Genomic DNA, 57,671 nt, shown 5'->3' on the forward strand with positions numbered 1-57,671 from the left:
AGATACATCCTGTATCTTTGTTGCGTTTAATGAAGAGAGTAGTAATAAAGTGAGTAGTAAATATTTCATTGTTCTTCCTTGAATTACTCAAGAAATAGCAATTATTATTCCACTATTTCGCTTTACTCGCCACTTAGGTAAGTAAGCGTCGTGTTTCCAAACTTTTTTGATTTGCTAACTTTAAATGGACCTAGTTCATCAGGAATTTCTAAGCCAGTCATATGTTCGACTATCACTAATCTACAATTTTGGACAGGTAGTTTTGCTATCAAATCCATAGTTTTATCATAGATATCTTCCATTCCCTCACGAATGCTAAAAGGAGGATCAACGTAAAAATATGCCTCTTCATCACTCTTTTGTAGTTTTTTGACAATGGCGTTTATGTTTGAGAAACTATCGCCACCGAGTACTTCACAAGCGCTTGGGTCAGTTTGAGCTATATTATCTTTGAGAGTTTTGAGAGCGTCTCTATCTTGTTCCATAAAGTATATTTTTTTTGCTCCACGGCTTAGCGCTTCAAGACCTATAGAGCCACTTCCTGAGAAGACCTCAACAAAGTTCGCGTCAACTATGTCAAACTGCAGGGTATTAAAAAATGACTCTAAAACTATAGACTTTGAACTCCGCGTTGTAGCTTTAGAAGGAAGTTTTAGAACCTTTCCCCTAAACTTACCTGAGATGATTTTTTTACTAAGTTTATTCGAGTTATTTTTCATAAAACGCTTTTACCGTTCTTAATATATTTTGTTTATACTCTTGCGTTAGTACTTCTATTCTCTGCTCTAATATGGAAAAATCCATAGACTCATAGAGTTCATCCTCTTCTTGAGCAACTTGTGGTTCGAGAAAGTCTTTATACAACTCTTTATACTTTTTTTCTAACTCAAGAATTAGCTGAGACTTTGAAAATGGCTTGATTAGGTCTGCGTTAGGCTCACTAGAGATATAAAAGCATCTCACGTCATTCAAGCACTCTTCATCACGAACGACTATGTCGCACTTTTTAGAACTACATAGATATTTTGATAAAAAAAGCTCTAAAGATTTTTGTAATAGTGGTGACTTACACTCAACAGCAACTCTCATAATCATCCTTGTAAATAGTGGTTTATGCTATATTTTATATCTTCGTCTACGTCAGTAGCGCTTCTAAGCATCCACTCTAAGTAAGCTCTATCACTCTGAGCCACCTCTTCAATATACTTGCCCTTATGTTTTCCAAAACTAAACTTCTGAAGTAAAACGTTTTTAAAGCTTAACTCTTTCATTTTGTCTACGTCACATATATCTTCTAAGTATTCAAATAAAAGTAGATTTACTAAGGCGTCGCTTAGAGCGTTATGAGCGACTAAAGCATCTTTAATTCCATACTTTACTTTACTTACCTCTTCAGCTTTATAAAGTTTTAATTCATAACGCAGAACTTGAAGGGAGAAGAGTTCACACTCGGGTATGAGATGTTTTGTTACTTTAAGAGTATCTATCACGTCGCCCTTCCAAAAAAAACCACTGCTAGAGAGTTTTTCTAAGTCAAAGTTTATATTGTGAGCTACAAGAGTATTGTCCTCTGTGTTATGCTCTTGGAGGTACTTAAAGAGTTCACTCTTTATAAATGCGGGCTTCTCTTTTATCATCTCATTTGTAATATGATGTATGCTCGAAGCCTCTGGCGGTATTTTTTTGCCTTCATTTACCAGTTCATACTTTATCTCTTTAGTCTCTTTATTTATAATTGCGACTGAGCATATCTTGTCGCTACTCTCTACTCCCGTAGTTTCCGTATCTATAAAAATCAACATCGCTCTATTTTAACCTTTTTACAACGCATACTGAGTATCATAAAGGAGAAGTATCCCCCAACTAATACAAAACCATAAAGAGTATAGATATTAAACCAATCAAAAATAGCGCTCCCAGACGTAAAAAGCTTTGTAAATGCAACCACTAAAATCATCTGTGCTCCCACTAGCCAGATTATTAGCATGAACCACTTTCTCCATACTTTTACTAAGTCTCCATAGCCTATCTCTTTGATCTTCTCTTGTTTACCTTCACTTGGGCAACTAAGCAGAGTTAATCTATATCCGTTTATGCATCTGTTAAATATTGGTTTGAGTTCTCTAAAGAGTGAAAGCAAAAGGGTTAAACTCCAAGATAGAACAAACCAAAACTTAAAAACTAAAAAAAGAGCTTCATAAACACTTTGGTTTAACTCCAAAGAACCTTGGTTTACGTATATGCCCAATGTAATAAACGCAGATATAAGGCAAGCCATTAAAATACTGTTTAGCGTTAATCTAAGAGACCAAAATAGCCAAAGAAGTATATAAAACCTACTCACCTTTTTTTCCAAATCCCTCTAACATATCATGATAATGTTCTAGCGTTATAAAACTTTTCTCAAACCTATAACGGATGATAAACTCAACCACCCTATCTTTAAACTCTGTCTCTACGTTTTCTACTCTGCCATAGTATGCTAAAGAACTATTTTTACTCTTAATAGACGCATTTTTATCATAACTAATAGCCAAGATTTGTAGATACTTCCCCTCTTTTATCTCCCCTAAAGTCTCACTCAACAGAGACGCTCCTGAGAGATTTATAGCCTTGTAAGCAAAGAGTTCTTCAAAGCTATCAACTTTTTTATCAATACCAATCTCTATAAATATTTTCCTTAACTCATTAAGATTATCTTTTCTAGCTACTTCATAACCAGATATCTTACTTGTTAAGTTTTTTAGCCTATCAAGTGCTGAACTCATAACAATTTCCTTTGCAAAAGTATATCAAAATACTCTTGAGCTTTTAGAGATAGAATAAAGCTTATTATTGATATAATTGAAATATAGATATAAATAAAGAGAGTATATGGATTACTTAAAAACACAAGCTGCGAAGTCTCTTCAAGGGACTATAAAAATCTCTGGCGCTAAAAACGCGTCTCTTCCACTTATTGCGATGACAATTCTTGCTAAAAACCGCGTTAGCATCAAGAACTTACCTCATGTTGCAGATATAAAGACTCTTTTAAAGCTTCTCTCGAACTTAGGCTCAAAGTGTGAGTTTTCAGATGATGGCGTTTTAGTAGACACTTCATCTATTCATGAAACCAAAGCTACTTATGACATAGTAAAGACTATGAGAGCGTCCATCTTAGTTTTGGGTCCACTTTTAGCACGCTTTGGCCATTGTGAAGTTTCACTTCCTGGTGGCTGTGCGATAGGTCAACGCCCAATTGATTTACATCTAAAAGCTTTAGAGCAGATGGGTGCAAAGATAGATATCCGTGCGGGTTATATAGAAGCAAGTGCAAAAGATGGCCTTAAAGGGTGTGAAATAATTTTTGACAAGATAACTGTAACGGGTACGGCAAACATTGTAATGGCTGCAACACTTGCAAAAGGTATCACAACTATTACAAATGCAGCTCGTGAGCCTGAAGTTGTTCAACTTTGCGAAGTTTTAAACAGTAGTGGAGTAAAGATAGAAGGGATTGGTTCAGCTATTTTAACCATTCATGGAACTGCTGGAGAGCTAGTTGACATAAAAGAGTTTTCAATCATACCAGATCGTATAGAAGCGGGGACATACCTCTGTGCTGGTGCGATAACAAAGTCTGAGATTACTCTTACAAATGTTGAGCCTAAACACTTAGGTGCAGTGCTTGCAAAACTAGAAGAGATGGGAAGTAGCTTTACGATAACCGATGACACTATCACTATACATCCGGGAGAAAATATCAAACCTGTTAAAATAGTTACACAGGAGTATCCTGCGTTTCCTACAGATATGCAAGCTCAATTTTTAGCTCTTGCAACTCAAGCGGATGGCGTTTCAATCATAGAAGAGAGACTTTTTGAGAATCGCTTCATGCATGTGAGTGAACTCCAACGTATGGGTGCTGACATAAGTCTCAATGGTCACACAGCGACCGTAAGTGGTAAAAGTGAATTAAGTGGAACTGATGTTATGGCGACAGATTTGAGGGCTTCAAGTGCTTTAGTCTTAGCGGCACTCGTTGCAAGTGGCCAAACGAATATACACCGTATCTATCATCTTGATCGTGGATATGACTCCCTAGAGAAGAAGCTTGAGGGTGTTGGAGCGAAAATCGAGCGTTTAAAAGAGTAGGAAATTACTCTTCAAAAATTATCATCTCATAGATAGACCTAGTCGTTACAAGGGCCTTATCTGGTGAAACAGAGTGGGAGTTTTGCGCACGATTTACTTCATGGCGAAGCTCTGCCATCTCTTTTTCCATCGAGTCTACATTCTCTTTTAAACGCAGGATTATATCTACGCCTGCGAGATTCACACCTAACTCCCTAGTTAAACGCAGTATGAGCTTTATCTTGTCTATATCGCGTTGAGAGTAGAGTCTTATACGACCATTTGAACGCGAAGGACATATTAAGTTTTCACGTTCATATTGACGGAGAGTTTGAGGGTGAATATCCAAAATCTTTGCTACTATACTGATTAAATAAACGGGTTCGTCATACTGGTGTATCATCTCTTATCCTTTATTATTTTGGTAGTTTCTCTTTCATCATCTCTACTAAATCTTCATCTAAATCATCAACGTTTGGAAGTATGATATTTGCTTGAAGATAAAGATTTCCTCTTGTTTTTGTTTTTCTGTTCATCGCGCCCATCTCTTTAACGCGAAAACGTTGTCCGTTTTTAGTGTTTTCTGGAACTTTAAGTTTTATCTCTTTTTCTAAAGTCTGTATAGCAATTTTTTCGCCAAAAAGTGCTACAGATAGTGGTACATCAAAGTTTTTAACTAAGTCATCACCCTCGCGTTTATACTCAGGATTTGATGCTACGGTTATCTTTAAAAACAGATCTCCGGCACGACCATTTTGAGCATGGCCTTTACCTTTAACTCTCATCTTCTCCCCAGAGTTTACGCCTGCTGGGATTTTGATATCAAATCTATCACCTTGGAGTGCCACAGAGTGAGAACCACCTAAAATTGAGACAACAAAAGGGATAGTAACGCTTGTCTCTATATCAAGGTTTGGTTCTTGATGAAAGCCTCCGCCTCCACCAAAACCACCACCGCCAAATGGATTACCACCAGCTCCGCCAAAGCCACCGCCACCTGAGAACATCTCACGGAGGATATCTTCCATATTTCCTGAACCTGCTCCTCGGTGACTACGTGAGAAGTCATGGAAATTTTGCCCACCAAACATAGAGTCACCATGCATGTCATACTGCTGTTTCTTCTCTTTATCACTTAGAATCTCATATGCAGAATTTATCTCTTTAAACTTCTCTTCTGCACTTGGATCTTTATTTACATCTGGATGGTACTGACGTGCTAACTTTCTGTATGCTTTTTTGATCTCTGATTCACTAGCATTCTCAGTTATTTCAAGTGTTTCATATAATGATTTTGCCATTTTTATTCCTTAAATTGTTAAATAGTTATTAATTTTTTATTAAGTCGGATTATATCACAAGAGTTGAGTGGATGTCAATCAAGGTTTAAAAAATAAATTCGAAATTAGAAAGAGTTATTCTACATAAAATTAAAAGAGTGATGTAGTTGCAAGAAGCATAGTGAGGAGGTGCACTCATGTGCCCGACGAGTGTAGCGACGCAGCAAATGCGTTGCTATTTTGATTTTTAGTGAAGGAAGTGGCGAACTTCTGAGAAGTAAAGAGACATCCCAAACTCATTAGCAGCATCTACAATCTCCCCGTCACGAATAGATCCACCAGGCTCAATTACATTTTTAACGCCAGCTGCCGCTGCAGCGTCAATGCTATCGCGGAAAGGGAAGAACGCTTCAGACGCTAAAGCCGCGCCAGTTACGTCAAGACCCATGTCTTTTGCTTTTTTCAAAGCGCACTGAGCAGCGTCAACGCGAGACGTCATACCCATACCGACAGCTACCATAGCTGAGTTTTTAACATATACGACGCAGTTAGATTTTGTAAGAGACGCGACTTTGTACGCTATCTCTAAATCTTTCATTTCTGACGCAGTCGCCGCGTTTTTAGAAACCAGCTTAGCGTTTTTAACTTCATTAGCTCCAACAACGTCAGCGTCTTGAAAAACAAATCCACCATCGATGTGTTTAAAATCTTTTCTATCATTTGCAAGAACTAACTTATCAGCTCCCATCTCAAAAAGCTTGATACGTTTCTTAGCGGCAAATACTTCTTGAGCTTCAGGCGTAATACGTCCAGCGATAACTACTTCTAAAAAGATTTCATTCATCTTCTCAGCCAGCTCTTTTGTAACGGTACCATTTACCGCAACAACGCCACCAAACGCTGAAACTGGATCACATTTAAGTGCTTCAGTATAAGCTTCTAAAAGAGTATCTTTTATAGCAAAACCACAAGGGTTTCCATGTTTAGAGATACATACCGCGTTGTCATCACCAAAACCAGCGGCAATTTTCACAGCACCGTTAAGGTCGTTTAAGTTGTTAAAGCTCGCTTCGCCTTTTAGCGTTTTAAAGTTGTTTGAGAAGTGTTTGTCAAACTCATAAAGCGCGCCTTTTTGGTGTGGATTTTCTCCATAACGAGTATCCATTACTTTGTTTCCAACTACGAACTGCTTTTCACCGAAACCTTCGTTAAAACGCTCATTCATGTAGTTAGCTATCATAGAGTCATAAGCCGCTGTATGCTCATATGCTTTTATCATGTATCCACGACGGAAATCTTTTGTATTTTTTTCATTCTCTATCGCATCGATAACTTCTGAGTAATCTTCTACGTTTGTCACGATGATAACAGAGTCAAAGTTCTTTGCAGCAGAGCGAACCATTGCCGGTCCACCGATGTCGATGTTTTCAATGATGTCATCAAAGTCGTCAGTTCTCTCAATAGTCTCTTTAAATGGGTAAAGATTTACACATACTAAGTCAATTGACTCAACACCAAGCTCTTTAGCCTGGTCAAGGTGTGACTGTTTGTCACGACGGTGAAGAATCCCTCCATGAACATAAGGGTTTAAAGTTTTAACGCGCCCTTCAAAACACTCAGGAAATTTTGTAACCTCATCAATTTCAATAGCTGATATTCCAGCTTCAACTAGTTTTTTATAAGTTCCGCCAGTAGATATAATCTCATAACCATTTTTTACCAATGAGTTACAAAACTCAACTACACCTGCTTTATCACTAACGCTAACTAATGCTCTTTTCACTATATCTCCTTTTTTTGAAGCAAAGCTCCAAAAAAATTCCTACTCACTAAAGCTTTGCCTATCGACAAGAGAAGAAATCATCTATTTTATTATATTTGGAATTTTAACTAATTGTAGTTTAGATAATGGTAAACTATGTCAATTAATTACTTTTTTCTAAGGAGAAAATTTAATGTCAAATATTGCAATTTTATGTTCTGGTGGGGATGTTTCCGGCATGAATCCGGCTATCAAACACTTTGTAGAGTACTCTTTAAAAAAAGACTTGACGCCTTTCTTTGTTTATAACGGCTATGAAGGCCTTATCGATAACGATATTCAAGAGGTAAGCTACAGAGATGTATCTGGAATAATTAATAGAGGCGGCACAAAAATAGGAAGCGCACGAAGCAAACGTTTTATGAATCCGGAGTACCGTCAAATTGCCAAAGACAACTTAGATGCGCTTAACATAAATATGCTTGTTGTTTTAGGCGGGGATGGTTCATTTAGAGGTTTAGACGCTTTTTATAAAGAGCACTCTATTAAGTCCTGTGGGATTCCATCTACCATTGACAACGATATTCATGGAACCGACTACTGTTTAGGTGTAGACAGCGCTTTAAACATCATTAGAACTTCCATAGACGCCATCCGAGACACTGCATCGTCTTTTAACAGAGCATTTATAATCGAGACGATGGGAAGGGACTGTGGCTATTTAGCGCTTATATCGGCTCTGACATCAGGAGCGGAACTCTGTCTTATTCCAGAAAGAGAGCATAACATAAGCGATTATGAAGATAATTTTAAAACGCAAATGGCACATGGAAGAAAATACTTTATAGCCATCGTCTCCGAAGGCATTAAACAAGACCCTCAAGAGATTGCAAAATGGTTTGAAGAGACCATAGGGATAGAGTCTAGAGTATCAATACTAGGTCATATCCAACGCGGCGGAAACCCAACTAGCTATGATAGACTTATGGCATATAAGTTTGTAAACTATGCAATAGATGGGCTTCTTGGCTCGCATACAAATAGCGTCATTTGTTATACCAAAGATGGATTTATTTACAAGAGTATAGATGAAGTCACTGGCTCTGCGTTTAAGTTGGATCCCGATCTACTAAGGCTTCTAGAAGATGTATAAACTTAACTTTTACGTACCCTCACAAAATAAAGAAGAGGTAAAAAAAGCCCTCTTTAATATAGGTGTAGGAAAGTTTAACAACTATGACAAATGCTCTTTTGAAACACAGGGCATTGGACAATTCAGACCTATAAATGGAGCAAATCCATTTCTTGGTCAACTCGATACGGTAGAGTTAGTTAAAGAGTATAAAATAGAGATGATATGTGAAGACTCACAGATAAGAGAAGCCGTAAAGGTTTTAAAAGAGTCCCACCCCTATGAAGAGGTGGCTTATGAAGTTTTTAAGATGGAAGAGTTTTAAATGTCTCTTTCAATCACTTTTTTGAATGTGTTATAGTAGTTATCTTGTAACTCGCTTATACTCATAGTAACATCATTTACTCTAATGCTATCTCCACCAACAGTACCGATTTTCTCAACGCTCATACCCTCATCTAACATAGCTTCAAAAGCTTCTTGATTTTCAGGTTTTACTTCTATGATAGCACGACTCTGTGATTCAGCGAAAATATCTCTCTCATCTATAACACTTATCTCAACATCACAACCTAAACCAGAAGTAGCTGCCATCTTAGCAAGTGCAATAGCCACACCACCAGAAGATGCATCTTTTGCACACTCAAGTAAATGTTTTTTATTCCCTTCTATAACTAATTCCCATAGAGCAAGCTCAGCCTTATAGTCAATCTCTGGCATAACGCCAGCAACCGTATGACAAATCTCTTTCATATAAAGAGAACCACCAAATTCTGACTTTGACTCACCTACTAGATAGAGTGCATTTCCCGCACCTTGAAATGAAGACATTAAAACATTATTTTGATCATCATTTACACCAACAGTTGCAATAGATGGCGTTGGAAAAACTGAAACACCATTAGTTTCATTATAGAGTGAAACATTTCCACCGATAACTGGAGTAGTAAGCTCGGCACATGCTTCTTTTATTCCTAAACAACCCTGAGCAAACTGCCACATAACTTCAGGGTTTTCAGGGTTACCATAGTTAAGACAATCTGTAATAGCCAAAGGACGAGCACCACTCATAGCAACATTACGACCAGCTTCTACAACTGCAGCAGCTCCACCATTTTTAGGGTCTATATAACAGTAGCGAACATTACAATCAGCACTCATTGCAAGCGCTTTTCCATTCTCTTTTACACGGATAACAGATGCGTCGAGCATACCGCCATTTTTGATAGTGTTTGTTTGTACCATTGAGTCATACTGTGTGTAGATCCAAGATTTATCTACAACTTCCATAGACTTTGTCAGTGTTTCAAACGCTACTTGATTTGTCACTTTGTCAAAATCGTCAATAGTTACTGATGCTAGTTCAGATAAATATGCAGGTTTACTCATTGGACGGTTAAGTTCAGGTGCCTCTTCACTCACAGGGTCTACTGGAACCTCAGCACACTTTTCTCCATGCCAGAAAAGTTCCATATTTCCAGTGTCAGTTACTTCACCAACAACGGCAGCGTCTAAGTCCCATTTTTCAAAAATATCTATAATTGCTTGTTCTGAACCTTTTTTAGCACATAAAAGCATTCTTTCTTGTGACTCACTAAGCATAAAGTCATAAGGAGTCATTCCCTCTTCACGAGCTGGAACTTTGTCAAGATGCATAATCATTCCTGAACCAGAACGTCCTGCCATCTCAAATGAAGATGAAGTAAGACCAGCAGCACCCATATCTTGAATACCAACAACATGGTCAGTTTTAAACAGCTCCATACAAGCTTCAAGAAGAAGCTTTTCCGTAAATGGATCACCAACTTGAACGGTAGGACGAAGAGATTTTGACTCTTCAGTAAAACTGTCTGAACTCATAACCGCTCCACCAAGACCATCTCTACCTGTTTTTGCGCCAACATACATTACAGGGTTACCAAGACCTTCAGCTAGACCTAGAAAAATCTCATCTGATTTTGCGATACCAAGATTAAACGCGTTTACAAGAATATTTCCATTATAACACTCATCAAAACTTACTTCACCACCAATAGTAGGAACACCCATACAGTTACCATAACCACCGATACCTTCAGTTACACCACGAACTAAGTAACGCTGGTGTTTTGAGATATCATCATCATTTAGGATATTACCAAAGCGAAGAGCATTTAGTGACGCTACAGGACGTGCACCCATAGTAAAAACGTCACGCATAATTCCACCAACGCCAGTTGCAGCACCTTGATAAGGCTCTATGAAAGATGGGTGATTGTGTGACTCCATCTTAAATACTGCAGCATAGCCATCACCAATGTCGATAACACCAGCATTTTCACCAGGACCTTGTATAACCCAAGGAGCTTTAGTTGGGAAACCTTTTAAGTGCACTTTTGAAGATTTGTATGAGCAGTGCTCACTCCACATAGCTGAGAAAATACCAAGTTCAACTAAGTTTGGCTCGCGTTTAAGTATCTCTTTAATGTGCGTATAATCATCTGCTGAAAGTTTATGGTTTGCTAATTGTGTCTCTATATCTGCTAATTGTTGGCTCACATGGAATCCTAAAAATTTAATTTTTGGTTTTTAAAGAGGGATTATATCTAAAAGGTGGTAAAAAATAATTTAATGGAAAGTAAACTCTTTTTGTGTTCGAATATTTTTCTTCAAAGTAAATATATTTTTATACTCAATCTTGAGTATTTCATACTCTTTTAAAGCATTGGGGAGCTTCACTTTAAACTCATCATCTACCTCTTTACCTATCATAGCTTTAGCTAAGGGTGAGTGTACAGATATAAGGCCATGTTCAGGCTCACTCTCCAAAACACCACATATAATGTAAAGCTCTTCTTCGTCCGTATCTATATTTAGAACCCTAACGCTACTGCCAAAACTTACTTTTAGGTGTGAATGAAGGGAGGGATCAATAATTTGTGATTTTTGCATCATGGAGTTGAGATAAAAAAGTCTCTTATCTATAAAACGCAGCTTCTCTTTTGCAGCGTGATAGTCAGCGTTTTCACTTCTATCACCCTGTGCTGCTGCAACAAGTTTTTCTTGTGCAACCTTTGGTTTCTCTTTTTCTAAAAGAAACTTAAATTCCTTTACTAAAAGGTCATAACCTTCAATGCTTATAGGCTCTTTCAATACTTAGTTTTTAAAACCAGATATATAATATGTCTCTTTATTATCAAGCTTTTTAATATCTATTTTAAATTTTGAACTAAAGTGTTCTATTTTTTGATGTGCGTCTAATGCAAGTTCTGGACTAGGTGCTTCTACTTTTATTTTAAAACAGTCACATGAGTTTGATAGTGCCACAAACGAACCATCAACTTTTAAGTGATCATGTAGATCCATAATGTGCTTTTGAATTTTTTCATATCCTGGTGTATTCATCTCTATAGCTTCTAATTGTTTTTCTAAAGCATCATTTGGTGCATATCCGAGTTGTCTTAGCATTGCATTTCTTTGCATACTCTTATTTCCTTGTTTAATATTTAAAAAAATAATATCAGTTTTTTGTAAATATTCAGTAGTTATTTATTAATTGATACTATAATTGTATTAATTAAGTAAAAATAAGAGAGCATAATATGACTGATGAAATATTAAAAAAAATCAAACAACTTCCACCACTTCCTGAATCTGCAATGCAGATAGAAGCTGTCTATCAAAATCCGGATAGTAGTTTTAATGATATGGTTAAAATTCTTGAAAAAGATCCTCTTTTAACTGCAGACATTTTAAAAGCTGCAAATTCTCCACTTTATGGGTTTTCCCGTGAAATAAATGCTATCTCTCAAGCTGTTGGTCTATTTGGAATGGGTACTGTACGTGGTTTTGCTCTTGCAAGTATTGTCAAAAAGAGCTTTTCTCTTGATTTATCCCCCTATGGTATCAGTAATGAGATGTTCTCTGGACTCTCAAAGAAGCAACATGGTCTAATGACATCATGGTGTATTAGAAAAGAGAACAGACTGCTTGGAGTTTTATCTCCAGCTGCGTTTCTTGTTGAAATTGGAAAAGTGCTCATAGCACAACAGATCTTAGCAGATGGCTCAAAAGAAGCGTTTACTGCTGCCCTTGAAGAGTTAGGTGATGTTGAAGCGGCTGAGAGAAAGATAGTTGGAGTTGATACACCAGAAGTAAGTGCAACTATTTTTGCTCAGTGGAAGTTTGAAGAGGGGCTTGTAGATGTAATTAAAAATTGTTTAAACCCTCAAAACGCAGAAGCAGAGTACCAACGCCCTGCTCAAATCTTACATGTAGTACGTACTGCCGTTCCTATAAATGCAAATGTTACCGATGTAAGCATAGCTGCCGCCAAAGAGCTTATTGAGCAGTATGGGCTCGATATGGAAAGCTTCGACACAGCTATAGAAAACGCTAAATAGTTTTCCCTTGAAATCTCTACTTATTAGGCTTACTCTTGGTTTAAGTGAGCAAGATATCACAGTTGATGAAATGAAACATGTTCAAAACTGGATGGCTAAAAAATACCTCACAAAAAAAGAAAATATCTATAAATTTAATTCCAAGTTTCGTGCAGGCACACTTGGTCTAGTTCAAAAAGATACAGCATACTTAAATGTTATAGGTGAAAATATCCGTGACCTTTTCATTGGTGAGGGAGATCTAGGCGAGGCAAAAGAGGGTGACCTCATCATTGCACAGCGCTTACTTGGAAAGCGGGGAACTCCATCTGCTAAAATCGCTGAAATAGTTGGACGCGAGCAGAGTTATAGTATTGCCTACATTATTCAAAAAGATTCTCACCTCTCTTTAGTTGATCTAAAAACAGAGTATCCAATCGGTGCAGAACTGACACCTGATGAATTAAATTTTTACAATGTTGGAGATGTTTTTAAGATAGACAACCAAGAGAATAAAGTCTTAGAAAAACTAGGAAATATTAAAGACCCTAAAGTTGATGAAAAGATAGTTCTCGCACAATACAACAAGCATGATGAGTTTGATGAAGAGGTTTTAAAAATAGCAGAATCATTCGAGCCAGTCAATGCAAGTAAATATCCTAAACGCAAGGACTTAAGAGAGCTTCACTTTTGTACTATTGACCCTGTTACTGCAAAAGATTATGATGATGCAATATGCTGGGATGATAAAAACAGTACTCTTTATGTGGCTATAGCGGATGTAAGTGAGTATATAAAACCCTTTGGTGCACTTGATAATGAAGCCATCTATAGAAGTTTTTCTATCTACCTTCCTCATCGTTCCATTCCAATGCTTCCTCGCCAACTAAGTGAGACACTTTGTTCTTTGCAGCCTCATGTAGATAGACTCGCTTATGTTTTTGAGATGAAGCTCAACCTAGATACTCTTGAAGTAGCTTCCTCATCCGTTTATGAAGCTATAATCCACTCTAAACGCAGGTTTAATTATGAGGAGATAGATAGCTTTTTTGAGGGTGATTTAAAGGCTCAAAATAGCGATGAAGAGATAATCTTTAATGCACTTACAAAACTACGAGTTGTAACTGATGCACTAAAAGCTAAGCGTTTAAAAGTGGGTTATGACTTTAGGTCAACTGAGATTGATATGACAATAGATGAAGATTCAAACTTAGTCTCAACTCATGAGGCCCAAGAGACTCCATCGCATGCTCTTATAGAAGACTGTATGCTTTTAGCAAATAAAGAGGCAGCTTCTTCATTTGAGAGAGGAATATTTAGAATTCACGAACCTCCAAGTCAGGCAAAACTACAAATACTTTACCAAGAACTCGCTGGAGTTGGTATGCAAATAGAGATTAAGAAGTCTATCAAAGAGACAATCTCTGACATTCAGAGACAGGCTCGTGAGATGGATATAGAGTCTGAAGTAGATACTCTCATAATCCGCTCACAAATGCAGGCAAGATATGCGCCACTAAACTCTGGACACTTTGGACTTGGGTTTGAGCAGTATACTCACTTTACTTCACCTATTAGGCGTTATTCTGACCTGATAGTACATAGACTTCTTAAAGCTATAAATGCAGGTGATACACAAGAAGGCTCTTATGTACTACGTAATATTGAAGCACTTAGTATGACCATCAGTGAAAAAGAGAGAGAAGCGAGCAGTATAGAAAATGAGTTTATGGCAAGGAAATACGCTCGTTGGGCAAATGAAAACATTGGCAATGAGTATAAAGCACGTATAACTGCAACAGAAGTAGAAATAAAAGCAGAACTTCATGATGAGATTCAAGGGGCTCGCTTTTTGATAACTTCAAACAGTGATGTTGTTCTTTTTGAAGATGTCATAGTAAAAATAGAAAAAGTAGATATTGCTCGAGCAAAAATATATGCCATTGTAGTTGGGAAAGTGGATGTATAAAAACGAGTTAGATACTCACATAAAAAATCAGTCAGTTTCAAATAGTTTTGTTTTTTTTGGGGAGTCTGTTTTTTTGATAGATATGTATACAAAAATGCTCACGAACATAGATGATGCGAATATTTTAAACTACTATCATGATGAGTATGACTTTAACTCTGCAAAGTCTCACCTCTCTCAAGGTTCTCTTTTTGGTGATAGAAACATACTCATCATAAAGAGTGAAAAAAAAGTCCCAAAAAAAGATCTCGATACCCTTTTAGAGTACTGCGATAAAAATCCCGATAATATTTTTGTATATGCATATTATGGAAGTGATCATAAAACTTACAACAACAAAAAGGCCTTTGCAAAAAGTAACGCCATGAGTGTGCGTTTTTTCCATCCAAAAGATTATGAAGCGCAAAACATCGTTTTAGAAGTCGCGCGAGCTAAAAACGTAAAGATTGACAAATACACAGTCTCTCATCTTTTACAGATTCATAATGGAGATGTAGCACTAGCTTCAAACGAGATAGAAAAATTTCGTGTTTATGATAGAGAAATCACCACTAAAGATGTAGACAGTCTCGTTTTTGGATTAGCCGAGGTTAATTTAGATGACTTCATTAAAAAAATACTTGCTAAAAAAGATTTTAGAGATGACCTGCTAAGTATCTTAGAACATGGAGAAGATGAGATACGTGTCATCACAGCTATAACTTCATACTTAACGCAACTCTATATGTTCAATATCTATATACGAGTAAATGGAGCACCTAATGCACTAGAGATACTTGGCTACCCTGCTCCAAAATTTGTCGTCGATGAAAAAGCAGCCCTAAGCATAAAGATAAAACCCCTCATATATTCAAAACTGCATGAACTACTTCTACGTAGTGAGTTAAAAATGAAAAGCTCACATATAGATAAAACAGCTATTTTACTCTCCACACTTATACGAGTTCAAAAACTGCTTTAAATCATATCGTTTTATATTTAAGAAGCTTTTTTTACTAGCTATGATAGTATACATCTTAATTTAAATTCCTTAAAGGCTTTATATATGAGTGAGGACTTACTATTATTTGAACCTGAAGATGATACTTCACCTCTAGGTGAACGCTCTTTTTGGAATATACTGATAGTAGATGATGATGCAGGGGTGCATACTTTTACAAAGTTAGCACTGCATGATTTTTCATATGAATCAAAAGGGATAAACTTCATATCTGTTTACAGCGCGGCTGAAGCTCAAGAGTATATGGAGAAAAATAGCGATATTGCCGTAATACTTCTTGATGTTGTTATGGAGACAGACTCTTCTGGTTTAGACTTAGTTAATGTTATTAGACATAAACTTTTTAATAATTTAACTCGTATTATTATAAGAACTGGACAAGCAGGAAAAGCACCCGAACGCTATGTTATTGATCACTATGATATATCTGACTATAGAGAAAAAACGGAACTAACGGCAGATAAACTCTACACAACTATAAGAACTGCTCTATCGCAGTATCATCAACTTGCAGAATTACTAATCAAAAAAAATGAGATTTACAATACACTCATCACAGACAATTTAACACATACGGGAAATCGTACAAAACTCAACTTTGATCTAAATACAGAAAATTCTAAATCATTAGTACTTTTTAATATTGACTCATTTAGTATGATAAATGATGTATATGGATTTGACGTTGGTGATCAGCTTCTTATGCAGTTTAAAAATCTACTCGTTAAAATTACAGACCCAAAATGGGAAGTTTATAGACTCGAATCAGATATCTTTGCGATGCTATGCAGTAGTGATGAATCACTCCAACTCTTAGAAGAGATAAGCAGAGTCAAGGAGATTATTGCTAGTCACTATTTTTTAATTTTTGATTCTGAATACAGAATTAACGTGACGGTATCCATAGTTCAAAATGAGACAATTAATCTCATTCAAAAGGCTGAGATCGCACTACATGAAGCAAGGAATTTAGGTAGAAACAGGATACAGGTCTACTCAGAAAATCTAAATATTCTTAAGCAGGTAGAAAAAAACACACAATGGACAAAATGGATTAAAGAAGCACTGGACAACAACAGAATAATCGCCTATTTTCAGCCAATAGTCGAGTGTAAAACTGATAAAGTTGTAAAATATGAGACTCTTGTTAGATTAGAAAAAGATGGTGTTGTCCATTCTCCTTGTGATTTTTTACCAACAGCAAGATACGCTGGTTTACTTTATCAAATCACAAAAGCTATGTTTCTACAAGCATGTATACATTTTGAGAAAAATGAGCTCCGATTCTCTGTAAATATCACAGACCAAGATTTAGTTGAGAGTGATTTTATAAACTATATTGAAGATACAAGAGAAAAATACTCGATATCACCAAGTAGAATATCTTTTGAGATACTTGAAGAGAGCAGCATACTAAATGACCCTACAGCCCAAAAGCACCTCCATAAACTTACAGAACTAGGATATGGCTTAGCATTAGATGACTTTGGTGTTCAGTGTTCTAATTTTGCTCAAATAGGAGACCTTTCATTAGAGTCTATAAAAATAGATGGTATTTATATCAAAGATATTATCGAAAACTCTTCTTCTCGAATAGTTACAGATACTATCCTCTACTTCACCAAAAAGATTGGAGTAACAACAATAGCAGAGTTTGTTCATAGTGAAGAGGTCTACAATACAATTAAAGAGATGGGAGTTGATTATGCTCAAGGATATTTTCTTGGAAAGCCTCAAGCACAATTACTTAATGAATAATGCTCCTTAAAGCTCTAATACTTCTAAGTTTTATCTCACTCCCTACATACCTCAATGCTATATCAGAGGATGAAATCAAACAGATATATTTAGAAAAATTCTCTATGTTTATTGAGTGGCCTCAAGACATAGAGAGATTTAATATTTGTATCTACAATGATAAAAAATTTGCCATCTCCCTGCAAGATAAGTATGAATCAAAAAAATTTAGTAACTACGACCTGAGAATTACTCCTCTCTCAATAGGTGAGCATAATATTGAATCTAAAGAGTGTAATATGCTTTATATAAGAAATACAAACTATGCTCAAGAGATCACTTTTGTTAATAATATCTCATCAGAGAATATTTTAATCATTAGTGATAACTATGATGATATCTATCGCGGCTCTATGATTAGCTTTTATTTAAAAGATAACAAACTTAAATTTGTCATAAACAATGAAGTACTAAAAAAAGCGAGCCTTAAGGCAAGCTATAAACTCTTGAAGTTTGCTAAGGTAGTCCAATAATGCTAAAAAAACAATCAATAACTCTACAGATGCTTCTATCAGTCATGAGTATTACTATTATGATATCTATTTTCGGTATTATCTTTAATGTTTTAAATAGTATAAACACACAAAAAAACTCCTTTATATACCAAAGTGAACTAGAAATAAAACTTATTGCAGACTTTGTTAGTGCTCCTCTCGCGTTTGGAGATACATTAGCAATTTCAGATGCATTTGCATCTCTTAAGCATAGAGAATCAATCAGATATGCCACTGTCTACTCACCAGATAAAAATGCTCTTGTAACATTTAATCCTTACGACTATGAAGTACCTAAACAGATGCAAAAGATAGAGTCTCTTTTTATATCGGATAACCCACTAATTTTAGATTTTGGTCTTTATAATCAAACTATACCCATAAAACAAGACGAGTCCCTTCTAGGTTATATACATATACAAAAAAAGACTCAGAGCATTACAGACTCCACTAAAGACCTTCTAGTAAAGAGTCTCATTTTTTTACTCTTAATTATTCTTCTGACCTACTTTATATCAAAATCTTTAAGTCGTAAAATACTCCACCCTATAATTCACTTAGCATCAGTAGCACATCGTGTTGCAAACTCTAAAGATTATTCAATCCGAGTAAAACATAATAAAGACAATGAGATTCAAACTCTCTACAATGCTTTTAATACTCTTTTAAAGGATACAGATTCACTCACATCGAACTTAGAGACACGCGTTCAGGAGAGAACACATGAACTTGAGCAGAGTATAGAAGCACTTAAAAGTGTACAAACCCAATTAATAGAATCAGAAAAAATGGCTTCACTTGGAAGCTTAGTGAGTGGTATAGCTCACGAAGTAAATACACCCTTGGGCAATGCTTTAACAGGGGGATCAATCATAGTTCATGAGACGAAAGAGCTTACAAGGCAAATAAATGAAGGCACTATAAAAAAGTCTACAATGCTCAAAAGTTTAGATGTGCTTAATGAGAGTTCACAAGTACTTATGCTTAGCATAAAGAGAGCTGCAGACTTAATACGAAGTTTTAAAAAGATATCTATTGATCAAAGCGTAGAATCAAGACAGAAATTTAATCTTTACTCCTACTTAGAAGAAGTTCTATTAACCTTTCACAATAAACTAAAAAAAGTTCCTATAAAAGCAACTATAACTGGAGATAAAGAGCTAGTCGTCAACTCTTTTCCCGGAAGCTATGCTCAAATCTTTAGTAATCTCATCCAAAATACTCTTATTCATGCTTATAACAAAAATAAAAAGGATGCTAAAGTAAGTATATCTATTGTAAATAATGGAGACTCTTTCACTTTAATATATGAAGACAATGGTGATGGAATGGATGAGAGCATTATAAAAAATGCATTTGAGCCATTTAGTACAACAAGACGCAATATGGGAGGGACTGGCCTAGGTTTAAACATAGTCTATAACTTAACGACACAGAAACTTCATGGAAAAATAAAGCTAGATACAAGCCCTGATAATGGAACTAAATTTACATTTACCATACCTATATCAGAGAATTAATACTTATTTTATATAAGTTAAACTATTATTATATTTAATTATATACTTCTTAGGAATATTAAATGAAAAAAAATCTACTTTTAACTCTATTAGCTTCCTCTGTCTTAGTAGCAAATCAACAAGATGATCTTGAGATGTTATCATTAGAAGAGTTAATGAATGTTCCTATCACAACGGTATCTAAACGCCAAGAGTCTCAACACTTAGCAGCGGGCGTAGTAACAATCATATCTGCAAGTGAAATAAAACAGTTTGGAGCAAGACACCTTAGAGATGTTTTGGATAGAGTGGTAGGAGTGCAGGTACTAGGTTCACATCAAGATCCACATAGTAAAACATCTATGCGTGGCTTTAACTCTTCTCACCATGAAGGCCACACTCTCATCCTCTTAAATGGCCGTCCTGTTCGACAGGCTACTGATGGTGGGTTAAACAGTGACTTCTATCTCGGCTTTCCACTAAATGTCATTGATCATATAGAGGTAGTTCGTGGTCCAGGCTCTGTTATACATGGTACAAACGCAGTAGCCGGTGTTGTAAATATTATCACTAAAAATGCTAAAGAAGCTATATCTGAAACAAGAGTTGACTTAGGTTATGGCAGCTTTAATAGAACTCAAGCTCAACTCTCTACACTTATAGGTGGAGAAGACTATAGTATTAACATAGGTGCAAACTACATAACGTCAGATGGAGATACCGTAAGTGGTATACAAGATGAGCTTGGGAATATTGGTGATTATAAATCAGGACAGGAGAGTAAAAACATTCTAATAAGTGGTGAGTATAAACAACTCACATTTGACATAATGTATATGAGTAACCAACTCGAGAGTGCCTCTTCTGTTTTTCAACTGCCCTCAAAAGAGATAGATTTAAAACGCACCTATATTGACCTAGGTTATACGCAAAATCTATACTCTGGGTGGGACTTAGAAGTTCACTATACACATCAAAATGATTCTGCTGAGTGGACGATAATAGAAGCTCTAGGAGATAACCGCTCAGATGGCTCATCCCATTTAGTCGAAGCCATACTCAGAGGTAATATATCTAGTAACTTAAACATTTTAATTGGGGCCCTGCATGCAGAGAACACTTCTGAATTTCAATTTAAGTTCCCTGGTGCTACAAAAACATCTCTACCAAAAACTACTATAACCAATACAGCCGCTTATGTACAAACTGACTATATGCTTTCATCTAAACAAAAAATCATAGCAGGGGTACAGGTAAACAAACCAAATGATATTGAAGCAGATTTTTCATTTAGGGCTGGTTTTATTCAAGGCATAGGCGATGATACATGGCTTAAGCTTCTTTATAGTGAAGCCTATCGTTCACCAACTATTGTAGAAACGTCTCTAAACGCTCCCGCTTTAATGGGTAATCCGCTGCTAGATCCAGAAAAAGTATATACATATGATTTACAACTTTTACACAATACAGATAAAACATCACTAGCACTAACTCTCTACCACTCTCAACTTGAGAATCAAATAGTTAGATGGGACCATGATAATAATAGCACAACGCCATTGACTCAGAAGAATGAAGGCTACACAACTTTTAATGGAGTTGAATTTGAAGGAAGATATCAAGTCAGTAAAAAGTTAAACTTAACAGGAAACTTTAGTTACCAAGAGAATGAAACAGATTCTGGTGTCAAACAATCTACATATGCACCTAACTATATGGCTAAAATTGGAGCGACATATAGTGGTATTAATGCAACAAACTTAAGTGTTTTTAATAGCCTAGTAGGCCCCTCTAGCAACTTAGGAGAAGTAATTGGAGATACAAGTATAAACATTAACCCTGAGGCCAAAGCTTATAATCTATTAACAGCAAATATTATGCTAGACACTGGAACTCTTTTATCTATAGGTAAACCTAAACAATCAACACTTTCTATCTACCTAGACAACCTATTAGATGAGAAAGTTTATTCCGCTGATTTAAATTTTAGAAGTGCAAACAACACTATTCCTGCACACTGGGGTAGAGGTATTTATGCAAACTTTACATACAAGTTTCAATAATCTTCTCTTATGAGATTATTGCGTTACATATTTTAAAAACTATCTCAAATTTTAACATCCCCTCAGAACAATTCTTGTATAATTTCTCCATATAATTTTCCCATAAGGAATACCAATGCGTGGTTATAAGATTTTTGCTGGTTCTGCTAGTGTTGATTTTGCAAAAGAGATTTGTCAAGTTTTAGATGTTCCATTAGCTAAGGCTGATGTTAAAAAGTTTAGTGATGGTGAGATATCAGTTCAGATAGCTGAATCAGTACGTGGTCGCGATGTATTTATAGTACAGTCTACTGGTGCACCTTCAAATGACAACCTTATGGAACTTCTTATCATGACAGATGCTCTTAAACGCTCATCTGCGAGTAGTATCACTGCCGTTGTTCCTTACTATGGATATGCTAGACAAGACCGTAAGGCGGCTCCACGTGTTCCTATTACAGCTAAGCTAGTAGCAAACCTTTATGAGACTGCTGGAATTGATAGAGTTGTAACTATAGATCTTCATGCTGGACAGATTCAAGGTTTTTTTGATATCCCAGTTGACAACCTTTATGGTTCTGTAACATTTGAGACATACATCAAAAGCAAAAACCTTAAAAATCCTATTATCGCATCTCCAGATATTGGTGGTGTTGCCCGTGCTAGATACTTTGCAAAACGCATGGGTCTAGAGATGGTTATCGTTGATAAACGCCGTGAAAAGGCTAATGAAAGTGAAGTAATGAATATCATCGGTAATGTTGAGGGTCATGATGTAATCATGATTGACGATATGGTTGATACTGCTGGCACTATGGTTAAAGCAGCCACTGCACTTAAAAACAAGGGTGCGAATTCAGTAATGGCTTGCGCAACGCATGGTGTTCTTAGTGGAAAAGCTTACGATAACCTAGAGAATGGTGAGCTTGATGAGCTAATCATTACAAATACGCTTGAGACGAAAGAACATTCAAAAGTAAAAGTTCTAACTGTCGCTCCACTTTTTGCTGAAGTAATCCGTCGCGTTTACCACAACGAAAGTGTAAACTCACTTTTTGCATAGAGGATAAACTTGAAAAATATTAGAAACTTTTCTATTATAGCTCATATCGATCATGGTAAGAGTACCTTAGCGGACCGTATCATACAAGAGTGTGGTTCTGTCACTGAACGTGAAATGGGTAAGCAGATGATGGACACAATGGACATCGAGCAAGAACGTGGTATTACCATCAAAGCTCAATCTGTTAGACTAGACTATGTTAAAGATGGAGAGCACTATGTTCTCAATCTTATAGACACACCGGGTCATGTTGATTTTTCATATGAAGTAAGTAAGTCTCTTGCTTCTTCTGATGGTGCACTTCTTATTGTTGATGCTGCACAAGGTGTTGAGGCTCAAACTATTGCAAACGTTTATCTTGCGTTAGATAATGACCTTGAACTTATTCCTGTTATAAACAAGATTGACCTACCTGCGGCTGAACCTGAACGCGTAGCTGAAGAGATAGAAGAAGCAATCGGCATAGATGCAACAGACGCTTGTCTAGTATCTGCGAAGACTGGCGTTGGAATTCGTGAACTTATAGACGCCATCGTAGATAGAATCCCTGCTCCCGTTGGTGATCCTGAAGCTACTACTAAAGCTATTATTTACGACTCATGGTTTGACTCGTATCTTGGAGCGCTTGCGTTAGTCCGCGTTTTTGATGGAGCAATTAAAAAGGGTCAAAACATTAAACTTATGAGTAGTGGCGAGGAGCATCAGGTCTTAGACTTAATGTACCCTCACCCTATGAAAAAGATTAAAACGCCAGCAATTCAGTCTGGTGAAATTGGCATAGTTGTTTTAGGTCTCAAAGAGGTAAGCGTTGTAAACGTTGGAGATACCATCACCGACGCAAAAAATCCAACGGCCGAACCTGTTGGAAAATATGAACCAGCAAAACCTTTTGTATTTGCCGGTATTTACCCTATAGATACGGACAAGTTTGAGGACCTTCGCGATGCTTTAGATAAGCTGCGTTTAAATGACTCTTCGCTCTCGTATGAGCCTGAGACATCTGTAGCGCTTGGATTTGGCTTTCGTGTAGGTTTTCTTGGTATGCTCCATATGGAAGTTATCAAAGAGCGTTTAGAACGCGAGTATGGACTTGACCTTATCGCTTCTGCTCCTTCGGTTATATATAAAGTTTACCTAACAAATGGAGATGAGATAGCTGTACACAACCCATCTGAACTTCCTCAGGTGAATTTTATTGATAGAATTGAAGAGCCTTATGTAAGAGCGACAGTTATAACACCAGCTGAGTATCTTGGAAATATTATTACTCTTCTTATAAATAAACGCGGGACACAGACAAAAATGACATATCTTAATGAAGATAGAGTTATGCTTGAGTATGAAGTACCAATGAATGAAATCGTTATGGACTTCTATGATACACTTAAATCTATCTCAAAAGGGTACGCGTCATTTGACTATGAGCCAATAGACTTTAAAGTTGGTGACCTTGTAAAACTAGACATTAAAGTAGCAGGAGAAGCCGTAGATGCGCTTAGTATCGTAGTTCCTCGTAACCAAGCACTTCCTCGTGGTCGAGTTTTAGTTAAAAATATGAAAGAGCTTATTCCCCGTCAACTTTTTGAAGTTGCTGTTCAAGCTTCACTTGGTAGTCAAATCATCGCTCGTGAGACTGTAAAGTCTATGGGTAAAAACGTTACTGCAAAATGTTACGGTGGCGATATCACTCGTAAACGTAAACTTTTAGAAAAACAAAAAGCCGGTAAAAAACGTATGAAGTCTATCGGTAAGGTTCAACTTCCTCAAGAAGCCTTTATGTCTGTTTTAAAGATGGACTAAGAATCAACTATGAAATGCTTAATGTGTGAGAGTTTTTCTTTCACACATATCTGCCACTCCTGTCAACAACTTTTCTTAACTCCCAAAATCTATAAACGCCGACTCTCAAACAATATAGAAGTAATCTCTTTTTACAAATATGGTGATATAAAAGATCTGCTCCATACAAAACATACGGACTTAGGATTTTACATCTATGCTACTCTAGCAGAGCTCTCTTTTAAAAAGTTTGCTGATGAGTTTCATTTTAATGAGCCAGTCGTATCGATTCCAATTGATGATAATATAACAAGCGGCTATTCACATACAGCTCTGATTAACAACTCTTTAAAATCTCAAAATATCAAACCGCTCTTTAACAAACTAAGAGCTAAAAACTCCCTCTCCTACTCTGGAAAAAGCAGAGAGTTTAGGCTTCTTAATCCCAGAGATTTTGTACTAAATGATTTTAAAGAGGAGCTAGTTATTTTAGTTGATGACATTGTTACAACAGGAGCTACGCTTAGCGAAGCGGCAACAAAACTAAAGACGCAAAACAAAGAGATTCTATTTTGTCTTACGCTTTGTGACGTAAGTAAAAAGTAGCTTAGAAAAAACCTTTTAAAAGCTTTTGTGCCTCTTTTTCAAGACCTGTTGTTCCTTTTTTCTCAAGAAATTTTTTCGCTTCACTCTCTATCGCCTTAGTTGCTTCTTTTTTTATCAACTCATTTGCATCCACATTTACCTTTGGAGATGATACATCGCCTGAGAGATATACTATAAAAGGATTTCCATTTGCGTTTATATCTATTTTAGAATCTATTATTTTACTTACAGAGTTTAGTTTTGTGTTTTGACTGACAATAGATGAACGATTGGACTTTAAATTGAGTGATGCTAGAATTTTCTCTTTATTTATATTTGCTTTTATGTCACCTTTAAAATTCTCTTTATACATATCAGTGTGAGCATACTCTTTAGCAAGATCAAGTACTTCATTTTTCGTGAACTTTCCATTTTTAACAACTCCTACAAACTCTCCCTTTGACTCTGCAAGATTATAATTTAGGTCACCATTTATAGATGACTGAAATACTTTCGGGTAGATTAACATATCTAATATATCAATAGTTTGCATACTATATATCTTCGCCTTAAAGTCATCATTATGAAGATTTGCACTCAGTTTACCCCCTGCAACATCAGAGTTCATACTAAAGTCTAAATCTTTTGCTTTTTTAAACTCTCCATTTGCACTTATATTGCCTTTTAATTCTCTCTGCGTTATAAAAAAGAGCTTATTTAAATCATGTACATTCACTAGGTAGTCACTTTGTATGGAGTTATCCTTTAAATCTACAAGAGCGTTTTCAACATCCAAGTCTGCAAGATTTGAGTTAAAGTCAACTTTTGTATTGACTCTTTTTTTATTAAGAAGCGTTGTGGTAGTTGCGTTATATGTGGTTACTGGCATAGCAGACTCAAACTCATAAGCTTTACTTAGATATTTACTATCTAGGACACCCTTATATATTTTACTGTTTATAACGCCAGCTAGGTTATCAACATTTGCATCTTTTATGTCAACACTTAGATCAAACAAACCATCTGTATAGTGTGGTTGGTTTAGCATGTAAAGAGCAGTTTGAAGTTTCAGTCCTTTTACATTTGCTTTTACACTCTTAGGAGCAAAGTCTGAAAGTATCGCTTGAAATTGTGTGGCAGAAGAGGCTAAGTCTGTTTTTCCATTTACAACTAGCTTCTCTTTAACTCCTTTTATATCTCCATCTAACTTCAGTGCACCTCTAATATCAGCACCTGTGATTGGTTTAAGAAGTGCTAACTCTTTTATGTCTAATCCATATATCACATCCAAAGAGAGAGGCTCTGGGATTAAGTTACCACTTGAAGTGATTTTTGCTAAACTTGATTTGAGAAGATATGTATAGTCAATCTCATCACCGAGTAAAGTAGCATCAAGATTCATAGAAAATAGACTCTTTTTAGGAATGCTAACATTAAAATCTTTCTTAAAAACATCGCTATTGAGCTCTCCATTTTTTGTAATAAGCAGAATATTTCCATCTAGTTCATGTGGTGTAATATTTTTAAAATTCAAATCAAGACTGACATCTGCTCTTGCATAAGCTTTTTGGTTGAGCATAAACAGAAGAGCTTTAAGATCTAAATTTGCTACTTTAGTAATTATGGAAGTAGGATGAAAATCAGTAAGTTCAATGTTGTAAGTAGTTGCACTAGATGCAACATCGCTCTCTCCACTAACTTTTATAAGTTTCATATCCCCAATAACAGTTCCGCTTGTATGAAATGAGCTTTGTAGCTGAGTTTTTGTTAATGGCTTTAATGTTTTAAGCTCCTCTAAATTCACACTATATACTACATCAACTGATTGTGAAAAAATTGAGTAGTTCCCTTTTAGAGAAATTTTATTATTTTCATTTAATTCTAAAAGTATCTCAAAATCACTGAGACTTAATGAAAAAATATCTAATTTACTCTCTAGTTGGGTCTCCTTACTTATTTGATTCTCTATCATTGGTTTTATGAGTTTATTTCCAAATGATGTAAAAACAACAATATAAATTCCAACAACTAATAATGCTAATATTCCTACTAACCAAGCTAAATACTTCATTTTTTCTCCATAATTTTAATTTATTTATAATACAAAAATAATCTTTAAACGCCATATATCAAGTGTTTTATTTCACTTATTTCATACTTGATACAACTAGACTCAACTTTATTATGTAAATAAACTAAAGAATTACTTGACATTGTTACACTCAATCTGTATAATACTGATAACTTTTAAAAAAAGGAGTCATTTAACAATTATGTCTAACGAAGAAATTAAAGAAGAAAATCTTCAAAATGAAGATGAAATAACACAAAATGAAGATGTAGTTCTTGATGAAGCAGAGGCAGAAGCTGAAGCAGTTGAGAATGAATTTGATCTTTTACAGGCTGAGATGGCTGAGTTAAAAGACAAATATGCTCGTGTTCATGCTGATTTTGATAATATCAAAAAAAGACTTGAACGCGAAAAATACACTGCTGTTGAATACTCAAACGAGAAATTTGCAAAAGATATGATTCCAGTTTTGGATTCACTAGATGGAGCAATGAAATCAGCAGCAGGTGATGCAGATAAGGCAGAATTATTTGATAAGTTAAAAGAGGGAATTGAGCTTACACACAAGCAGTTCATAACTTCTTTAGAAAAACATGGCGTTACTGTGGTAGCACATGATGAACCATTTGATCCAAATATTCACAATGCTGTTCAAGCAGTAGATAGTGAAGAAGTAGAATCAGGTCAGATAGTTCAAACTTTTCAAACAGGTTATAAATATAAAGAGAGACCACTGCGCGAAGCAATGGTTATCGTTGCTAACTAAGAGATAGTTAGCTGCTACTTAAGTAGCACAACAAAATTGTAAAACATAATATAATTACGATGTTATACAAATAATACAATATATAATAAAATTTAAGGAAAATAAAATGAGTAAAGTAATAGGAATAGATTTAGGAACAACAAATTCATGTGTAGCAGTATATGAAGGTGGAGAAGCGAAAGTTATCCCAAATGCAGAAGGTAAAAACACAACTCCATCAGTTGTAGCGTTTACAGATAAAGGTGATGTTCTAGTTGGTGATCCAGCTAAACGTCAAGCAATCACAAATCCTGAAAAAACAATCTCTTCTATTAAGAGAATTATGGGTCTTATGATGGATGAAGAGAATGCAAAACAAGCTCACGATAAAGTAACTTACAACATCGTAAACAAAGATGGTGCTGCTTGTGTTGATGTAGCTGGTAAAATTTACACTCCACAAGAGATATCTGCAAAGATTCTTACAAAACTAAAAGAAGATGCTGAAGCTTACATCGGTTCTAAAGTAACTGATGCAGTTATTACAGTTCCAGCATACTTCAATGATGCACAACGTAAAGCAACTAAAGATGCAGGTACAATCGCTGGTCTTAATGTTCTTCGTATTATCAATGAGCCAACTGCTTCTGCACTTGCTTATGGTTTAGAAAGTAAAGCTGAAGAAAACGTACTTGTTTATGACCTTGGTGGTGGAACATTTGATGTTACAGTGCTAGAGATTTCTGATGGTACTTTTGAAGTTCTCTCAACTGATGGTAATGCGTTCTTAGGTGGTGATGACTTTGATAACAAAATCGTTGACTTCTTAAACGCAGAGTTTAAAAACTCTCATGGTATTGAACTTAAAAATGACAAAATGGCACTACAGCGTTTAAAAGATTCTGCTGAAACAGCTAAAAAAGAGCTTTCAAGTTCAACTGAAACTGAGATTAACTTACCGTTTATCACTATGACAGAAGCTGGGCCACAACACCTTGTTGTAAAACTTACTCGTGCTAAATTTGAAGGTATGATTGCTGATCTGATAAAAGAGACTATCGACCACATTAAAGTTGCTATGAAAGAGTCTGACTTAGACAACAATGAAATCAAAGAGATTATCATGGTTGGTGGTTCTACTCGTGTTCCTGCTGCTCAAGAAGCTGTATCTAAGTACTTCGATGGAAAAGCACTTAACAAAAGTGTAAACCCTGATGAAGTTGTTGCTCTTGGTGCTGCTATTCAAGGTGGTGTTTTACGTGGTGATGTTAAAGATGTACTTCTTCTAGATGTTACACCTCTTTCACTAGGTATTGAGACTCTTGGTGGTGTTATGACTAAGATTATCGAAAAAGGAACTACAATTCCTGTTAAGAAATCTCAAGTTTTTTCAACAGCAGAAGACAACCAACCAGCTGTTTCTATCTCAGTAGGTCAAGGTGAAAGAGAATTTGCTAAAGATAACAAGTCACTTGGTCTTTTTGAGCTTGGAGATATTCCAGCAGCACCACGCGGTGTACCTCAAATCGAAGTTACATTTGACATCGATGCAAATGGTATATTAACAGTTTCTTCAACTGATAAAGGTACAGGTAAATCTCAGTCAATCACAATCTCTGGATCATCTGGACTAAGTGAAGAAGAGATTAACAAAATGGTTCAAGATGCAGAAGAAAACAAAGCTGCAGATACTGAAAGAAAAGAGTTAGTTGATCTTAAGAACCAAGCTGATGCACTAATCGTTCAAACTGAAAAATCAGTAGAAGAGATGGGTGATAAACTAGAAGCGGAAGAAAAAGCTAAAATCGAAGCTGCAGTTGTAGACTTAAAAGATACATTAAAAGATGAGTCTGCTACTAAAGAGCAAATCGAAGAGAAGGTAAAAACTCTAACAGAAGCTGCACATAAAATGGCAGAAGAGATGTACAAGAAAGAGCAAGACCCAGCTGCAGCAGAAGCTGATGCTAAGAAAAAGAAAGATGACGAAGATGTTATCGATGCTGAGATAGAGTAATACTCTATCTTAGTACCGCAAAACTTTTCTAAAAACCTCCCAAACACCTCAAAATTTTATCCATTTATTATCGTATTAGTGTTAAGCTATGCTTATGATACAAAAAATAAAACACTATGCAAAAGAGATAATATATTTCACTATTTTCATTACTATTTTTGCGAATATAATAAGTCTATACAAAAGTCAAAGCCTTAACTCTAGTCCACTAGAGATAAAAGAGTTTACACTACTTGACTCTTCTAAATATACTCCTCCAACTTCAAAGCCGATTCTCATTCATTTTTGGGCGACTTGGTGTCCAACATGTAAACTTGAAGCTTCAAATATTCAAACACTCTCAGAGCACTTTGAAGTTTTAACCGTAGCAGTAAATTCTGGTGAATCTTACGATATAAAACAATACATGGATGAGAATGAGTATAATTACAAAGTTGTCAATGACTCCACTACTATCCTCTCATCAAGTTTTAATATAGTCGGTCTTCCCACTACATTTATATATGATAAAGAGAAAAATTTACTCTTTAGTGAAGTTGGATATAGTTCAACACTTAGTCTCTATCTTAAAATGTTGTGGGCTGGAAAATAATTGAATCATTTCGAGTTTGAGTATCCATATCTATTTTTGGCACTATTACTTATTATATGTATATATAAGTGCCCAAAAAGTATTCAAGAGATTATATTTCCCCATACTCATCTCTTTTCTACTAAGACATCTATCTTACAACTTGAAAAACTACTCTACTCAGCCATAGTCGCATTGATAGTAACTGCCCTAGCCTCTCCAATTAGTTACGATCAAAAATCATCCAACAAACGTAAAGGACGAGACTTAGTTTTCGCACTTGATACAAGTGGCTCTATGGCTGAGAGAGGCTTTGATAAAGAAGATAGAGATAAAAAGAAGTTTGATATTTTAAACTCTCTACTCAAAGAGTTTATTGCCAAACGCCATGATGACAATGTTGGCGTTAGCATATTTGGGAGTTATGCTTACTCTGCTGTGCCTCTCACTTATGATATGAGTAGTTTAGAATTTTTGCTAGACTTCTTTGAAGTAGGAATAGCTGGAGACAGCACTGCTATAGGTGAAGGAATAGCTGCTGCTACAAGAGTTATAGAAGCGGGTGAAGCAAAAAAGAAAGTTATCATACTTGTGACTGATGGCTATCAAAACAGTGGAGCTATCTCTATAAAAGCAGCGACCAAAAAAGCTAAAGAGCTCGATATAAAAATATATGCTATTGGTATAGGTAAAAAAAGTGATTATGATTTTAAACTACTCTCTTTAATCTCTAGTGAGACAAATGCTAAAGCATTTCAGGCTACAAGTGCTGAGATCTTAAAGGATGTATACATAGAGCTTGATTCTCTTGAGCCAAGTTCTATCCGTTCTGAGCACTATTTAAATAAACATGTTTTATATATGTTTCCACTAACGCTTGCCCTACTTTTAATGCTTTTTATTTTACTTCGTTTTAGAGGTCGCAGTATATGAGTTTTTTATATCCTTGGCTTTTTATAACACTGCTACCACTATATCTTTTCTACAAGAGTCTCTCAAAAAGTGAAGAAAAATCTAAAAATAGAGAGGTTGCACTTCTCTTTATTAGTTGTTCTTTTATTATCCTCTCTCTGAGTAGACCTATACTTATAGACTCAAAAAGTAGTGAGAAGATAGACTCTCAAGAGTTTATTGTTGCCATAGACGCATCATACTCAATGCAGGCAGATGATTTGAAACCAACAAGATATGAAGTAGCAAAACTAGAGCTAAAAAAGATACTTACTAAGCTTCCTAAAAACAGATTTGCTATGTTCGCATTTACGTCAAACGCCATACTTATATCTCCACCAACTACAGATACTCAGATAAGCCTTAGCGCACTTGAATCACTCAAGCCGGAGTATATTTTAACAAAGGGAACATCGCTAATAGAGCTTCTTAGAAGCGTCTCTAAAGTATCAATAGAAGAGAAGAGTCTTATCATCTTTAGCGATGGTGGAGAAGAACACGATTTAAATACACTTGTTAATATTGCTAAGAAAAATAAAATCATTCCCTATATCGTTGCAACTGGTTCTGCTAATGGAGCAATACTTTCAAAAGAGTCCAAAAACTTAAAAGATGAAAATGATAATCTTGTCATTTCAAGAATAAACCCAATACTTGAGGAGTTTGCAAATTTATCAGGAGGAAAATATTATACTTTAGACTCCAATAATAAATCAATAGCAGACTCTCTTATCTCAGATATCAATGCAAATAGTGATAAAAAAAGAGAGACTAAAGTAGATGTTTTAAGTCATATAGAACTCTTCTACTTTCCTCTTATGATTTCACTTATTGCATTTTTAATGGCAGTGACTAAAGTCCATCAATTATATGTTCTTATCCCACTTTTTTTACTCCCCAACCAAGCAGAATCATCTTTACTAGATTTTTATCATCTAAGAAACGCAAACTCTTTGTATCAACAAAAAGATTATCTTTCAAGTGCCAAAGAGTTTGAAAAGATAGAGCCAAGTGTTGAGTCTTATTATAATAAAGCAGTAAGCTACTATAAAGCGGGCCACTACAGAACGGCCATTGAGATACTCTCTAAAATAAGAACAACGGACAAAAGCATAAAGCAAAAAACGCTCTACAGTATGGGTAACTGTGCCGTAAAAATGGGGCATTACAAACGAGCAAAGATTTACTATGCCAAAGCTCTAAACATCTCTAAAGATGAAGATGCTCTTTATAATCTAAAACTTCTCTATACTCTCAACCCTAAAGAGAAGACTGATGTTACCGACATGCTAAGAACTCAACAAAAAGATGAACAGACGCAAGCAAGCAAACAAGATAATAATGATAAAGACAAAGAGAAAGAGAAGGCTTCAAAGAACTCATCGAGTAGGTCAAGTCATAAAGCTTTAGAGAGTAAAAGTGGCTCTTCAAATCCAAAGAAAAAAAGCTCTAATGATGAGAAGAAAAAAACAAAAGATAGTGCTACAAGCAGTACTAAATATAAGATGGGTTATAAAGCATATGAACTCATAAATAAAGGATATACAAATGAACAACACCCTTGGTAGATATATTATACTTTTTACACTCCTTTTTTTAACTTTAGATGCCAACAATAAGCTTGCAACATTTGATTTAATATCCAATAAATACACTCCATATATAAAAGAAGCAGTAGAGATCAAACTTACAACACAGCAGGTTGATAGAGAGCTCAACATGTTCTATTTTTTAAAACCTAAAGAGTCTAGTGAGTACCATATAGTTCTTCTTAATAAAAAAGCTGAAGAGCCAGAGTACCATTATAAAAAAGCGGAGTATATATATTTACTTTTCCCCCTTAAAAGTGGAGAGATAAAAGTAGAGTTTGACTTTACTATAAAAGTAGCAAGCGATGAAGCAGTAGCTCAGGTTTTTCAAGGAAGCCGAGATAATGTTAAATGGATAGAGACTATAGATACAAAAGTAAACCTTACTCCAATTACACTCCATGTAAAAGAGTTAAAAAAAGAGGTAGACCTAGTAGGAGACTTCACAATCACTTCAGAGCTTAAAAACAGTTCTATTCACTCCTATGAGAGTGCAAATATAGTTTACACCCTAAACGGAGTTGGATACCATAACTTCTCTACCACTCCTATAAATAGCATAGAAAACGTAGAACTCTTCTCAGATATAACGAAACACTACGATAAGGCAACCTCGCAAGGATACGATATACATAGAGACTTCAACTATGCCCTAGTATCTGCTAATAGTTTTATAGTGCCTAGTCAAAAAATCGAGTGCTACTCTCCTAAAAAAGATACCTACTATACTCTTTCAACACAGGAGTATAAAGTAGATGTTAAACAGATGGGTATAAGTACTCTTGTTGATGAAGTTGATCATCCTAAAAATAGTAATGACTATAGATATCTCCTAGATTATCTCATCTATATTTCTATATTTATTGCCGGCTTCATAAGTGCAAAACTAATTCCATCCAACTTTACCTATTATAACGATGAGTTTAAAGATATAAAGGATAGTAAGAATGCGAAAGAGTTACTCTACTTACTACTCCACAAGTACTATAAACAGGAGTTTAAAGATCAGTATGAGATATTAAATGATATTGTCTATAATAAGAAAAATAAGAGTGAGTATAAAAAAGTTAAACAAGAAGTGTTGAAAAGGTTAAAGAAGTAAAACAGAGTCTATGTAAAAAACTCTGTATATACTTTATCAAGATAGCGTTTAGCAGAATCCGCTTTTTTGATTTTAACGTCAAATATCTCTTTAGATGATGGATACTTTTCAGAATATTCTCTGTACATATTACATTTAGCGTCAATGTTATTATTAAACTGACCTATAAGTAGTTGCATATCTTCAGGCGTAGCAACCCACTGCATAAACTTTTTAAACATTCTCTCTCTTACATCAAGAGCAAAAGATTCATCAAGCTCAGAAGCCATTGCTTTTAAATCCCATCTAGAGAAGTAGATACCACTTTTGTTTGGAGGCATTATTTCTGTATATATTGCAGCTAGATAATCAGGGTAATCTTCTCTTCCCTCATCTTCACTAACACAAGAGTCATCAAGGCAGTTGTTTTGCATATTATTTTTTTGTAACTGCTCAAACTCACCTCTTAGTTCATTTAAATCTTTAATGTCCATTATTTATCCCCTGATAATGCTTTATAATTGTATGTACTATTTTTCAGTTGTGTTACATACTCAAAATCACTCAATATAAACTCTAATGCGAATTCTGCTGCATCAAAGTAAAAAGCTGTACCAGCTTCTGATTTTAGATTTAATAGATACATAGGAGCCCATTCAACAATATGATCTTTCAAAAAGTCATATTGAATTTCAGCTATCTCAGCAGCAGCACTGAAATCATCCTCTTGCAGAGCTTTATATTCAGCTTCACAGAGTTTATACATGAACTCTAACTCAACTCCTATATGATCTCCTGCCATTACTCTAGCTTGATCAAGTTCAACTCTAAATTCATATTTATTGTATAAAACTTGAATAGGGTTTTCACCACCAGTTTCCATCTGTTGATCATCTCTTCTATAAAAAGACTCATAAGGAACCAAGTGAAGTAAGAAAAGGTTAGTAAAATCAACATTTAGATACTGTTCAATCAAGTCTTTATTACTCATATTCTTTCTTTTATCCCACTTTTGAAACTCAGGGAAAAATGATAAAATATTTTCATCTTCTAAAATTAACTTTAATAGCGTTTCATCTACTTCATTCATTAATATTCTAGAAATTAATGCATATATGTTTATACGAGCTAATTGCTCATTTTTTAGATCTTCGTGCATGAAGAGTGTACCTTTTGAAAAAAATTTATTGGAAGTATATTAAAGCACCACTTATTGTGGGCTTTAATAAAAAATGTGTTAAGCGTCTTTAATCTCAACAGCATATGCTTTATTAGATAAAGGCACAGCTGGACGCTTAATGTGTTGTGGACGACGTAATTTGTCACCAGTCTGAAGTGGACGAGTTAACGTATCTCTCCATGATTGGAAAACTTTCATATTGTTTTCATAGTTAACAACGATGTCACCAATCTTATCATCAGCTTTCGCTTTTTCGATGATAACTTTTTGGTGCCATGCATGGTTACCTGCAATTGGATCTGGATGTGAAGGAGCTACAGCATTTTGCCATGAACCACTAAGACCATCCCACCAGATATTGTCAAGATCTTTATTGTACTCTTTAAACTGCCATACATCATGACGAGGTGTAATTCCACCAGCTGGCTTAAGTGTACCAACCTTACCATCATTTGTCATGTCATATAGAGGTGAACCAACACCCATGATACCAAGAGCATGCTCAAACCCTGGAACATTAACAGAATTTTTAAGTTTCCAACGACCAGCATGGTGTGAACAAGCAAGAACACCAGGACGAGTACCTTCAGTAGGTACAGCCATAGCTACAAAGTAACCACTCTCTAGTCCAGAAACAGTATCTGTAATTCTTACTCTAATAGCATCACCACGTTTAAGACCTAACTTCTCAGCATCTTTAGTGTAAATCCAAACTGGATTATGATTCTGTGAAATCTCCATAAGGTGTTTAGAGTTAACAGAACGAGTATGAATATTATACGGTAATCTAAATACTGTGTTTAGTGCAAACTCATTCTCTGCATGCATCATACTATGGTGAACATGAGTTACGATATGCTCCATTTTCTTGTACTCGCTCGGATTACGAGGATAAATAGGAATAGCATACTCTGGCCATTTCCATTCAGAGAACCACTCAGAGAAAAACTCTAGTTTTTTACTTAAAGTATGGAAACCTGCAAGTACTTTATCATCTTTAACAAGACCAATAGAGTGCTTACGTCCATCATGTTCTACCCATAATGCACCAAACTCATCTTTTTTAACATGATGTCTATCATATTTTTTACCATGAGCATATACATAATCACGATCAACTTTTAACTCATCTTCTTGAGGTTTGTAAACATTTTCCTCTTCAGTCCAAGATCCAAAGTCTCTCATGTAGCTATAAACTGGGAATTCTTCATCTTTATAAATTTCATTAGCTTTAGCAGTAAGTTTAGGTAAAAGGCTAAACGCCGCATCAAAATACTCAGGTACAGTAAATGCACGTGAAGGATCTTTTTTAGATGCCCAGTACTTACGAATACCTAAGCTACCATCAGGATCAATGTGATGAACCATAATATTTGCCCAGAATTCAGTCTCTTCCCAGATTTCTCCAAGACCATATTTCATGTGTGCTTCTAGTGTAGCACGAGTTGGATCTTTAGCTTTCCATCCCATTTTCTCAGCTGCAACTCTAAGAACCGCTTGACGGAACTCAGTACGTTTTTCAGGCTTAGAAGGAGTAGACTGTTGATCATTTCTCTCACCAGCAAGACCAGTTGGTAAAATGTAGTCACAATACCAGTTAGTCTCACTCCAAGTAGGAGATAGGTTAAAAGATAATTCAATTTTATCTTCGCGTTTAAGTGCTTCTATCCATCTGAAACCATCTGGATTAATCCATACTGGATTGTACATACGAGGCATCCAAACTGCAAGTTTCTTAGGTATATTTAGACCTTTCTTAGTCCACTTATCTTGCCACTCTTCATCCATAAGAAGGTGAGGCATAATATGACTCATCTCATATGAAGATAGTGGATATTCTGGTGGCCAAGCGATTTCGTTCCAAACATCAACTTTTGGAGCTCTCTCACCTGCAACAGTAGCCTTATCACCTTTACCACCAACAGAAATTTCGTGCCAGTGGTGGAAACTTGTACCACCAACATCACCACGAAGTGCTCCACGAAGTACTAAAGACAAGAAACCAGCACGAGTAATCATCCAACCACCACGGTGTGCAATTGGACCTGAACGCCATAAGTAAGTAGCGATCTTATCACCAGCACCAATGTACATTTCCCATAATTGATCTAACTTATCTTCCATACCTTCAAGTTTACACTCTTTAACTACATACTCTTTTGTAAATGGAGCATATAGTTCTTGAATCATCTTGATAAAGTCTTCGTAAGTGTCACCTTTAGGCATCTCAGCAATATATCCATTTCCAACCATATGTTTTTCAATGTATTCTCTGTTTGCCATTAGGCGATCCCAGTTTACCCACTCTTTAACAAAGTCATGAGCAACTAGATCTTCACCATTTTTAGCTTTTTCGTTAAGAACACGATTTGCTAAGTATAGGTATAAAGCTGTTTCAGTACCTGGCCATGCAGGAATCCAAAGGTCAGCCATACCAGCTGAATTTGACATACGAGGATCAAGAACAACCATTTTAGCACCACGTTTACGTGCATCAGCGATTAAACCTGCTGATTGTTGGAAGTAGTGACCAGCATCTGCAGCATGTGATGATTGTAAGAAAATCAGATCAGCATTTGCCCAATCCGGAGAGTTTCTATCATCATTTGCCCACTGAATAGTACCTTGACGAGCACCAGCAGAACAGATATTTGTATGAGAGTTGTAACCATCAAGACCCATAGTATGTGGAACACGGTGACCAAAACCATTCTCATTTGGACGACCAACATGGTACATGATAGATTTTCTAGACATCTCATCACCAACTTTAAGAGTATCGTGCATTTTCTTACCGATAGCTCCCATAGCTTCATCCCATGTAGTACGAACCCATTTACCTTCACCACGTTTAGAACCTGGAGCTCTTTTTAATGGAAAAGGTATACGGTCTGGATCGTACATTTGAGAAAGTACTGCATAACCTTTAGCACAGTTACGTCCACGTGAACCTGTACTAAATGGGTTACCCATATATTTCTTAACTGTAAAAGTCTCTTTATCAACCCATGCAGTAAGTCCACAACCTGCTTCACAGTTTGAACAAACTGTAGGAACAAGTGTGAAATTATTTACTTTAATACCATCTGGATTTTCAGCAGACTCTACACCATGACGGTCAATACCACCACGCTTCCAATCATCTCCATCAAGCTCTGAGAAATTATCCCAATCAGCATGATCTGGATAAAAGTTTATTGAGTCTGGAGTATTTGTGAACTTACTCTCATTTACTGACTCAGCCGCTGCATCAGTTGCAAATACACCCTTAGCAATTGCTACACCAGCAACGCTAAATGCAGCACCTTTTAAAAATGTTCTTCTACTTTGTAAATACATTTAAATTCTCTCCTTAACTAAGTGGTAATAATTGTGGAATTATTAGCCATACATGTTTAACAATTGCTAAACCTACTATCGCTAATATTGAAGCAAGTTTCAGGATTGTTTCTGATTTACTTGAACGACTTAATACGATTAGTAACATTGGAAGTAAATAAGCTATCCACTGTCCTAACCAGAACATTACAGTATATGGACCATCATCTTTGATGTAACCTAAAACTACAGTTACCTCTTCAGCTTTCATTGGGCCAAAAATATACTCTGACATATAGATGATAAATGCCATTAATGCACTTAATCCAAGAACAACACCTAAAGACTTTTTAGCTTCATATGTTAATCTCTCGCCACCTATTAAAATCATAGTTGCAGAACCAGAAAGTAGTGCAGCTAAAATCATTTGTGCAGATTCAGTTGGCATTTGCCATAACTCACGAGCTGTAGCTTGTGCCATAAGACCAGCAGTATAAAGTGTAACCGGAATAGCTAATATAGTTGTCCAAAGTAATACTTTGTCATAAACTACATCATTCTTCTTCCAAGCTAGGAATACTAATAGAGTCAGTAGACCTAAGAAACCAGATGCCATGATAGCACCAACAGTAATTGCAGAAGTTAAATGAGGATAGAAAAATATATGCCACATTCTAAATGGTTGATGTAAATCAGCTAGTGTAAATAGTAAGAATATATTAATAAATACAAATGCTACTATTGCAGTTGTTAATCTTAAGTGTTTTGATGCATCTGGATGCGTTCTCAAAAGCATGAAAAGCATAAAAATAACACCAGTACCTATACTCTTCGCCCACATATTAACTGTAACTAACCAAGGCCAAACGATACCTGGTAGTGCAGCATCTAAAGTTACTACAGCATTTGTTGCTGCTAATGTTTCATGTACCATTAGTGGTGTCCTCCTACTGGAAGTGTTGTAATCTTATTAAATAAGTTATAACCTTCTTCTCTTCTTGATGCAAGAGGATTCAGGTGAGCTTGACTTGCTCCAACATAGTAGTGACGTGGGTTAGTTCCCTTTTCAGGTTTACGAACTTGAACATCAGTATGACGTTGGATATATTTAGAGATATCTGAAGCAGGATCTTCAACATCACCAAATATATTTGCTTCAACAGGACATGCAACAACACAAGCCGGCATCATAGATGAAGCAATACGGTGAGCACAATAAGTACACTTGTCAGCAGTTTGAGTCTCAGGGTCTATATAGATTGCTCCATAAGGACATGCCATAATACAACCAGCACAACCAATACAACGCTCTTTATCAATATTTACAATTCCATTATCAAGATAGTGAAGTGCAGATACTGGACAAATTCTCTCACAAGGAGCATTTTCACAGTGATTACATCTTAGAGGTGTAAAAGTTCTTTTAGTCTCTGGGAAAGTTCCCACATCCACATACTTAACGCGAAGTCTCCATGTACTCAGTGGAACTTCATTCTCCACTTTACATGCGATCTCACAACCTTTACATCCCATACATAGGTGTAAATCAACTAGGAAACCTAATTGCATATATTCTCCTTTGGCCGCTATTGGGCTTATTTATGTTTTATTACTACAACTTATTTTCTTTAAAAGAAACCCTAATACTTAAGGTAATCAGAGCTTTTTTAACTACGGTTATATTATCTAACTTACCTTAAGGGAGTTATAAATTTGTAATTTTATTTAGATATATTTTTGTTGATGTGTAATTTTGAGAGTAGAAAATTGAATTTATTTTACTAATAGAGTGTTTAAGTAAAAGATAAGTTAAGAGTAACTAAATCTCCTTAATTACTACTATAGCCTTAGATTAACTTATCTTAGACTATAAATTAGTTATTACTTAGTTAAACGCACTCTTACAGACTGTTCGTGGGCAGTAAGGCCTTCAGTATTCGCTATTAAAGCACACTCTTGACCTATCTCATTGATAGCCTTCTGACTAAATGAAATTATAGAACTCTTTTTCATAAAATCTTCAACACCAAGTGGCGAGTAAAATTTAGCTGTTCCACCTGTTGGAAGTGTATGATTTGGACCTGCAACATAGTCACCAATTGCTTCAGGAGTATTGTGCCCTAAAAATATTGCACCTGCATGTTTTATAAATGGAAGTAAATCAAATGGTGATACAGTTGCTACTTCTAAATGTTCTGGCGCGATGTCATTCATAAGTTTAATAGCTTCATCCATATCAGCTGTTACGATAATAGCACCGCGTTCTTCTATGGACTTTCTTGCTATCTCTTGGCGTGGAAGTTTAAGCAACCAATTTTCAAGTTCCACCTTCACTTCATCTGCTAACTTTTGAGATGGTGTTATTAGGATTGAACTTGCCATTTCATCATGTTCTGCTTGAGAGAGCAGGTCAATTGCTAAGTGGTTTGCATTAGCACTATCATCTGCTAAAATTCCTATTTCACTCGGTCCAGCAATCATGTCGATATTCACATCACCAAAAACCATCTTTTTTGCAGTTGCAACAAAAATATTCCCAGGTCCAGTGATAACGTCAACCTTAGGAATATTTTCAGTTCCATAAGCCATCGCAGCAATTGCACTTGCCCCTCCAACTTTAAAAACTTGAGTTACTCCACATAAGTGACAAGCGGCAAGTAAAAGTTCATTTGGTTCATTGTCTGGTGTTGGTGTACAAACAACAATATTTTCAACTCCTGCAACTTGAGCAGGAATAACATTCATAAGTAGTGATGATGGGTAAGCTGCTTTTCCACCTGGTATATAAAGTCCCGCACTATCAACAGCGGTTACTTTTTGGCCTAAAATAGTTCCATTTTCTTCTGTGTCAAACCATGATTTTGGTTTTTGTTTTTCATGATAAAGTTTAATTCTATCATATGCTAAATGTAGTGCAGACTTTAACTTTGTATCTAAATTATCGTATGCTTTACTCATCGACTCAGTAGATATTTTCAACTCATCATCTGAAGATGGCGTCCAGTTGTCAAATTTAGTGATGTGCTGTATAAGTGCAGCATTTTTTTGAGTTTTTATCTCTTCTATTATATTTCCAACTATAGCACTTACATGTGCTATGTCCATCTTACCACGACCTAAAAGTTCTTCAAACTTCTCACTAAAATCACTTGCGTTAGATTTTATAAACATCATATCTATTTTCCACTCTTTTTTATTTTATTAAAGTCCATCTTCACAATCTCTAGTGCTTTTAAAAAGTTCGTCTCATCCATTGCACCCATTAGAGGTTGATACATAGGATTTCCATCTGATTTTAAAAACCACATTGTTGGTGTGCCTGGTCTCCATAACTCTCTAGGCATTGCATCATTCTCATCACTATAAGCGATAATAGAGACAAAATCTTTGTTTAGAGAGTTTATAACATCTATATTTGAAAATGTAGTCTCTTCTAAAATTACACAATATTTACATGAGTGTCTTGAGTAAACAAAAAGAACTGGCTTGTTCTCTTTTTTTGCTTGAGAAATTCCTGAATCAAAATCTTTTGCCCAGTTTATTTTAACTGTACTCTCAGATGCTACAAGGGTAGTTACTAAGAGTAATAAAAAACTTATAATCAATTTATGCATATTTTTTCACCTTTTTAAGTAATTCTTTTGAGCACTCAGACGCACTCTTGTTTGTTACGTCCACAACTATATCTGCAAGTTTTAAGTATTCCGGTCGTCTAGCTTTATAAAGTTCTTTAGCTTTTTTTAAATCTTTCAAAAGAGGACGTTTCTTTAACTTTTTTGCTGCATTTGGATGCGCTTCTATTCTTTTAATAATTTCATCAAACGGAGAATCAAGTAGGACTATTATACCAATCTTTTTTAGATTTTTTTGCTTATAAAAACCTCCACCAGTTGATACAAGTGTATTTTTTACACTAGCTTCCAACCAGAGCGAAACATTTTTTTCTAAATTTCTAAAATACTCTTCACCATCTGTTTCGAAAATATTCTTAATTTTTCTATTTTCCATACTCTCTATGAGGTCATCAGTATCAATAGCAATATACTCAGATGATTTGATCACCTCTCTTGCCACACTTCCTTTACCAACACCCATAAAACCAATCAAGATAACATTTTTCATAAATATCTATCCCTACCCTATGTTAATTAAGTGCTATTATATATAAAGGGCACTTCTAAAAACCTTAGTATAAAGAATTTGCCACTTTGATTTAATAACTCAAGGTATAATAACTCTTTAAAAATATATCATAGGTTTAAATATGAAAAACAAAAAATTCATTACACTTGGATTTGCATCTGTAACATTATCTCTTGGTCTTCTGTTTAGCTCAAATCTTTTTGCTGAGAGTTCAAAACTAGTTCCCAAAGAGAGTGAAACATCAAGACTGCAATCTCTTGCAAAGTTTACTAAGGTAATTGGTATAGTTGAACAATACAATGTTGATGACATAACTATTGAAGAGCTAATGGACAAGGCACTTGATGGAATGATGCAAAATCTCGATGCTCATTCAAACTACTTGACTAAAAAAGATTATAAAAAGTTAAAAGTGCAAACAAGTGGTGAGTTTGGTGGGCTTGGTATCACTGTAGGAATGAAAGATGGAGCATTGACAGTCATATCCCCTATAGACGGTACTCCAGCAGATAAAGCAGGACTTCAATCTGGCGACATTATTTTAAAAATTGATGAGAAATCGACAATAAGTATGACTATAGATGAAGCAGTCTCTCTGATGAGAGGAAAAGTTGGTGATCCAATCGATGTAACAATAGTCAGAAAAGGTGAAATGAAACCACTAGTTATTCATATCGTCCGTGGTATTATTACTATAGAATCTGTTCATGTTAAAACAATTAATGATGATACTCTTTACATAAGAGTCGCAAGCTTTGATCAAAAAGTTGCAGCAGATGTTGCAAAAGAGATTAAAAAAAGAAAAGCTACTACTAAAGGCATTATTTTAGATTTAAGGAACAATCCTGGTGGACTCTTAGATCAAGCAGTCGACTTGGTTGACCTCTTTGTAGACAAAGGTGATATCGTATCTCAAAAAGGGCGTCAAGAGAGTGACGCGAAAACATTTACGGCGTCTTCTAGAGCGACTCTTACAAAAGTACCTATGGTTGTTCTTATAAATGGTGGAAGTGCTAGTGCTTCTGAAATTGTTAGTGGAGCACTTCAAGACCATAAACGAGCTGTTTTAGTAGGAGAGAACACTTTTGGAAAAGGAAGTGTTCAAGTAGTTCTACCTATAACAAACGATGAAGCTATTAAACTTACTATTGCAAGATACTATCTACCTAGTGGAAGAACCATCCAAGCCGTTGGAGTAAAACCAGATATTGAAGTTGCTCCAGGTGAAGTAAAAACTCGTAAAAATGAGTTTGCAATTAAAGAATCTGACTTAAAACAGCACCTTGAAGAAGAACTTGAAAAAGTTGATGGAAAAAAAGATGAAATAAAAGAAGATAAAAAAGAGAATAAAGATATAATTACGTCAGAAATGCTTACTAAAGATATTCAACTCAAAGAAGCTGTAGATATTATCAAAGCTCTTGTTATAATTAAAGGATAAATGTATGGAAAAAAGAGGACTCCTCTATGAAGGTAAAGCTAAAAAATTATTTTTAACAGATGATGAGAACTTAGTTATTTCAGAATTTAAAGATGATTTAACAGCGTTTAATGGTGAGAAAAAATCTAGTGAATCTGGAAAAGGTGCACTAAACAACAAGATTTCCACTGAGCTATTTAAGCTTTTAGAAGCTAATGGAATTCAGACTCACTTCGTAGAGATGTTAGATGATAATCATATGCTTCACAAAAAAGTTGATGTAATCTTAATAGAAGTTATAGTTCGTAATATTGCGACAGGTTCACTATCAAGAAATCTTGGAATAGAAGATGGAAAAGTTCTACCATTTACGCTTGTAGAGTTTGACTACAAAGATGATGCGCTAGGTGATCCAAAACTTAATGATCAGCATGCTCTTATTTTAGGCTTAGTAGATTATCAAGATGAACTAGATAAACTTCGTCGTATGGCTCGCCAAGTAAATGACATATTAAAGCCTTATTTTGCAGACAAGGGTCTTAATCTTGTTGACTTCAAGTTAGAGTTTGGTAAAGATTCAAATGGAAATATAATTCTTATTGATGAAATTTCACCTGATAATTGTCGTTTTTGGGATATAGAGAGTGGAGAGAAGATGGATAAAGATAGATTCCGTCAAGGTTTAGGTGGGTTAAAAGTAGCTTATGAGCAAGTATTACAAAGAATATTAGGAAATTAATAAATGAAAGCAATAGTAAATGTATCTTTAAAAACAGGTGTTTTAGACTCTCAAGGAAAAGCGGTGCATCATGCACTAGATTCTCTTCACTTCAGTGGTGTAAATGATGTGCGTGTAGGAAAACAGATAGTTTTACAACTAGATACTGAAGATAAGACACAAGCAATGAGTGATGTCCAAAAGATGTGTGAAGAACTTTTAGCTAACACAGTAATTGAAGATTATGAGATAGAGCTAGTTTAATGAAGGTTTCAATTTTACAATTTCCAGGAACAAACTGTGAATATGATACACAACATGCCTTTGAAAGCCTTGGAGCTACAACAGAGATAATATGGCATAAATCTGAGTCAATTCCTAGTGATACTAACCTTTTAGTTGTGGCTGGTGGTTTTTCTTATGGTGACTATCTTCGAAGTGGTGCTATAGCAAAGTTTTCTCCTGTTATGAAAGCTGTAACAGAGTATGCTAACAATGGTGGCAAAGTTTTGGGAATCTGTAATGGTTTTCAGGTTTTAACTGAAGCTGGTTTACTCCCTGGTGCACTTAAGCGCAATGATGGGCTTCACTTTATCTCTAAATATCATCATCTAAAAGTTGAAAATAACGACAATATATTTTTAGAAGAACTAAATAATGGAGATGTAGTTAATATCCCAATAGCTCATCATGATGGAAACTACTATATAAATGAAAGTGGACTTCAAGACTTAAAAGATAACAATCAAATTCTCTTAACCTACAGTGACAAACAAGGTAATACTTTAAACCCTAATGGAAGTGTAAATGCCATTGCTGGTGTTTGCAATAAAGAGAAAAATGTATTTGGCTTAATGCCCCATCCTGAGCGTGCAATGGAGATGATTCTTGGCTCAAACGATGGAGTAAATATGTTAAAAGGTTTCCTTCAATCGTGATAAAACTACTTTTTACTACTCTTCTTTTTATCACTTCATTATATGCAAATAAAGTAATCTACTTAAGTTATAGTGAAGCACCTCAAAGAGTAATAAAAGGTGAAATATTCCCTATAACACTAAAAGCCCTCTCAACTGTTAAAGATTTTGAGGACATTATTTATGACTTTTCAAATCATAGTGGCCTAAAACTCTTAACTTCAGAGCCACAAAGAGAGTATAAAGGTAAATATTTTTACGATACATTTTTCTTTATGAGTACCCAAAAGTGGGCTAAACTTCCTGATGTTACAGCTTCATTAGTCGCTTCTTTAGAGTATGATAGTAGTACAGTTATTGGTAAAGAGCTTAATGTAATCACGTTAAACCCAAAAAAGAATTTTTCTAATATTATTGCAAATAAACTCGAGTTAGTTGAGTACAAAACAACTAGTTACGATAATAAGCACAATATCATTATCTTTGTAGCATCTGGATTTAATACAGATATCTCTACAATGAATTTTGAAAATGTTTACAAACAGGGTGTTGAGTCAATAAGTCAATCCTACGATGAGTCACGTATAACCTATTTTGTGATAGTAGATAAAAAAATGGAAAACTTTGAGTTCTCATACTTTAATCTTGTAGACAATAGGTTTGAACTCATTCAAATTCCCATAATTGTTAATGATGACAGTGTAACAACACAAAGTGATTTAAAGCCAAAAGATCAATCACGAGAGAGATTGAAAATAAATATTGCAGCTGGAGTAGCAGTTGTAGCTTTTATTTTCATACTTTATAGAAGAAAATATATATATCTAATTATGATTCTCATTCCTTTAGTCTATATAGGATATTTATCAATTCCACAAAAAGATATATGCATAAAAAAAGGTGTGCAGATTCATCTTCTTCCAGTTTTAAATGGAACTATATTTGAGACCACATCTTCTAGATACACTCTCACAAAAGAGGGTTCAGTAAAAGGCTTTATAAAAGTAAAACTACAAAATGAAAAAATTGGATGGGTGAGAAATGAAGATACTTGCTCATATTAATTGGTTAATAGCTACCGCTATTATCTTTTTCTCTCTGGCTCTTTCCATCCTTATGTATCCAATCATGCCAAGGCCCTATTCTAGAAAAATAGCTGCATGGTTCATTCGTCTAACTATCTTTTTCTCCACAACAGTAAAAGGAGAAGAGGACCCTCAAGTGCAGATGTTTCTTATAAACCACCAGAGTGATTTAGACATTGGCGTTATGGAAACAATAACAAAAAAAGACCTAGCTTGGGTAGCGAAGAAAGCGCTTTTTGATGTTCCTTTTTTTGGTCTTGCCATGAGTTTACCAGAAGATATTGAAGTTGAACGCGAGAGTAAAACATCTCTAGTAAAACTACTTCGAGCAGCAAAAGACAGACTCGCAAAAAAACGAGTCATAACTATGTTTCCAGAAGGAACACGCTCTCGAACAGGAAGAATGCTTCCCTTTAAATCTGGAGCGAAAGTAATTGCAGATATGAATCAGCTAAAAGTACAACCCATTGTATTAGTTGAAACTGCTTCATGTTATGATATTAAACATTTTTTCTATATGCCAAAAGATATTAAAGTAGTTTATATGGATTCTTTTATAGCAGATAAAAATGATGAAAATTGGCTGAGTGACTTACGAATAAAAATGCAAAAGGTGTATGATGATGAGTTGGCAAGCAATAATAGCAATAGGTAGCGGTGGCTTTATTGGAGCGGTACTGCGTTCTTATTTAAATGGTCTTATCTCTCAGAGGGTCTCTCATATACTCCCTTTTGGAACACTCGGGGTAAACCTACTTGGTAGCTTTATAATGGGTTGTTTAATCGCTTACTTTATGCATACGACTATCTTCTCTGTACATATGAAATCATTTCTAACTACGGGAATTTTAGGTGCACTTACTACATACTCAACATTTGCTATGGAGAGTTTTTTACTTCTTCAAGGTGGTAACATAGTTTTAGCACTTACTAATATGTCTCTAAATCTTTTTGGAACTATTTTTATGGCTGGGAGTGGGTACTACCTTATTAACAATGTCGTTAAATTTTAACTATCTCGTCCGCACACCATCTTGCTAATTCAATATCATGTGTAATAAGTAGCATAGCCATACTATCTAAATGCTTAACCAGCATTCCCATAACCTCAAGCTGAATAACATTATCAAGAGCCGATGTTGGCTCGTCTAAAAGAAGTACATCAGGTTTCATAAGTATAGCACGTAGGATAGAAGCACGCTGAAGCTGTCCACCTGAGAGCTCATGTGGCAATTTCAAGAGTAGGCTCTTCTCAAGGTTTAAAATTAAGAGATATTTTTCTAACTCATCTGTAAGGGCTACATCTTCTATTTGATTTAAGAGTGTGTAGCTTGGATGAAAAGAGCTATATGGGTCCTGAAAAACTTGAGAATATGAACTTACTTTTATCTCTCCACTTAAAGGTTTTATATTTCCTAGAATAAGTTCAAAAAGTGTACTTTTGCCAGCTCCACTCTCTCCTACTATCGCTTTAATCTCACCTCTTTTTAAAGAGATATTAAAGTCTTTTAAAAGTAACTTATCCTTTGTAAAACCAAAAGATAAGTTTTTTACTTCTAAAAGAGTACTCAAATTCATTTCCTATGTTAATGCTAAATAGCTCTTAGTCAGCTCTTTGTAGAGATGGTCTGGCTTTATATCTGAATTTTCTTCCCAGATACGCTTCATTACAACATTGTCCTCTTCTCCATTCCAAACTTTTATATACGACCCATCTTTGTATCCGTTATCTTGACGGAACTGATTGAGTATGTTTTTGCCAACGTAGAGTCTATAAAGCGTCTCTAAGTCTAAACCGCTCATAACGACTAAATCAAAAAAGTCTGATATAAGCTCTTCAAGTTTTAACTCTTTTTTACTCAAAACTAAACGCATAATATTCTCTATTTTATCAATAACTTCATCTTGTGATGAAAAAGAGTCTGATTTTATATCTATTGTTGCGAAACTAGGAAGTTGTGAAATATTGATTCCTAAATCTTCTACACCACCTCTTAAGTTTTGTGAGTAGTTCTCAATAGCTAAGCTCATAATAAAATGCCATACATCAACAACTTCAATTTGATGATTATCCCAATCAGGCTCTTTATCAATGCTTTTCCAGTGCTTCCATGAAAAACTATCTACCATTTCAGCACACTCCATATATATACAGCGTCTCCAGTTAATAGTTTTATGGTTCTTTGTTATACCTTTTGTCCATTCATCTCCATTTGTTGCATCATTAAGTTGATTTTGAAGCTGTAACATAAGTAAAATCTTATCCATTTATATCCTTTGATTTTTTAGGCTTCTTGTAAAAAGAATTTATTTGCATATTTTATCTAATATGCTAGAATTCAACACTTAAAAAAGGTTATTTAATGAAAAGAGAATATGAAAAGAATTAATTGTAGAAAATGTGAGTACTATTTTGTAACATGGGAAGCAAATAAACCTCATGGCTGTAAAGCTTATGGTTTTAAATCTCCTCAGATTCCATCATTAGTAGTATTTCAAAGTAGTGGATCAGATTGTTCCATGTTTAAACAAAAAACTATGGCCAAATAATTTTTTTAGCAAAACCTAGTCGATTATCAGTCATTTTAAAACTATTCACCTCTATCTTCCAAAGCTTAGGCGAGAGTGCTTTAGCATATGGAAATCTTTTAAAATACTCTTTTTTAAATTTTTCATCTCGCAACTCTAAAAAAATACCCTTAAATTGAACACCTTGAATATTTCCTATCTCTTTAGTCTCTAAAAGGATATTACCTGCAATTTTTGGATTATTGTTTATATGGAGTATGTGTGTTGTTTCCATGCTACTTGCAACAACAAATGATTGACTCGATTCATCATAAACATAAAAGAGGCTACAAGAGCTTATCTCATCTTCATAAAACGTTGCAAGAGACATGACATGGTGTTCTTGAATAAAGGAGTGAATTCTAAAAAGACTATCCTTCATTAACTTTAGAGCTTATAAAGATAGTTCTCTAAAGTTTCAGCATCATTTATAGAGCGCTTGTCAAGCATCATTTGTGCTATGGAGTCATCAGTAAGCATTTTATATATCTCATTTGGACTGCTCATATTGTAGTAACTTTTAATAAACTCTAATAGCATGTCAAAATTATCATCTTTTGTACTATATTTTTTATGTTCTTTGTACTCATCCCAGTTAATTGTTGCCAAGGCTTTTCCTTCTATTCTCAAGTGCGGTTTTTAATCTTTCAATTATAAGTAACATTTTAGCAGATGAAACAGCAAAGTTCAACCTCATATAGCCACTTCCCTCTCGTCCAAAGCTTATTCCGGCATTGAGCCCAAGCTTAGCTTCGTTTATGAAGAATTCTCTGATTTTTTTATCTTTTAGCTCAAGGCCATGACAATCTATCCAAGCTAAGTAAGTAGCTTCAATCGGCGTTAACTTAAGAAACTCATTATACTCATGACAGAGTTCTTCAAGTTGTAAATAATTGGAGTAGAGATGCTTTTTAAGATCTTCTAACCAATACTCTCCCTCTTTATAAGCCGCTTCAAACGCCACATGAGAGAGAACACTTCCTTGTGCAAAATGTATTCTATTATAAGCTTTTAAAAACTTCTCTTTAAGCTCTTGATTATGGATAGCTACACTACTCATAGCAAAACCAGCCATGTTAAATGTTTTACCAACGCCATACGTACTAAGAGTTATATCGCTTGCCGCTTTAGAGAGTGATGCAAAAGGAATATGTTTATTTTCTCCATAAACTAAATCAGAGTGTACCTCATCTGCAAGAACAACTATATTATTTTCTATACAAACTTCTAGGATTGACAGTAGCTCTTCTCTTGTCCAAACTCTTCCAACAGGGTTATGAGGAGAACATAATAGAAGTAACTTCGTATCAGAGTCTATTTTTGATTTTAAATCTTGTATGTCAAAAGCGTATTTTCCATCTTCTCTTTTTTTAAGTGGATTTTTTACAAATTTTCTCTCAAGCTCTAAGACACTATGAAAAAATGGAGGGTATATTGGTGTTTGAACTATTACTCCTTCTCCTTTTTTAGTAAACGCTTCTATTGCCACACGGATGGAAGCAACCACGGAGTGAGAGTAGATCATATCAGCTCTCTTATAAGATATTCCATGTCTTTTTTCAAGCCAAGAGCACTGAGCTTCAAAGGCGGAATCAGGAACCTCTTCATAACCTATGATAGGATGATCAAGCCTTTTTCTCACAGCATTTAAAACAAAGTCTGGAGTATCTATATCCATATCGGCAACCCAGGCAGGTTCCACGTCAACTGTTCCAAAAAGTTCTTCTCTTAAGGTATATTTCTCAGCATTCGTATCTTTTCTACAAGCACTATGTGAAAAATCATAACTTACTTTTTCTTCCATATACTAACCTCTGAAATTGTATGTTGGTACTTACGCGCCGTCTCTTTAATGACAAATTCCAAATCTTCTCTATGGATAAGTTCAAATTTATCGCCTAAAACAGTTTGTAAACTCTCTATAGTTTTCACTTCTTTACCACTTTCATCTGAAAAACCACCAAGCCAAAACTCTTTTTTTGTAGAACTCTCTTGCCATGTATATGGAGAGGTAATCATTAATATGCCATCTTTATTAAGTCTCTCATCTATAGTATCTAAAAATAATCTTGGATTATAGAGTCTATCTATAAGGTTTGTTGCCATTATAAGGTCATAAGAAGTAAAGTTTGGCTTTAGATTACAAGCATCGCCCTGCCAAAAAGAGACCTTCTCTTTTAACGAATCATATCCCAACTCTGAAATTGTAACTTTCTTATTTGTTGCTAAGCTTCCCTCTTCAAGAGTACTAAACGCGACATAAGAGTCTGACTTTAACTTCGCCCCAACCTGAACGAAACGCACCGAGAAATCAATGCCCTCTACTTCATCAAATGTTTTTGCCAACTCAAATGTTGCTCTTCCCGTTGCACAACCAAGGTCAAGCGCTTTACCTCTGTTAATTGCATACTTTGAGGCAATAGCTGCCGTAGACTTGGCAAAATTTTCAACGCCAAAATGCGTATCTCCATACTGAAATTCACAATACTGCGAAACTAACTCGTCACTCTCATATATATCTGCCACTTCTTCATCCTTTGTATTTGTAACTACGTATCTAAAACCCGCATTTTGATAAAAATGTCGTCTAAAAGCATATCTAGAATGCTTTGTTATTAAATTTCCACTGCTTGCCCATGACGAGCCCAGTATAAGAGCATGCTTCTCATCAAACGTTGGAACAGAAAAGTCATCATAAGCTTCATGTACTTTAAAACCATCAAAAGGACGGATTGGAGTTCTACTCCACTGCCATACGTTTCCTACAACGTCATAAATGCCATGAAAATCAAACTCATTCACAGGACAAGAACTTGCATAGTGATAAAAATCCAGATTAGCTCTACTCTCATGAAAGTCTGGAATATCTTTTATTTGCGCTTGATTATAAATAGCTCTGTATTCTACTTCGCTTGGAAGAGTATAAGATACTCCACTCTTGTTTTCTTTATATCTACAAAATGCTTCTGCTTCTAGTGCGTTAACTTCAACGGGCCAATCATCTGGCATTTCTATCTCTAAAGCGAGTGTTCTATATTTATAAACGCCATCTTTAAAAATCCAAAAAGGTGGATGTTTTACACCAGTGAGTTCTAAAAACTCTTTTCCCTCATCGCTCCATAACTCTTTGTTCTCATAGCCGCCATCTAGTACAAACTCCATAAATTCGCCATTACTAACAAGATATTTCGATGCTTTAAAGTCAGGTATGTCTTGATTAAACGCCCCATATTCATTGTCCCAGCCATATAGCGCATGAGATGGCTTTTCTACTCCAAGGTGAATATCACAACCTTTTATTTCAACAAGCTCATTCATTGGTGCTTTTGAGCTTTTTGTACATATAGGAAAATCAACCGTCTCTTTTACAAGTTCGATGGGCATCTGTCTATGTAGTACTAATGACGTCTCAATATGAATTCTCTCATGCTCAATCCCCATAAGAATAATCCACATAGCAGACTTTTGGGTAATTGGTAAAGAGAGTGGTATAGTTGTAATCAGCTCATCAACAAGTTCTCTCACCCTATTCCTATATGCTCTTACGTCTGTAACCTCTGGCCAATTGGATCTTGCGTTCTCCATATCATCCCATGACATCTCATCAACACCTACGGCAAATATAGACTCATAGCTTGGATTAATTCGCTGTGAAATAACTTTCATTGCCATAAGTTTATTAATGTAAAACGTAGCGGTATGTCCAAAATAAAATATCATTGGATGACGAGTGATTTCAGACTTTTTATAAAATACATCATCATCTTTAAGAACTTCAAACACTTTTTCAAAAAGATCAAATGTATTATGAAAGTACTCTTTTATCTCTTGGCGTTTAGTCTCAATACTATCGCCATACAGTAACGGAGAATATCTACTCAGTTTACTCAAAAAAATTCCTTTAGATTTTGTTATAATTATTATATGCTAATTAATCAAACATCTATATTAAATAAGTTTCATGAAATAACTTACACCTTTACAACTCAGAAAGACCTAAACCTTGCATTTCATGTAGGTGATGATAATCTTCAAGTAATCCAAAACCATGAAAACTTAGCAAAGAGTATGGGTTATCCTATAAACGAACTTGTACATATGCAACAAATTCATTCTGATATGGTACATATTGTAAATGATAATGACAACTTTAAAACTCCTCCAACCTGTGATGCTCTCATAACTAATAAAGTAGCTACTCCTCTTATGGTTATGGTAGCTGATTGTTCACCTATTCTATTTTATGATTCAGAAAAAAAAGTTATAGCTGTAGCACATGCGGGAAGAGCGGGCAGTTTTAAAAATATTGTACAAAATGTAGTCAGCAGTTTGGCAAAAGAGTACAACTCTAAGCCAGAGAATATTATAGTCAGCATAGGTCCAAGTATTAAAAGTTGTTGTTATGAAGTAGGTTCTGAGATATATGATGAAGCAAAACTACTTAATCTAGAGTATTCAATACAGATTAGAGATGAAAAGTATTATCTGGATATTAGTACAATCCTTCACAAGCAACTCTTAAGCGCAGGAGTAAAAGAGAAAAATATTGAAATATCCACAGAGTGTACATGCTGTTTACGTGAAAAGTATTACTCCTACCGCGCAGAAAATAAAACTGGTAGATTTTGTGGACTTATCTACCTTAATGCTCAATAGTTTTATATCTCATAAAAATAAGTTTGAAAAGATTGGTCTAGGTCTGAGAGTTTAATATTAAAAACTTCTCTTACTTTACTTTGAGCATCAACCCAAAATGATTCAAGTATAACACTAGCACCGGAATTTTCATGTGGAAGGAAAAACTGTCCTTCTACTGATTCTAAAATATCCAATACAACAATATCCTTAGCCTCACAAGAAAGTTTATAGCCTCCGTTTGCCCCTCTGACACTTGTAACAAAACCATCTTTTTTAAGTGTTGAGAGAATTTGTTCTAGATAACCATGAGATATTTGTGTAACGGCGGCTATCTCTTTTATCTGCATTAATCTTGATTTTGGAGCATGATAGAGAGCATGCATAGCAGCTATGGCATAGACTCCTTTCGTTGATACACCAACCATTTAAATTACTATTTTCTTATAGATATGGTAAATTTTACACCCTAAACAGTATGAAAAGAGTACTTCTAAAACTATACATGCCAAAAGAGTAATACTTAAAATATAAAAAAGAACAGTAATGTTCATTGCACTAATAATAGCAATAAACACTAAAAATATGAGTCCAAAGTAAGCAGCTAAACGCTTAGCTGCAGAATCAACCATAACACTACGTATATGTAAAATTTGTTTTGTTTTAAAGCTTATAATATGCATTAGACTATACTCTTTTTCTATAAAAAGTCTTGTAGCAAAGTCTAAAATCAAAAAATAAACTATATATGTGTTGTGAGTAAATAAATATGTAGTAAATAAAATTCCTACATAAAAGGCAGTAATTCTAGCCACATTTCCATCAACTTTTACAAATGATACTGGACAAGATTTGCCATTCATTAGAGACCCTTTTACTTAATGTTCTTATTAATTTTCGCAATATTATTAAATAATCACTTTAAAGTAAAGTAAACATAGTGGATTACTATGGATTCTAATCTATCTTTTGCACTAACTGGGATGGCAATAACCCTAAAGACTCTTCTACTTTAAGAGTATTTCCATGAGTAATAAACTCATCTTCATATTCAAAACTAGTAAGATTAATATTTGTAATTTTGTTTCTTGCAAAAAATTCTAAGATAGCAGAACCAACGCCACCCATTTTAGAGCTATCTGAGAATACATACCATTTAGTATGTTTTTTTGCCATATCAAATAGCATCTCTTCATCTAACGGTTTTACAAAACGTAAATCTAAAATAGTTACCTCTTTATCTAGTAATAATGAAGTCTCATATGCACGTCCCACCCCATTTCCATAGCCAATAAAAAGAGTGTCGCTATTAGCTGTCTTTAATAGTTGCGATTTTCCTAATTCAAAAGGAGAAGACTCAGCTAAATTACACTCTTTAAAAGAGCCTCTAGGGTAACGCAAAGAGCATGGGTGCTCATACTCAGCGGCAAATGCCATTGCTTGATGAAAAGACTTCTCATCTCTTGGAGCAAAAAGTGTCATATTTGGAATGGCTCGTAAAAAACTAATGTCAAATACACCCTGATGAGTCTCTCCATCTTCACCGACAATTCCAGCACGATCAAGTGCAAAAACAACAGGTAAATCCATTAAACATGTGTCATGAATAACTTGATCGACGCCGCGTTGTAAAAAAGTAGAGTAGATTGTACAAAATGGCTTAAAGCCCTCTTTAGCTAAAGCACTCATTGATGTTACTGCATGTTGTTCTGCAATAGCAACATCCCAAAATCTATCTGGATAAGCATCTATGAGTTGTGTTAATCCCGTTCCACTAGGCATAGCAGCAGTAGCCCCTACAATTTTCTCATTATTTTTTGCAAGATGAAGAAGAGCTTCTGTATATATTTGTGTAGCACTTTTAGATGAACTTTTTTTAGATGAATCTCCACTATCAAGATCAAATGGTCCAACACCATGCCACTTCTCTTCTTGTCCTTCTGCTATTTGATAGCCTTTTCCTTTAATTGTCTGAGCATGAACAATGACAGGCTTACCAAGTTTCTTTGCTTTTTGAAGTATATCTATAAGAGATTCTAAGTTATGTCCATCAATGGGACCTATATAATCTATGCCCATCTCTTCAAACATTATTCCTGGCGTGATAAGCTTAAGACTCTCCTCCATTTTTTTAGCGATGTAGTGAGCCCCTTCACCAAAGTTATCGACAAAATTTTCAGTATGGTGTTTAAACTTTTGATAAAAAGAACCAGCCATTGCTGAGCTTAACATTCGGCTTATTGCACCTATTGGCTTTGCTATACTCATCTCATTGTCATTAAGGATAATAACCATCGGATACTTTCTATCACCCAATTCATTAAGCGCTTCATAGACCATTCCAGCCGTCATTGAACCATCGCCAATCATAACGACCGGAATTCTAGAGTCTTGCTCATTTTTCAAGGCTATAGCCTTTGCGGCGCCTACTCCTAAAGAGATAGAAGTTGAACTATGTCCAGCAACAAAATAATCATGCTCAGACTCACTAGGTTTTGTGTAACCACACATTCCATCAAATTGACGCAGAGTATCAAACTCTTCCCATCTATCTGTCAAAAGCTTATGTGCATACGCCTGATGTGACACGTCAAAAATAAAAGGGTCACTACCTGAGTCAAAGACCTTATGCATTGCAACAATAAGTTCGGTAGCGCCAAGCGTTGAACTTAAGTGTCCACCATTTTTACTCACAACTCTCAATATTTCTTCGCGTATGTCGGCGCATATTACTTCGAGTTCTTGAACTGTTTTTGATTTTATATTCATATATTTTTACTCACTTAAAGCGGCTTTTTTAACTCTTTGAAATCTTTTTGATACTTGTGCATCTATATTTCCAGCATCACTCATTACTACAACTCCACCTTCACTTATAGCACTATCTGAAACTATCTCAATATGCCCAAGTTTACCAAGTGATTCTGATAAACTTCCATGATTTTTTGGATTTACTTTTAATGTAATTTTTGACGCTGATTGTAACTCTTTTATTAACTCTTCTGAAAGAACCTTAGCAATCTCTGAAGAGTTATTAGCTATTTCTACTTTAATGACCTCTTGAGATATATCTAAAGCAGCTGAAATCAATTCACTTTTAATACCTTCAAGCGCTGACTCAAACTCTGTAGCACTATGCTCTAACTTAGCAACCGAAGATGCAAAAAGTTCCATAGAGCTATTTCCACTGCGTTCAATATCTTTTAGTGCTTTTGCAGCTCCTACTTCCATACCCTCAGCATAAGCCTCTTCTTTTGCAATTTCTAGTTGCTTCTTATACTCTTCTTCTTTAGCCTCTAACTTCATCTGTAACTTAATAAAATTTGAGGACATTTCATCTGTTTTTTGCATAAGAGATTCAATAAGAGACTCTTTAGAACTACTGCTTAATGCACTTGAGTCTATGTCACTTGCTCTTGCTTTTGGATGGTACTCTTTTGTATAGCCACCATTAATTTCCTCACCATTGGAGCTAGTAGATTTTGGTGCTGAAGAGATTACTTTAAATTTATATTTATCTACACTGTGTGATTCTATTGAATCATTTGGAATTATTGATGCCATTATACTACTCTATCATCTCTTCAGTTGAACCCATCTGAATAGTTCCAGCTTCTGCTAGACCATTTACAACTTCAACTATTTTTCTCTGAGCTACCTCAACATCTTTCATCTTAACAGCACCAAGGAACTGCATCTCTTCTTCAAATGCTTCACGAGCACGCTCACTCATAGCTGAGAAAAACTTCTCTTTAAGCTCTTCTGGAGAAGATTTAAGTCCTAGCA

Annotated in this window: 60 protein-coding genes (2 of these 60 cut by a window edge); 28 read left to right on the top strand and 32 right to left on the bottom strand. The window is 35.3% G+C overall.

Annotated elements, in window-relative coordinates:
• The 6 genes in view from GJV85_RS09840 to GJV85_RS09865 are tightly spaced (at most 53 nt apart) and all read right to left on the bottom strand, a layout consistent with a single transcriptional unit that may run on beyond the window.
• Window positions 1-69, bottom strand: partial view of a flagellar basal body P-ring protein FlgI gene (locus GJV85_RS09840; protein ID WP_207561209.1) — the 5' portion only. The gene continues 975 nt to the left of window position 1, outside the view; only the first 69 of its 1,044 coding nucleotides appear in the window; it begins with the start codon at window positions 67-69; the stop codon falls past the left edge of the window.
• A 53-nt stretch (window positions 70-122) separates the two neighbouring features.
• Window positions 123-719 (bottom strand): 16S rRNA (guanine(966)-N(2))-methyltransferase RsmD, encoded by a 597-nt coding sequence (gene rsmD / locus GJV85_RS09845; RefSeq protein ID WP_207561210.1) that lies wholly within the window; start codon window positions 717-719, stop codon window positions 123-125.
• Complete coding sequence (locus GJV85_RS09850; RefSeq protein ID WP_207561211.1) at window positions 709-1,089, bottom strand: hypothetical protein; 381 nt, start codon at window positions 1,087-1,089, stop codon at window positions 709-711. Before GJV85_RS09850 ends, rsmD begins: the two co-directional genes overlap by 11 nt.
• Before the next feature lie 2 nt (window positions 1,090-1,091).
• Window positions 1,092-1,802: an exonuclease domain-containing protein gene (locus GJV85_RS09855; protein ID WP_207561212.1), complete on the bottom strand. Its 711-nt coding sequence runs from the start codon at window positions 1,800-1,802 to the stop codon at window positions 1,092-1,094.
• Window positions 1,796-2,344 carry a hypothetical protein gene (locus tag GJV85_RS09860; protein ID WP_207561213.1) on the bottom strand — a complete coding sequence of 183 codons (549 nt, stop codon included), beginning with the start codon at window positions 2,342-2,344 and terminating at the stop codon, window positions 1,796-1,798. The genes GJV85_RS09855 and GJV85_RS09860 overlap by 7 nt, the downstream gene beginning before the upstream one ends.
• The gene (locus tag GJV85_RS09865; protein ID WP_207561214.1) at window positions 2,337-2,768 is read right to left on the bottom strand and encodes a hypothetical protein; all 432 of its coding nucleotides are present in this window, start codon (window positions 2,766-2,768) and stop codon (window positions 2,337-2,339) included. The genes GJV85_RS09860 and GJV85_RS09865 overlap by 8 nt, the downstream gene beginning before the upstream one ends.
• A 106-nt stretch (window positions 2,769-2,874) precedes the next feature.
• Between GJV85_RS09865 and murA the strand changes: the two genes are divergently transcribed.
• Entirely contained in the window at window positions 2,875-4,137 is a 1,263-nt protein-coding gene (gene murA / locus GJV85_RS09870; RefSeq protein WP_207561215.1) for a UDP-N-acetylglucosamine 1-carboxyvinyltransferase, read from the top strand.
• Window positions 4,138-4,141: 4 nt separating this feature from the next.
• Here murA and GJV85_RS09875 read toward each other — a convergent pair whose 3' ends face one another.
• The 3 genes from GJV85_RS09875 to purH form a co-directional block, all read right to left on the bottom strand.
• Complete coding sequence (locus tag GJV85_RS09875; protein ID WP_207561216.1) at window positions 4,142-4,519, bottom strand: heat shock protein transcriptional repressor HspR; 378 nt, start codon at window positions 4,517-4,519, stop codon at window positions 4,142-4,144.
• A gap of 13 nt (window positions 4,520-4,532) precedes the next feature.
• Window positions 4,533-5,417: a DnaJ C-terminal domain-containing protein gene (locus tag GJV85_RS09880; RefSeq protein ID WP_207561217.1), complete on the bottom strand. Its 885-nt coding sequence runs from the start codon at window positions 5,415-5,417 to the stop codon at window positions 4,533-4,535.
• A gap of 226 nt (window positions 5,418-5,643) precedes the next feature.
• A complete protein-coding gene (purH, locus tag GJV85_RS09885; protein WP_207563183.1) occupies window positions 5,644-7,182 on the bottom strand; it encodes a bifunctional phosphoribosylaminoimidazolecarboxamide formyltransferase/IMP cyclohydrolase in 1,539 nt (512 codons plus the stop codon).
• Window positions 7,183-7,351: 169 nt separating this feature from the next.
• Here purH and GJV85_RS09890 point away from each other — a divergent pair, with 169 nt between their 5' ends.
• Entirely contained in the window at window positions 7,352-8,311 is a 960-nt protein-coding gene (locus tag GJV85_RS09890; RefSeq protein ID WP_207561218.1) for a 6-phosphofructokinase, read from the top strand.
• Window positions 8,304-8,615, top strand: a complete 312-nt coding sequence (locus tag GJV85_RS09895; protein ID WP_207561219.1) for a YqfO family protein — start codon at window positions 8,304-8,306, stop codon at window positions 8,613-8,615. The genes GJV85_RS09890 and GJV85_RS09895 overlap by 8 nt, the downstream gene beginning before the upstream one ends.
• Here GJV85_RS09895 and purL read toward each other — a convergent pair.
• The 3 genes from purL to GJV85_RS09910 all read right to left on the bottom strand — a co-directional run bounded on the left by purL (window position 8,612) and on the right by GJV85_RS09910 (window position 11,752).
• Window positions 8,612-10,828 carry a phosphoribosylformylglycinamidine synthase subunit PurL gene (gene purL / locus GJV85_RS09900; protein ID WP_207561220.1) on the bottom strand — a complete coding sequence of 739 codons (2,217 nt, stop codon included), beginning with the start codon at window positions 10,826-10,828 and terminating at the stop codon, window positions 8,612-8,614. The two genes, GJV85_RS09895 and purL, sit on opposite strands and share 4 nt — an antisense overlap.
• A gap of 69 nt (window positions 10,829-10,897) precedes the next feature.
• On the bottom strand, window positions 10,898-11,422 hold the full coding sequence (locus tag GJV85_RS09905) for a GreA/GreB family elongation factor (protein ID WP_207561221.1): 525 nt from the start codon (window positions 11,420-11,422) through the stop codon (window positions 10,898-10,900).
• A gap of 3 nt (window positions 11,423-11,425) precedes the next feature.
• The gene (locus tag GJV85_RS09910; RefSeq protein WP_207561222.1) at window positions 11,426-11,752 is read right to left on the bottom strand and encodes a hypothetical protein; all 327 of its coding nucleotides are present in this window, start codon (window positions 11,750-11,752) and stop codon (window positions 11,426-11,428) included.
• Between the two features lie 119 nt (window positions 11,753-11,871).
• Between GJV85_RS09910 and GJV85_RS09915 the strand changes: the two genes are divergently transcribed.
• From GJV85_RS09915 to GJV85_RS09960, 10 genes are all read left to right on the top strand, one after another.
• A complete protein-coding gene (locus tag GJV85_RS09915) occupies window positions 11,872-12,672 on the top strand; it encodes an HDOD domain-containing protein (protein ID WP_207561223.1) in 801 nt (266 codons plus the stop codon).
• A 7-nt stretch (window positions 12,673-12,679) separates the two neighbouring features.
• On the top strand, window positions 12,680-14,620 hold the full coding sequence (locus tag GJV85_RS09920; RefSeq protein WP_207561224.1) for an RNB domain-containing ribonuclease: 1,941 nt from the start codon (window positions 12,680-12,682) through the stop codon (window positions 14,618-14,620).
• Entirely contained in the window at window positions 14,613-15,581 is a 969-nt protein-coding gene (gene holA, locus GJV85_RS09925; protein WP_207561225.1) for a DNA polymerase III subunit delta, read from the top strand. Before GJV85_RS09920 ends, holA begins: the two co-directional genes overlap by 8 nt.
• An 84-nt stretch (window positions 15,582-15,665) precedes the next feature.
• Window positions 15,666-17,378, top strand: a complete 1,713-nt coding sequence (locus GJV85_RS09930; RefSeq protein ID WP_207561226.1) for an EAL domain-containing protein — start codon at window positions 15,666-15,668, stop codon at window positions 17,376-17,378.
• Window positions 17,378-17,890 carry a YfiR family protein gene (locus GJV85_RS09935; protein ID WP_207561227.1) on the top strand — a complete coding sequence of 171 codons (513 nt, stop codon included), beginning with the start codon at window positions 17,378-17,380 and terminating at the stop codon, window positions 17,888-17,890. The genes GJV85_RS09930 and GJV85_RS09935 overlap by 1 nt, the downstream gene beginning before the upstream one ends.
• Window positions 17,890-19,431, top strand: coding sequence for an ATP-binding protein (locus tag GJV85_RS09940; protein ID WP_207561228.1), 1,542 nt, complete (start codon window positions 17,890-17,892; stop codon window positions 19,429-19,431). The genes GJV85_RS09935 and GJV85_RS09940 overlap by 1 nt, the downstream gene beginning before the upstream one ends.
• 62 nt (window positions 19,432-19,493) lie before the next feature.
• The gene (locus tag GJV85_RS09945) at window positions 19,494-21,473 is read left to right on the top strand and encodes a TonB-dependent receptor domain-containing protein (RefSeq protein ID WP_207561229.1); all 1,980 of its coding nucleotides are present in this window, start codon (window positions 19,494-19,496) and stop codon (window positions 21,471-21,473) included.
• A gap of 115 nt (window positions 21,474-21,588) precedes the next feature.
• Complete coding sequence (locus tag GJV85_RS09950; RefSeq protein WP_207561230.1) at window positions 21,589-22,515, top strand: ribose-phosphate pyrophosphokinase; 927 nt, start codon at window positions 21,589-21,591, stop codon at window positions 22,513-22,515.
• 9 nt (window positions 22,516-22,524) lie between these two features.
• On the top strand, window positions 22,525-24,315 hold the full coding sequence (gene lepA / locus GJV85_RS09955; protein ID WP_207561231.1) for a translation elongation factor 4: 1,791 nt from the start codon (window positions 22,525-22,527) through the stop codon (window positions 24,313-24,315).
• Window positions 24,316-24,324: 9 nt separating this feature from the next.
• Window positions 24,325-24,900, top strand: coding sequence for a ComF family protein (locus GJV85_RS09960; RefSeq protein ID WP_207561232.1), 576 nt, complete (start codon window positions 24,325-24,327; stop codon window positions 24,898-24,900).
• A gap of 1 nt (window position 24,901) precedes the next feature.
• Here the strand turns inward: GJV85_RS09960 and GJV85_RS09965 are convergent, their stop codons facing one another.
• Entirely contained in the window at window positions 24,902-26,950 is a 2,049-nt protein-coding gene (locus GJV85_RS09965; protein WP_207561233.1) for an AsmA family protein, read from the bottom strand.
• Between the two features lie 202 nt (window positions 26,951-27,152).
• Between GJV85_RS09965 and grpE the strand changes: the two genes are divergently transcribed.
• The 6 genes from grpE to GJV85_RS09995 all read left to right on the top strand — a co-directional run bounded on the left by grpE (window position 27,153) and on the right by GJV85_RS09995 (window position 33,922).
• Window positions 27,153-27,716 carry a nucleotide exchange factor GrpE gene (grpE, locus tag GJV85_RS09970; RefSeq protein WP_207561234.1) on the top strand — a complete coding sequence of 188 codons (564 nt, stop codon included), beginning with the start codon at window positions 27,153-27,155 and terminating at the stop codon, window positions 27,714-27,716.
• Between the two features lie 106 nt (window positions 27,717-27,822).
• On the top strand, window positions 27,823-29,709 hold the full coding sequence (gene dnaK / locus GJV85_RS09975; protein WP_207561235.1) for a molecular chaperone DnaK: 1,887 nt from the start codon (window positions 27,823-27,825) through the stop codon (window positions 29,707-29,709).
• Between the two features lie 94 nt (window positions 29,710-29,803).
• A complete protein-coding gene (locus GJV85_RS09980; RefSeq protein WP_207561236.1) occupies window positions 29,804-30,301 on the top strand; it encodes a redoxin domain-containing protein in 498 nt (165 codons plus the stop codon).
• Window positions 30,302-31,213 (top strand): vWA domain-containing protein, encoded by a 912-nt coding sequence (locus tag GJV85_RS09985; protein WP_207561237.1) that lies wholly within the window; start codon window positions 30,302-30,304, stop codon window positions 31,211-31,213.
• Window positions 31,210-32,799 carry a vWA domain-containing protein gene (locus GJV85_RS09990; protein ID WP_207561238.1) on the top strand — a complete coding sequence of 530 codons (1,590 nt, stop codon included), beginning with the start codon at window positions 31,210-31,212 and terminating at the stop codon, window positions 32,797-32,799. Before GJV85_RS09985 ends, GJV85_RS09990 begins: the two co-directional genes overlap by 4 nt.
• On the top strand, window positions 32,780-33,922 hold the full coding sequence (locus GJV85_RS09995; protein ID WP_207561239.1) for a BatD family protein: 1,143 nt from the start codon (window positions 32,780-32,782) through the stop codon (window positions 33,920-33,922). The genes GJV85_RS09990 and GJV85_RS09995 overlap by 20 nt, the downstream gene beginning before the upstream one ends.
• Window positions 33,923-33,930: 8 nt before the next feature.
• Here the strand turns inward: GJV85_RS09995 and GJV85_RS10000 are convergent, their stop codons facing one another.
• From GJV85_RS10000 to GJV85_RS10035, 8 genes are all read right to left on the bottom strand, one after another.
• Complete coding sequence (locus tag GJV85_RS10000; protein WP_207561240.1) at window positions 33,931-34,395, bottom strand: hypothetical protein; 465 nt, start codon at window positions 34,393-34,395, stop codon at window positions 33,931-33,933.
• Complete coding sequence (locus tag GJV85_RS10005; protein WP_207561241.1) at window positions 34,395-35,060, bottom strand: TorD/DmsD family molecular chaperone; 666 nt, start codon at window positions 35,058-35,060, stop codon at window positions 34,395-34,397. Before GJV85_RS10005 ends, GJV85_RS10000 begins: the two co-directional genes overlap by 1 nt.
• A 78-nt stretch (window positions 35,061-35,138) precedes the next feature.
• Window positions 35,139-38,420, bottom strand: a complete 3,282-nt coding sequence (locus GJV85_RS10010; RefSeq protein WP_207561242.1) for a molybdopterin-dependent oxidoreductase — start codon at window positions 38,418-38,420, stop codon at window positions 35,139-35,141.
• Between the two features lie 13 nt (window positions 38,421-38,433).
• On the bottom strand, window positions 38,434-39,333 hold the full coding sequence (gene nrfD / locus GJV85_RS10015; protein ID WP_207561243.1) for an NrfD/PsrC family molybdoenzyme membrane anchor subunit: 900 nt from the start codon (window positions 39,331-39,333) through the stop codon (window positions 38,434-38,436).
• The gene (locus tag GJV85_RS10020) at window positions 39,333-39,968 is read right to left on the bottom strand and encodes a 4Fe-4S dicluster domain-containing protein (RefSeq protein WP_207561244.1); all 636 of its coding nucleotides are present in this window, start codon (window positions 39,966-39,968) and stop codon (window positions 39,333-39,335) included. The genes nrfD and GJV85_RS10020 overlap by 1 nt, the downstream gene beginning before the upstream one ends.
• A 312-nt stretch (window positions 39,969-40,280) precedes the next feature.
• Window positions 40,281-41,573 (bottom strand): histidinol dehydrogenase, encoded by a 1,293-nt coding sequence (gene hisD, locus GJV85_RS10025; RefSeq protein ID WP_207561245.1) that lies wholly within the window; start codon window positions 41,571-41,573, stop codon window positions 40,281-40,283.
• Between the two features lie 2 nt (window positions 41,574-41,575).
• Window positions 41,576-42,013, bottom strand: a complete 438-nt coding sequence (locus GJV85_RS10030; protein ID WP_207561246.1) for a thioredoxin family protein — start codon at window positions 42,011-42,013, stop codon at window positions 41,576-41,578.
• Window positions 42,006-42,521: a shikimate kinase gene (locus GJV85_RS10035; RefSeq protein WP_207561247.1), complete on the bottom strand. Its 516-nt coding sequence runs from the start codon at window positions 42,519-42,521 to the stop codon at window positions 42,006-42,008. Before GJV85_RS10035 ends, GJV85_RS10030 begins: the two co-directional genes overlap by 8 nt.
• A 142-nt stretch (window positions 42,522-42,663) precedes the next feature.
• Between GJV85_RS10035 and GJV85_RS10040 the strand changes: the two genes are divergently transcribed.
• The 7 genes from GJV85_RS10040 to crcB are packed head-to-tail and all read left to right on the top strand — an operon-like array spanning window position 42,664 to window position 47,695.
• Window positions 42,664-43,983 (top strand): S41 family peptidase, encoded by a 1,320-nt coding sequence (locus tag GJV85_RS10040; protein ID WP_207561248.1) that lies wholly within the window; start codon window positions 42,664-42,666, stop codon window positions 43,981-43,983.
• 4 nt (window positions 43,984-43,987) lie between these two features.
• Complete coding sequence (purC, locus tag GJV85_RS10045) at window positions 43,988-44,701, top strand: phosphoribosylaminoimidazolesuccinocarboxamide synthase (protein WP_207561249.1); 714 nt, start codon at window positions 43,988-43,990, stop codon at window positions 44,699-44,701.
• 3 nt (window positions 44,702-44,704) lie between these two features.
• Window positions 44,705-44,944 (top strand): phosphoribosylformylglycinamidine synthase subunit PurS, encoded by a 240-nt coding sequence (gene purS, locus GJV85_RS10050; protein WP_207561250.1) that lies wholly within the window; start codon window positions 44,705-44,707, stop codon window positions 44,942-44,944.
• Window positions 44,944-45,618, top strand: coding sequence for a phosphoribosylformylglycinamidine synthase I (gene purQ, locus GJV85_RS10055; protein WP_207561251.1), 675 nt, complete (start codon window positions 44,944-44,946; stop codon window positions 45,616-45,618). Before purS ends, purQ begins: the two co-directional genes overlap by 1 nt.
• A complete protein-coding gene (locus GJV85_RS10060; RefSeq protein ID WP_207561252.1) occupies window positions 45,615-46,661 on the top strand; it encodes a hypothetical protein in 1,047 nt (348 codons plus the stop codon). The genes purQ and GJV85_RS10060 overlap by 4 nt, the downstream gene beginning before the upstream one ends.
• Window positions 46,639-47,337 carry a lysophospholipid acyltransferase family protein gene (locus tag GJV85_RS10065; RefSeq protein WP_207561253.1) on the top strand — a complete coding sequence of 233 codons (699 nt, stop codon included), beginning with the start codon at window positions 46,639-46,641 and terminating at the stop codon, window positions 47,335-47,337. The genes GJV85_RS10060 and GJV85_RS10065 overlap by 23 nt, the downstream gene beginning before the upstream one ends.
• Entirely contained in the window at window positions 47,306-47,695 is a 390-nt protein-coding gene (gene crcB, locus GJV85_RS10070; protein WP_207561254.1) for a fluoride efflux transporter CrcB, read from the top strand. The genes GJV85_RS10065 and crcB overlap by 32 nt, the downstream gene beginning before the upstream one ends.
• Here crcB and GJV85_RS10075 read toward each other — a convergent pair.
• Window positions 47,685-48,260, bottom strand: coding sequence for an ATP-binding cassette domain-containing protein (locus GJV85_RS10075; RefSeq protein ID WP_207561255.1), 576 nt, complete (start codon window positions 48,258-48,260; stop codon window positions 47,685-47,687). The genes crcB and GJV85_RS10075 overlap by 11 nt on opposite strands.
• Before the next feature lie 3 nt (window positions 48,261-48,263).
• Complete coding sequence (locus GJV85_RS10080) at window positions 48,264-48,950, bottom strand: dUTP diphosphatase (protein ID WP_207561256.1); 687 nt, start codon at window positions 48,948-48,950, stop codon at window positions 48,264-48,266.
• A 108-nt stretch (window positions 48,951-49,058) separates the two neighbouring features.
• Here GJV85_RS10080 and GJV85_RS10085 point away from each other — a divergent pair, with 108 nt between their 5' ends.
• Entirely contained in the window at window positions 49,059-49,232 is a 174-nt protein-coding gene (locus tag GJV85_RS10085) for a uracil-DNA glycosylase (protein ID WP_207561257.1), read from the top strand.
• Here the strand turns inward: GJV85_RS10085 and GJV85_RS10090 are convergent.
• From GJV85_RS10090 to ovoA, 4 genes are read right to left on the bottom strand one after another with little or no spacing between them, the layout of a single operon-like run.
• Window positions 49,219-49,632, bottom strand: a complete 414-nt coding sequence (locus GJV85_RS10090; RefSeq protein WP_207561258.1) for a PNPOx family protein — start codon at window positions 49,630-49,632, stop codon at window positions 49,219-49,221. The genes GJV85_RS10085 and GJV85_RS10090 overlap by 14 nt on opposite strands.
• 5 nt (window positions 49,633-49,637) lie before the next feature.
• The gene (locus GJV85_RS10095; protein ID WP_207561259.1) at window positions 49,638-49,859 is read right to left on the bottom strand and encodes a hypothetical protein; all 222 of its coding nucleotides are present in this window, start codon (window positions 49,857-49,859) and stop codon (window positions 49,638-49,640) included.
• A complete protein-coding gene (locus GJV85_RS10100) occupies window positions 49,846-51,054 on the bottom strand; it encodes a PatB family C-S lyase (protein ID WP_207561260.1) in 1,209 nt (402 codons plus the stop codon). The genes GJV85_RS10095 and GJV85_RS10100 overlap by 14 nt, the downstream gene beginning before the upstream one ends.
• Complete coding sequence (gene ovoA / locus GJV85_RS10105; RefSeq protein ID WP_207561261.1) at window positions 51,039-53,141, bottom strand: 5-histidylcysteine sulfoxide synthase; 2,103 nt, start codon at window positions 53,139-53,141, stop codon at window positions 51,039-51,041. The genes GJV85_RS10100 and ovoA overlap by 16 nt, the downstream gene beginning before the upstream one ends.
• Before the next feature lie 33 nt (window positions 53,142-53,174).
• Here ovoA and pgeF point away from each other — a divergent pair, with 33 nt between their 5' ends.
• Entirely contained in the window at window positions 53,175-53,906 is a 732-nt protein-coding gene (pgeF, locus tag GJV85_RS10110) for a peptidoglycan editing factor PgeF (protein WP_207561262.1), read from the top strand.
• Window positions 53,907-53,908: 2 nt separating this feature from the next.
• Here the strand turns inward: pgeF and GJV85_RS10115 are convergent, their stop codons facing one another.
• From GJV85_RS10115 to fliG, 5 genes are all read right to left on the bottom strand, one after another.
• Window positions 53,909-54,313 (bottom strand): RrF2 family transcriptional regulator, encoded by a 405-nt coding sequence (locus GJV85_RS10115; RefSeq protein WP_207561263.1) that lies wholly within the window; start codon window positions 54,311-54,313, stop codon window positions 53,909-53,911.
• Window positions 54,314-54,748 carry a DUF4395 domain-containing protein gene (locus tag GJV85_RS10120; RefSeq protein ID WP_207561264.1) on the bottom strand — a complete coding sequence of 145 codons (435 nt, stop codon included), beginning with the start codon at window positions 54,746-54,748 and terminating at the stop codon, window positions 54,314-54,316.
• A 94-nt stretch (window positions 54,749-54,842) separates the two neighbouring features.
• The gene (gene dxs, locus GJV85_RS10125; RefSeq protein ID WP_207561265.1) at window positions 54,843-56,654 is read right to left on the bottom strand and encodes a 1-deoxy-D-xylulose-5-phosphate synthase; all 1,812 of its coding nucleotides are present in this window, start codon (window positions 56,652-56,654) and stop codon (window positions 54,843-54,845) included.
• 6 nt (window positions 56,655-56,660) lie between these two features.
• Window positions 56,661-57,449, bottom strand: coding sequence for a flagellar assembly protein FliH (gene fliH / locus GJV85_RS10130; protein WP_207561266.1), 789 nt, complete (start codon window positions 57,447-57,449; stop codon window positions 56,661-56,663).
• 4 nt (window positions 57,450-57,453) lie between these two features.
• Window positions 57,454-57,671, bottom strand: the end of a protein-coding gene (gene fliG / locus GJV85_RS10135) for a flagellar motor switch protein FliG (RefSeq protein WP_207561267.1). 811 nt of this gene lie beyond the right edge of the window; the window shows 218 of its 1,029 coding nt (coding positions 812-1,029); its start codon lies beyond the right edge, outside the window; its stop codon occupies window positions 57,454-57,456.

Source organism: Sulfurimonas aquatica (assembly GCF_017357825.1).
GTDB classification, from domain to species: domain Bacteria; phylum Campylobacterota; class Campylobacteria; order Campylobacterales; family Sulfurimonadaceae; genus Sulfurimonas; species Sulfurimonas aquatica.

Coding starts and splice junctions, on each gene's coding strand:
- GJV85_RS09960 (WP_207561232.1), top strand. CDS start 24,325: ATGAAATGCTTAATGTGTGAGAGTTTTTCTTTCACACATATCTGCCAC.
- GJV85_RS09865 (WP_207561214.1), bottom strand. CDS start 2,768: ATGAGTTCAGCACTTGATAGGCTAAAAAACTTAACAAGTAAGATATCT.
- GJV85_RS10115 (WP_207561263.1), bottom strand. CDS start 54,313: ATGGTTGGTGTATCAACGAAAGGAGTCTATGCCATAGCTGCTATGCAT.
- GJV85_RS10030 (WP_207561246.1), bottom strand. CDS start 42,013: ATGCATAAATTGATTATAAGTTTTTTATTACTCTTAGTAACTACCCTT.
- GJV85_RS09895 (WP_207561219.1), top strand. CDS start 8,304: ATGTATAAACTTAACTTTTACGTACCCTCACAAAATAAAGAAGAGGTA.
- GJV85_RS09890 (WP_207561218.1), top strand. CDS start 7,352: ATGTCAAATATTGCAATTTTATGTTCTGGTGGGGATGTTTCCGGCATG.
- GJV85_RS09990 (WP_207561238.1), top strand. CDS start 31,210: ATGAGTTTTTTATATCCTTGGCTTTTTATAACACTGCTACCACTATAT.
- GJV85_RS10075 (WP_207561255.1), bottom strand. CDS start 48,260: ATGAATTTGAGTACTCTTTTAGAAGTAAAAAACTTATCTTTTGGTTTT.
- dnaK (WP_207561235.1), top strand. CDS start 27,823: ATGAGTAAAGTAATAGGAATAGATTTAGGAACAACAAATTCATGTGTA.
- GJV85_RS10020 (WP_207561244.1), bottom strand. CDS start 39,968: ATGCAATTAGGTTTCCTAGTTGATTTACACCTATGTATGGGATGTAAA.
- fliH (WP_207561266.1), bottom strand. CDS start 57,449: ATGGCATCAATAATTCCAAATGATTCAATAGAATCACACAGTGTAGAT.
- GJV85_RS09915 (WP_207561223.1), top strand. CDS start 11,872: ATGACTGATGAAATATTAAAAAAAATCAAACAACTTCCACCACTTCCT.
- holA (WP_207561225.1), top strand. CDS start 14,613: ATGTATAAAAACGAGTTAGATACTCACATAAAAAATCAGTCAGTTTCA.
- purQ (WP_207561251.1), top strand. CDS start 44,944: ATGAAGGTTTCAATTTTACAATTTCCAGGAACAAACTGTGAATATGAT.
- GJV85_RS09880 (WP_207561217.1), bottom strand. CDS start 5,417: ATGGCAAAATCATTATATGAAACACTTGAAATAACTGAGAATGCTAGT.
- crcB (WP_207561254.1), top strand. CDS start 47,306: ATGAGTTGGCAAGCAATAATAGCAATAGGTAGCGGTGGCTTTATTGGA.
- nrfD (WP_207561243.1), bottom strand. CDS start 39,333: ATGGTACATGAAACATTAGCAGCAACAAATGCTGTAGTAACTTTAGAT.
- pgeF (WP_207561262.1), top strand. CDS start 53,175: ATGCTAATTAATCAAACATCTATATTAAATAAGTTTCATGAAATAACT.
- GJV85_RS09910 (WP_207561222.1), bottom strand. CDS start 11,752: ATGCAAAGAAATGCAATGCTAAGACAACTCGGATATGCACCAAATGAT.
- GJV85_RS10065 (WP_207561253.1), top strand. CDS start 46,639: ATGAAGATACTTGCTCATATTAATTGGTTAATAGCTACCGCTATTATC.
- GJV85_RS10005 (WP_207561241.1), bottom strand. CDS start 35,060: ATGCACGAAGATCTAAAAAATGAGCAATTAGCTCGTATAAACATATAT.
- GJV85_RS09965 (WP_207561233.1), bottom strand. CDS start 26,950: ATGAAGTATTTAGCTTGGTTAGTAGGAATATTAGCATTATTAGTTGTT.
- dxs (WP_207561265.1), bottom strand. CDS start 56,654: ATGAATATAAAATCAAAAACAGTTCAAGAACTCGAAGTAATATGCGCC.
- GJV85_RS09935 (WP_207561227.1), top strand. CDS start 17,378: ATGCTCCTTAAAGCTCTAATACTTCTAAGTTTTATCTCACTCCCTACA.
- GJV85_RS09995 (WP_207561239.1), top strand. CDS start 32,780: ATGAACAACACCCTTGGTAGATATATTATACTTTTTACACTCCTTTTT.
- grpE (WP_207561234.1), top strand. CDS start 27,153: ATGTCTAACGAAGAAATTAAAGAAGAAAATCTTCAAAATGAAGATGAA.
- purS (WP_207561250.1), top strand. CDS start 44,705: ATGAAAGCAATAGTAAATGTATCTTTAAAAACAGGTGTTTTAGACTCT.
- GJV85_RS09930 (WP_207561226.1), top strand. CDS start 15,666: ATGAGTGAGGACTTACTATTATTTGAACCTGAAGATGATACTTCACCT.
- GJV85_RS09950 (WP_207561230.1), top strand. CDS start 21,589: ATGCGTGGTTATAAGATTTTTGCTGGTTCTGCTAGTGTTGATTTTGCA.
- GJV85_RS10120 (WP_207561264.1), bottom strand. CDS start 54,748: ATGAATGGCAAATCTTGTCCAGTATCATTTGTAAAAGTTGATGGAAAT.
- GJV85_RS10100 (WP_207561260.1), bottom strand. CDS start 51,054: ATGGAAGAAAAAGTAAGTTATGATTTTTCACATAGTGCTTGTAGAAAA.
- GJV85_RS10035 (WP_207561247.1), bottom strand. CDS start 42,521: ATGAAAAATGTTATCTTGATTGGTTTTATGGGTGTTGGTAAAGGAAGT.
- purC (WP_207561249.1), top strand. CDS start 43,988: ATGGAAAAAAGAGGACTCCTCTATGAAGGTAAAGCTAAAAAATTATTT.
- GJV85_RS10000 (WP_207561240.1), bottom strand. CDS start 34,395: ATGGACATTAAAGATTTAAATGAACTAAGAGGTGAGTTTGAGCAGTTA.
- GJV85_RS09940 (WP_207561228.1), top strand. CDS start 17,890: ATGCTAAAAAAACAATCAATAACTCTACAGATGCTTCTATCAGTCATG.
- GJV85_RS10010 (WP_207561242.1), bottom strand. CDS start 38,420: ATGTATTTACAAAGTAGAAGAACATTTTTAAAAGGTGCTGCATTTAGC.
- GJV85_RS10085 (WP_207561257.1), top strand. CDS start 49,059: ATGAAAAGAATTAATTGTAGAAAATGTGAGTACTATTTTGTAACATGG.
- rsmD (WP_207561210.1), bottom strand. CDS start 719: ATGAAAAATAACTCGAATAAACTTAGTAAAAAAATCATCTCAGGTAAG.
- GJV85_RS09855 (WP_207561212.1), bottom strand. CDS start 1,802: ATGTTGATTTTTATAGATACGGAAACTACGGGAGTAGAGAGTAGCGAC.
- GJV85_RS09980 (WP_207561236.1), top strand. CDS start 29,804: ATGATACAAAAAATAAAACACTATGCAAAAGAGATAATATATTTCACT.
- GJV85_RS10040 (WP_207561248.1), top strand. CDS start 42,664: ATGAAAAACAAAAAATTCATTACACTTGGATTTGCATCTGTAACATTA.
- GJV85_RS09945 (WP_207561229.1), top strand. CDS start 19,494: ATGAAAAAAAATCTACTTTTAACTCTATTAGCTTCCTCTGTCTTAGTA.
- GJV85_RS10080 (WP_207561256.1), bottom strand. CDS start 48,950: ATGGATAAGATTTTACTTATGTTACAGCTTCAAAATCAACTTAATGAT.
- hisD (WP_207561245.1), bottom strand. CDS start 41,573: ATGATGTTTATAAAATCTAACGCAAGTGATTTTAGTGAGAAGTTTGAA.
- murA (WP_207561215.1), top strand. CDS start 2,875: ATGGATTACTTAAAAACACAAGCTGCGAAGTCTCTTCAAGGGACTATA.
- GJV85_RS10090 (WP_207561258.1), bottom strand. CDS start 49,632: ATGAAGGATAGTCTTTTTAGAATTCACTCCTTTATTCAAGAACACCAT.
- GJV85_RS09850 (WP_207561211.1), bottom strand. CDS start 1,089: ATGAGAGTTGCTGTTGAGTGTAAGTCACCACTATTACAAAAATCTTTA.
- GJV85_RS09875 (WP_207561216.1), bottom strand. CDS start 4,519: ATGATACACCAGTATGACGAACCCGTTTATTTAATCAGTATAGTAGCA.